Here is a 56,756-nt window from a genome sequence, read left to right on the forward strand (position 1 = left end):
TGATGTTCATGCGGCTCCTTCAGGGGGTACTGGGTTCGGGTACTGGCTTCGGGGGTGGAGACAGCGGGAAGGGACAGCGGGCAGGCAGAGCGGGGAGGGACGTCTCAGCGACTGGCGAGCGCGCGCGTGAGCGCCTTCCGGCGGCGCCGGGTGACGACGGCGCCGGTCCAGTCGGGGTCGGCGGACGCTCCGACCAGGTCGGCGGCGCGCGAGCCGGCGGTCGAGCGCCGGATGGCCCACGTGATGAGCTGGATGATCGCGGCCAGCACGAGGATCTCGCCGATGAAGAGCACGAACTGGGCCGCGGCGAGGGTGTAGTTCGCGTTGGTCACCGTGTCGGTGTAGACCTTCACCGCCAGCATGGGCGCGTTGCGATCGCCCAGCAGCATCGGCATGGCGAGCGTGCCCGAGGCGACGATGAACGCGAGCAGCCACCCGTTGAGCGCGCTCGGCAGCACCAGGCGCACCACGACCGCGACCAGGGCGCGCGCCCGCGAGCCGCCCGCGACCCGCGTGGCCTCCTCGAGCTCGGCGGGGATCTGCACGATCGCCCCCGCCAGCGAGCGGTTGCCCAGCGGGACGACCGTGATGAACAGGCCCGCGATCAGCAGCACGGCCGATCCGTAGAACGTGCGCCACGGGCCCATCAGCACGATCACGATGATGCCGAGCGCCAGCAGGAGTCCGGGCACCACCATGGGCATGAGCTGGCTGGAGTCGAGTACGGCCGCCAGAGGCCCGCGGGCCAGGCGCGCCGCCCACAGCACCACGATGACCGCCAGGACCGCGATGAGGGCGGCGAGCGCCGCGATGCCCGCGGTGCGCACGAAGATCGCGACCGAGTCGGGGTCGGACAGGATCTGGGTGAACCACTGGCCGGTGAGCCCCACGCCGGGCTCGAACATCTGCCCCCAGTTGTTCCAGCCCATGTACGGCGACACCGACACGAGCAGCAGCTGCAGGAACGGCAGGACGACGGCGATCAGCGCGAACAGCACGGTCACGAGCAGCACGGGAACGCGCCAGGCGCCGAGCTGCCACACGCTCTGCCGGGCACCCTTGCCGCTCACGGTGGTGAACTGCCGGCGCCCGCGCGCCCGTCGTTCGAGCACGAGCAACCCGATGAGGATCACCAGCAGGATGATCGACACCGCCATGGCCTGGCCGTAGAGCGGCTTCTGCGCGGCGTAGAGGTAGTTGTACACCTCGGTCGGCAGCACGTAGATGCCCGCGGGGCTGCCGATCATCACCGGCACGTCGAACGCCTCGAAGGACGCGACCGAGGCGCCGATGAACACGGCCGCGATCGCCGGCATCAGCGTCGGGATCTGCGTGCCGAAGAACGTGCGGACGCTGCCGGCGCCGCTGACGCGCGCCGCCTCCTCGAGCGTGCGGTCCATGGAGTTGAACGGTCCGATCAGCAGCAGGTACATGAAGCCCGTCGCGCGCAGCGTCGAGACGAGGATCAGGCCGCCCCAGGAGTTGATGTCGAAGGGCCCGGCACCGTATTCGAACTGGCCCGGCGCGAAGCCGGTCGCGATGCCCCGCAGCGCCACGTTCAGCAGTCCCGACGTGGAGTCGGCGAGCATGGTCCAGGTCAGCGCGTAGAACAGCGGGGGCACCGCCACGAGCACGGCCATGGTGATCGTGATGACCCACTTGCCCAGCGCGTTGGTGCGAGTCACGAGCGTGGCGAAGAAGACGGCGATCAGGATGCCCGGCACGACGCTCGCGACCGTGAGCACGAAGGTGTTCAGCAGGGTCAGCCACGTGCGGTCGCTGCCCATCACCTCCAGGATCGGCTGCAGCGACCACTCGCCCGCATTGGGCCCCGCCGTGAACGGCGACGTGCGGAAGGCGCCGATCAGCACGGCCGCCACGGGCGAGACGAACAGCAGGGCCGCCACGATCGCGATCGCGATCTGGAGGTTGCGCTCCGGGTGAAGCACCCACGCCCGGCGAAGCCGCGTCCCGACACCGGGCCGCGTGCTCACGACGTCTGCCATGCATTCCTCCCCATCGAGGTGTCGGCGATCGCGATGCCGGCTCCGTCGCCGGCATCTCCCACATTCTGTCCGTCCGCGCCCGGCGCCCTCACAGGCACGGGGCACAAGGCGCACTGAGCCCGCTGGGCCGGATGCACAGAACTGCGGTCGCATCCGCCGCGCGCGGCGCCCAGGATCGTCGGATTCGCACGATCCGGGATCATCATCGTTCCCCGAACACGAGCACGGGCTTGATCGCCACGCCGGAGCGCATGTCGGCGACGGCCTCGTTGATGCTCTCGAAGGGGTAGGTTCGCACGAGCCGGTCGATCGGCAGCGCGCCGCGCTGGTACAGGTCGATCAGCTCGCGATGGAACAGGCCGCCGGTGCCGTCGCCGCCCATGATGCCCCGGATGGTGACGCCGCGTGTGAGCAGGCGGTCGAGCTCGAGATCGAGCGGCACGCCGCCGGTTCCGGTGACGTAGCCGAACTCGCCGTGCATGCCGAGCGAGTAGATCGCCGCCAGCATCACGTCCTTCACCCCCGTGGAGTCGAACGCGCGGTCGATGCCCCGCGGCGCCAGCTCGGACAGGGCGGCGACGGTGTCGACGCCCGGCCCGGCCTGCACGACATCGGTGGCGCCGAGCTCGAGCGCCATGTCCAGGCGCGAGCGGTGCACATCCACGGCGATGATGCGCCGCGCTCCGCGCAGGCGCGCAGCGGCGACGGCCATGAGACCCACCGTGCCCACGCCGAAGACCGCCACCGCGTGATGCGGCTCGGGCTTGAGCGTGTTCAGCATGGCGCCCGCCCCCGCGCTCGTGCCGCACGTGAGCGCGCACAGATGCTCGAGCGGAGCGTCCTCGGCAGCCGGGATGATGTTGCGCTCGGTCACCAGGGAGTACGGCGCGAAGGACGACTGCCCGAAGAATCCGGCGCGGACCGGGTCGCCGTCATGCGCCGCCTTGGCGCTGCCGTCGAGGCGCACGCCGCCGAACACCAGCTGCCCCGACTTGAGGCAGTACGACGTGCGACCCTGGCGGCACTCGTCGCACGCACCGCAGAAGTCGGGCACGATCACGACGCGGTCGCCGGGGCGCACGGTCGTGACGCGCTCCCCCACCCGCTCGACCACACCGGCGCCCTCGTGTCCGAGCACGATCGGCATGGTCACGGGCAGGCGGCCCGACAGCGCGTTCAGATCGGTGTGGCAGATGCCGGTCGCCAGCACCCGCACCAGCACCTCGTCGTCGCGGGGCTCCTCGAGCTCGATCTCGAGCAGGTCGAACTCGGTCCCGGGTCTGGCCGCCACCGCCGCTGTCATCGTCACCATCGCCGACGCACCTCTCGTCATCGCCTCGGCGCCATCGCCGCGGTCGTTCCGCGATCCTCTCGCCCCGCGACCGCCCCGGCACTGTCGCCGACGCCCGATGAACCCCGCGAAGTCTGACGGGAGGGCCAAGGCCGCCGGCATCGAGGAGCCGCCATGCTGGCAAGGCCGTCGGCGGAGCGCCTCCGCGCTCCCGGCACGAGGCGAGAGGACGCACATCGTGCGATCGCACTTCCCCACTGAGTGGCTGACCGCGCTGCCCTACGTCGGCGGCCGCACGCTCAACGTTCCCGACCGCGCCGCGGTCGCCGACCCCGCCGACCGCGGCACTCCCGTCGGCGCGGTCGCGCTGGCGGGCCGCGAGGTCGCGGACGCGGCCGCACAGGCAGCGCGGGCGGCCTTCCCCGCGTGGCGGGACCTGTCGGCCACCCGACGCGGCGACCTCCTTCTCGCAGCCGCGGACGCCGTCCAGGCGCAGGCCCCGCTGCTCGCGGAGCTGCTGGCGCGCGAGGCCGGCAAGGTGCTGCACGATGCGCGCGGCGACGTCCTGGGATCCCTCGCGATGCTGCGGTCGTTCGTGCAGCTCGTGCGGGACCTGGAGCAGCCGGAGAACCTGGCCGGCCGCCCGGGCACCGGCCAGGCCGACGTCGTGCGCGTGCGGCACGTGCCGGTGGGCCCGGCCGCGGTGATCGGTCCGTGGAACACGCCCGTGTTCCTCACCTTCAACGGCGTCGCCCCGTCGCTCGCGTCCGGATGCACGGTAGTCGTCAAGCCCGCCGCGGAGGCGCCGCTCGCGCTGACCGCGCTGCTGCGCCTGATGGCGGAGCTGCTGCCGGCGGGCGTGCTCAACGTGGTGCCGGGGCGCGGTTCGGTCGTCGGGCAGGCGCTGGTGGAGCATCCCGCCATCCGCGCGGTGATGTTCACGGGCGGCACCGAGACCGGGCGCCGGATCCAGGCCGCAGCGGCCGGAACGGTCAAGAAGGTGGCCCTGGAGCTCGGCGGCAACGATCCCGCGATCGTGCTCGCGGACGCCCGCCTCGACGACCGCACCATCACCGAGCTGGTCGCCGGCTCCTTCGGCATGAGCGGACAGATCTGCTTCAACATCAAGCGGATCTACGTGCACCGCAGCCGCTGCGACGAGTTCGTCGAGCGCTTCACGGCGGCCGCGTCGCGGATCGTGGTCGGCGCACCGCTCGACCCGGATGCGCACATCGGCCCCATGACGACGCCCGACGGCTACGCCAACGCGCAGCGCCTGATCCGCGAGGCACAGGATGCCGGCGCGGTCGTGCGCACCGTGGGCGTGCGCGCCGCGTCGGCCCGGTGGGACGAGGGCAACTACGTCGCCCCGACCGTCGTGACCGACATCGCGCGCGACGCGGAGCTCGTGCTCGAGGAGCAGTTCGCGCCGATCATCCCGATCATCCCCTTCGACACCGAGGACGAGGTGATCGCCGAGGCCAACCGCACCGAGTTCGGGCTGGCCTCGTCGGTGTGGTCATCCGACCTCGCCCATGCCGAGGCCGTGGCCGCGCGCATCGAGGCCGGCAACACGTACCTGAACGCGCACCGGCTGGGCGCGTCGGTGCCGCTCGTGCCGTTCGGCGGTATCAAGCAGTCGGGGCTGGGGCGCACGCACGGGATGCACTCGCTCGAGCACTGCACCGAGCTGCACGCGATCGTCGGCTTCTCCGACGCATCCGCCCAGCTGCCCGGCATCGAGCAGTGGTCCTCGATCACCGACCATCTGTCGTCGGACGCCGCCGCCACGGAAGCGCCCACCGGAGAACCCGCACAAGAACCCACGGAAGAAGAGGTGACCGCGTGACCCCCACTGCCCGTCCGCCGTACCGGCGCATCGCCGTCGAAGAGGCCTACGCGCCCGCCGAGGTGCTCGACGAGTACCGCAAGGTGCTCGCATCGGGCGAAGCCGACCTCGGATTCGTGTCGCTCATGGGGTACTTCCTCGGATCGGATCATCCGCAGCCGCGCGGCGTGATCGAGCGGATCACCGACCTGGGCGAGCGGCGCATCGCCGACATGGACGCGACCGGCATCGACATGCAGATCCTCTCGCTGACGTCGCCCGGCACGCAGGTGCTCGACGTCGAGACCGCGAAGTGGGCCGCGCAGCTGGCGAACGACCGGATCGGAGAGGCGGTCGCGGCGCACCCGACGCGGTTCGCCGGGCTCGCCGCCGTCGGGTTCGAGGACGCGCCGTCGGCGATCGACGAGCTCGACCGCGCCGTGACGCAGCTGGGGCTGAAGGGTCTGATCGCGAACTCGCATGTGAAGGGGCAGTACCTGGATCATCCGCGGTTCTTCCCGATCCTCGAGAAGGCGGCCGACCTCGGGGTGCCGGTGTACCTGCACCCGCAGACGCTCCCGGGGTCGGCGATCCGCCCCTGGTACGAGGCGGGGCTCGACGGGGCGGTGTGGGGATTCGCCGCGGAGACCGGCCTGCACCTGCTGCGCATGATCACCTCGGGCTTGTTCGACAGGCTGCCGAACCTGAAGGTGGTCGTGGGGCATCTCGGCGAGGGCGTGCCGTACTTCCTGCATCGCATCGACCACATGCACGCCAAGCAGGTCGCCTCGGGGCGCTACGAGGCGATCAAGCCGCTGCAGCAGCGCCCCAGCGAGTACCTCAAGACCCACATCTGGCTCACCACCAGCGGCATGCCGTGGGAGCCTGCGATCTCGTTCGCCCGCTCGGTCGTCGGGGCCGACCGGGTGATGTACGCGATGGACTACCCCTACCAGTTCGTGGCCGACGAGGTCGCCGACATGGACGCGCTGCCGTATCCCGACGACGAGAAGCGCGAGTTCTTCGAGGGCATCGCGACGCGCGTGTTCGGGCTCTGAGAACGACGACGCCCGCCGATCGACGCATCGATCGGCGGGCGCTTCGCTGTCAGGGCGGGCCAGAGGGCGCGGCCGCCCCGGCAGGTCACGGGAGCGGCCGTCCCTGCTCGTCGCGCTCCAGCGGCGAGAACAGCTGACCGTTCGAGAACACGAGGGGCAGCTCCCCCGGGCTGTGCTCGACGAAGTCGACCTCGCCGATGAACAGCGTGTGATCGCCGGCCTTGTGACGATCCACGATGCGGCACAGCATCTTGGAGATCGCGCCCTTGATGAAGGGGTGCCCCTCGATCCACTCGTACTCGGGCGCCACCTCGCCGGGCCGGCCCGCGAAGTGCAGGGCGACCGGCTTCTGCTCGTGCCCGAGCACATTGACCGCGTAGCGGTCGTTCTCCGTCAGACGCTGGTGCGTGCGGGTGTGCTCTCCGACCGAGACGAGCACCAGAGGCGGCTCGAGCGACACCGAGATGAATCCGTTCGCGGTCATGCCGTGCACGGCCCCGTCGGCCGACGTCGTCGTGATGACCGTGACGCCGCTGGGGAACTTGCCCGCGACGGTGCGGAACAGTCGCGAGTCCATGAGCTTCAGCATTGCTGCTCCTCCTCGGGCTCCCCCGGTCCCTCCGTTGGGCCCGGCCTCACGTTACGCACAACGCATGCCGCCATCACGCGTCGCGCGAGCCAATTCCCGACCTTCCGACTGTGCGCACAGCACAGCATCTGTTCCGCTCTGAGGGCACGGGTACCGACCGACGTGAGGCGCGCGCCACGTGCTGTAGGTTCTCGTCCGGGAGGTTCACGATGGAGTGGATCGAGAGACTTGAGCCGTCCGACGGCCCCTGGACCCGCCAGGAGCTTCAGGACCGGCACGCGACGCAGCCGGCGGTGATCGGCGAGGCGGTGCGCGAGCTCGGCCAGGGGCCGGCAGCGTGGGCCGTCGAGACCGCGGCGCGCATCGTGGCGCGGCTGCGCGCGCTCGACACCGAGGTCGTGCCGCGGGGCTCCACCGGGCACGAGCTCGAGGGCTGCGAGAACGGCCTGCTGACGGCGCTCATCATGCTGCACCGCGGGCACTTCGATCGCGAGCTCGTGCGGCGCAAGGAGATGCTGGCCGTCGCCCGCAACGCGTTCCGGCAGGGCATGCCGCTCGAGACGCTGACCCACAAGATCTGGGCGAGTCACACGGCGAGCCAGGACGAGCTGCTGGCCGCGCTCGAGCGCCTGGTGCCCGCCGAGAACCACATGAAGATGATCCAGCGGATGAACCAGGTGATGTTCCCCTACGGGAACGCGTTCGTCTCGGTTCTGAGCGAGGCGTACGAGGAGGAGCGCCGCGCGTGGCGGGGCCGCCTGCCCGAAGACCGCGTGCGCATCCTGCTGGACGTCGCCGCGGGCGGCGAGCCGCCCGCCGACGCCGAGGAGATGCTCGGCGCGCGCCTCCACGGCGGGCACCTGCACGCCCTGGTGTGGAACGGCGTCGGCGGCTACGTGGACGACCGCGACAGCAAGGTCGACGAGTGGGCGTTCACCGTGGCCGAGAAGCTCGGCGCCCGCCGCATGGTGTCGTTCCAGCAGGACGGCATGGCGCAGCTGTGGTGGTCGTTCCCGGGCGACCCGCCCGCCGACGCCGGCACGCGCGTGCGCGCGATCGAGCGCCCCGCATGGCTGCGTGTCGCCCTCGGCCCCGCCGCCAGCGGGCTCGACGGCTTCCGTCAGAGCCATCATGGCGCTGCCGTGGCGGCGCGGGTCGGACGCGCCGCCGCGAGCGGCGAGTTCTGGGAGTACGACGACGTCGCCCTGCTGGGTCTCGCCGTCGCCGACCGGCCCCAGGCGGCGCGGTTCGCGCGGCGGGTGCTGGGCGGGCTGCTGGAGCCGGGCGACCGGTTCGCCGAGCTGCGCGAGACCGTGCGCCTCTACCTCGCCGAGGGAAACAGCCGCGTCGCGGTGGCCCGTGCGCTGCACGTGGCCCCGACCACCGTCGCCTATCGGGTCGCCCAGGCGAGCGACATCATCGGCGGGGCGGTGTCCTCGCGCCCGCTCGAGGTGCAGCTCGCGCTGGAGCTGACCCACCACTTCCCCGATCTCGTCGCGCCCGAGGGGGGCTGACTGCAGCCGTGCGACGGCTCGCGGGCCGAGGCGCGCCGCCCCGGCCCGCGACGATCACCGCAGCCGCTGCGGCCAGATGCCCTGCTTTCCCGGGGACAGGATGCCGGCCGGGTCGACCGCGTCCTTGAGCCCCTGCACGAACCGGCGATACGCGTGGTCGTTCCAGTCGAACTGGTCGGCGATCGCGTCCATCCCCCGCAGGTGGCCGCGGTAGACCGGGTAGCCCTCGCCTCCGAGCCGCCGCACCGCCCGCTCGTACAGGTCGTACGCCGCACGGATCCGCTCCGGGTCGGAACGGTCGAAGTTGATGACCCCGAGGTAGATGAACGACCGGGGCGTGAGGCAGATGCTGGGCCAGAAGTCGAAGCCCGACGCCTCCATCTCCTCGCGGAGGATCTGGCCGACGCGCACCACGTGCTCGCCCGTGAGCGCGCCGACGGGCGAGAGCTCGATGTGGCCGCCGTCCGGCCCCCGCCACTCGATCGACTTCAGCAGCGCCTGGCTGGGGCGCCCCGCCTGCACCCGGTCGGGATGCAGCGGGATGGTGCGCTCATCGACATCCGTCCCCGCGACGGGGATCGCCGAGAACCGTCCCGCGGGCACGGCCGCTCGCAGCACCTCCTCGCATCGGGCCAGCTGCGCCTCGACCACGCGCGCGGGCCCGTAGAGCGCGGCGCGCAGGTTCCACCATCCCATGTCGAGCTCGTCGGCCACGCGCCGGTACTCGTCGTCGGTGAGCGGGCCGTCGAGCCAAGCGGTGCGCGGCGCGCGCATGGCGGCGGTGCCGAGGATCCCGCCGATGACCGGGATGTTGCGGATCGTGCCCTCCAGCAGGAGCGTCCGGGCGGCCTCGACGAGCGGCGCCAGGTCATCCTTCTCCGGCACGTGGAAGCGCAGCGGCGCGTAGACCTCGGGGCGGGGGCTCACGCGCCGACCGAGCTTCGTGACGATGCCGAGGTTGGACTGCATGAACAGCCCCTCGATGTCGGGCCCGAATCCGCGTGGGTGCACGTGCGCCGCGGCGCTCGTGCTCGACGCCCACATGCCGGTGCGCAGCAGCTCGCCGTCGGGCAGCACGATCTCCATCCCGCTCACCGACGCGGCGTGGTCGCCGAACTCCGTGTATCCCACGCCGTGGTCCACCGTGTTGCCGACCACGCTGCCCCAGCCGAGGTCCGGGGTGGACGGCCACCAGTCGCCGCCGCGGCGCGCGAGCTCGTCGACGAGCTCGTAGAACGTCACGCCGGGCTCCACCACGACGTAGCCGAGCTCCTCGTTCACCTCGAGGATGCGGTTCATGCGGCGCAGGTTGACCGTGATCGAGCCGCGCAGCCGGGGCGCCGCACCACCGTAGCCGTTGTTCTTCGCCTGGCTGTTGGTCCACAGCGGCACACCGTGGCGGCTCGCGATGCGCACGACGGCCTGTACCTCCTCCACCGAGGCGGGCTGCACCACGGCCGCCGGCCAGTGGTCATCCCATTCGGGATGGTCGTACGGGTCGCGGAACTCCTCGACGAGGGCGTCGTCGCGGTGAACGGCCGCGTCGCCGAGGATCTCGGCCATCTCGGCCAGCGCGGCATCCCTCACCTCCCGCGTCACGCCGAGGGGAACCAGGTCGTCGACAATGCCGTCCGTGATCATGCCCACAGCCTGGCGAAGCGTCTGCGGCCGGCTCCTGGCGCGCGCGACAGACGTGGGCCGGTCCATCCTGTCGCGCGCAGCGCATCGGCCGCGACGGGCCGGTGCTTGGCTGTGCCCATGGCCACCACCACCAACCGCACACCGCTCTACGTGCAGCCGCAGTTCCACGCGATCCCGAGCTTCTACGGGCGATCGCAGGAGTCGGTGCGGCTCGAAGCCGACCTCCACGACTGCCGTCTGGAGGGCGCGTTCCCCGAGGGCCTCAACGGCACCTTCTTCGGACTCGGTCCCGACGCGCAGTACCCGACGCTGCCCGACGACGACATCATCCTCAACGGCGACGGGCACATGCTCTCGTGGCGCATCGAGGACGGCCACGTCGACTTCAAGTCGCGCTACGTGCGCACCGAGCGGTTCGAGGCGGAGTACGCCGCACGCCGCCGCCTCTACAACCTGTACCGCAACCCCGTGCGCGACGACCCCGACGCCCCGGGACTGATGCAGCGCGACAACACGGGCAACACGTACGCCTGGTACTTCAACGGGCGTCTCTTCGCTCTGCGCGAGGACTCGCACCCCAATGAGATCGATCCGGTCACGCTCGAGACCAAGGAGGTCTTCGACTTCGACGGGGCGCTGAAGTCCTCGGCGCTGTCGGCCCACGGCAAGATCGACCCCGACACGGGCGAGTGGTGGGCCTTCGGCATGTACGCCGAGCGCCGCTGGACCGGCGAGTGCGCGCTGATCGTCGCCGACAAGAACGCCAAGCTCATCCGCGAGGAGCACTTCATCGCGCCCTACCCCGGCATGATGCACGACTTCGCGGTCACGAAGGAGCACGTGATCTTCGACATCCAGCCGTTCCGGGTGGACGAGGAGCGCATGAAGCGCGGGGGCCAGTTCTACGCGTTCGATCCCGACCAGCCCTCGCTGTGGGGCATCATGCCGCGCGACGGGAACGTCGAGGACATCCGCTGGTTCCGCGCCCCCGGCGTGGTGTGCGGTCACATCATGAACGCGTACACGCAGGGCAAGACGGTCGTCGTCGATGCGCCCGCCGCTCCGGGCAACTCGTTCCCGTTCTTCAAGGACGTCGACGGCAACCCCACCGACATCGAGCTCGGCAACGCCACGATCACCCGGCTCGTGTTCGACCTGGCCGGCGAGACCGACCAGGCGAAGGTGTATCCCATCGCCGGTGCGGTGGGCGAGATGCCGAAGATCGACGACCGGTTCGCGATGCAGAAGTACAAGTACGGGTTCTTCCGCGGCATGGGCGGGCTGTACCGCATCGACTGGGAGACCCTGGAGATCCGGAACTACCCGATGGTCGCGCCCGACATCATGCACGAGTCGACGTTCGTGCCGCGGTACGACGGCGCCGCCGAGGGCGACGGCTGGCTGCTCTCGGTGGTGAACCACGCCGCCACCAACCGCGGCTCGCTCGTGGTCTTCGACGCGCAGCACATCGAGGAGGGGCCCGTCGCGAGGGCCATGATCCCCTACTCCACGCACATGACGTTCCACGGGTCGTTCGCCCGCGACGTCTGAGCCGCGGGAGTTCACGAGGGGGTGGGATGCGACGCGTCCCACCCCCTCGTGGTGCCACGATCGCGCGCGGCGGGTACGACGAAGAGGGGGCGGGATGCTCGGCATCCCGCCCCCTCTTCAGGCACTCGACGTCAGCCGCGCTGCGCGTGCTCCGCGACCGGCGGCATCTGGTACTTGGGACGGCCCTTCATGACCACCGGGCCCTTCCACGGCACCTGATCGAACGCGTTCCACGCGTTGACATGCAGCGACTGGAACAGCCAGCGGCCCTCCTTCTTGGTCAGGTGGTCGGAGCGCGTGCCGATGCCGAAGACGAAGTTGGTGTTGTACTCGACGTTGTACTGCAGGATCTGGAACCACAGCCGCACGTCGACCTCGCCCTCCTCCTCGCGCTCGGTGAAGAGGTGGTTGTTCTGGATGTGCTGGCGGCCGTACCACCAATGCTGGCGGTCGGTCCACAGCGACCGCATATTCTCCAGGATGGCGTCGTGGCCCTGCACGCGCCCCTGCCACAGGTGGTCGAACCAGCCGTCCTGCGCGAAGACGCTGCGGATCAGGTCCTCATCGCCGAGGTCCAGGCCCCACGCGTAGCGGGTGTAGAGGTCCTGGATCTCCAGCCGGTCCTCGACGCTGAGTTTCCACTGGGCCATGTTCATCGCTCCTCGAATCGCTCGTTCATGATGTCCGCCGGCTCGCCATGCTGGACGAGCAGCGCCTTGCGCCGGAAGAAACGGAGGATGCCGTCCTTGCCGGTGCGGTTTCCTCCCAGCCCGGAGAAGCCGAAGGCGTTGGTGCCGATCGTGCGTCCCTTGCCGGGCATGAGGAAGGTGTCCTGGATGAAGATCGTGCCCGCGTCGATCCGTCGGCCGATCTCCAGGGCCTCGTCCTCGGTGCCCGCGATCACCGACGCGGTGAGGCCGAACGTCGTGTCGTTGGCGAGGGCGATCGCCTCGTCGATGTCGCGGTACGGCATCACGGGCAGGCAGGGTCCGAACGTCTCCTCGCGCATGATGTCCATGCCGTGGTGCACGCCCGTCAGCACCGTGGGGCGCATGTAGAGCCCGCCGCCGCGGTTCTCGACCACGCCGCCCGTGAGCACGCTGGCACCCTTGGTGCGGGCGTCCTCGATGTGCGCGGCGACGATGTCGGCCTGCGGTGCGAAGGTGAACGGCCCGACGTGGCCCGCCTTGGGGTTGTCGTCGTTGAGGTGCACCAGCTCGGCCTTGCGCACCAGCTCGCGCACGAACTCGTCGTGGATCGACTCGTGCACGTAGACCCGCTCGATCGAGAAGCACACCATGCCGGTCGCGTAGACGCCGCCGTGGAGCACGGATGTCGTGGCGCGGTCGATGTCGGCGGTCTCGGTGACGATCACGGGGTCCTTGCCGCCCAGCTCGAGGAAGCACGGGATCAGGCGCTCGGCGCAGGCCACGGCGATCTTGCGCCCCGTGGGCACCGAGCCGGTGAAGCACACCATGTCGGACTGCGCCACGATGGCCTGTCCGGTCTCGCCATCGCCGAGCACGTAGTCGAACACGGCCGCGAGCTCCGGCACCGCCTGGACCGTCTCGAAGAACGCCGAGACGAAGCGCGGCGTGACCTCCGACGGCTTCCACAGCACGGCCGAGCCGGCGAAGAGCGCCGGGATCGAGTCGATCATGGCGAGCATCGTGGGCGCGTTCCACGGCGAGATCACGCCGACCAGCGGATACGGCACCAGCTGGGTCTGCACATCGACGGTGGGCATCGTCTTGGAGGGGCCCGTGATCGTGGCGGCGGCGATGGCGTCCGCGGCATCCTCGATCCACCCGCGGATGGCCTCGAGGGTGATGAACCCCTGCACGTACGACGTGTGGGTGCCGCCCGTGTCGACCGCCTCGATCTCGCCGAACTCCTTGGCGACGCGCGCGAACTGCTCGAACCAGCGCTGCATCACCGCGGTGCGCCCCTCGAGACCCCGCTCGAGCCACGCACGCTGGTTGGCGCGCAGGCGAGCGGCCTTCTCCTCGACCTGGTCTGCCGTGGCGACCGCGATCTCGAAGTCCTCCACTCCGGTGCGAGGGTTGCGGACGGGAATGGTGCGGGCGGGAGCTGGGGTCATGGCCACATCGTCACGTACCCGCCCGGCCCGGGGCACTGCCCCAGCGACAGCGAAGCACCGCACGGATGTCGCCGACGACAAGCCGTGCCGGCCGGGTCATCCCCGACCTGGGTGACGGGTCATCCGGTCGCGGGACGAAGGCCGTGCGGCGTCTCGATCAGGAGCTCGAGCTCCGAGGCGTCGGGCCAGCCGGGCAGCTCGTGCACACCGCGGCCCGCCTCCATCCACGTGACCTGCTCGTCGTCGCTCCAGTCACGGCCTTCCGAGATCGACAGTGTCGAGAGGCGTCCGCCCAGCACCGTCAGATAGACCTCGAAGGCACGCCCCTCGAGCGGCCGGTAGACGCCCACGACAGGGAAGTTGGCGTCGCCCGGCACCGCGAAGGGCAGCTCGTCGGGCACCTCGAAGCCGATGCCGGGCCAGAACCCATCGGGTTCCGGCCCCTCGTAGAGCACGGCCTTCGCCTGGGCGAGCTGGGCGCGCAGCTCCGCGGCACCGAAGCCGTCGCTCGCGCCGAGCAGACGCTCGGCGATCGCGCGCACATCGTCGGGCACGTCCACGACATCCTGGCGGGGCTCGTCCTCCTCGCCGGTCGCGCCGACCGGAGCGGGTGCGGGCGTGCGCCGTCCCCACCACCAGGTGACGCCCGCGAGCGCTGCGCCTTCGAGCGCCATGACCGCGCGCGGGCGTCGTGCTCCGGCGCGCACGACGGCGTCGTGGATGCGCCCGTCCAGCGCCTCCGTCGCATCCGACGCCGCCAGCAGCAGTCCGGCCGTCCCCGCCGTGTAGCCGGCGCGAGCACCGGTCGTGAGCTCGTCGCGCATGTCGGTGCGCATCGTGGCCCAGGCCGTCCACGCGGCGAGCGCGCCCATCGCCGCCCGGTACGCCAGCCGCCCGCCCGTGCTGAGCCGGCGCGGCTCGATCAGCGTGAGGCCCGCATTCAGCAGGGTCCAGACCACGCCGTGCGTGACGCTGCGGGTGTCGTTGAGACGCGCGAGAGCGCTGCGTACCGAGGGGGCCATGCCCCCACGCTACCCATTCCGACACGCGCGTCGACGACTGCGCGGCGGCTCCGCGCGTTCGCTTCAGGACGTCTCATGCAGCCGCGCAGCCATCCAGTCGAGCTGGGCGCGGCGCTGGAACTGGCCGCCCCCCTCGTGGTCGTTGAACGGATACACCTCGATCGACCGATCCGGCGAGCCCCAGACGTTGTAGGCCGAGAAGACCGTGGAGGGCGGGCAGATGACATCCATCAGCGCCACCGAGAACAGCGCGGGCACGCGGGCGCGGCGTGCGAAGGCGACGCCGTCGAAGTAGCTCAGGGTGCGATAGACCTGCGTCTCCTCGCCGCGGTGGGCGGCCAGGTGATTCGCGATCTCGCGATACGGCATCGCGTCGGTGATGGTCGTCGCCCGGGGGAAGTTGCACAGGAACGGCACATCGGGCAGCGCGCCGGTCACGTCGACATCCACGCTCGCGGCCAGCGCCGTCGCCGCGATCGCGATGCCCCCGCCCTGGCTGCCGCCGGTGACGAACAGCGGCGCACCGGGCGCGAGTCCGCGTGCCGTCTCGATCGCGCGCACGGCGTCGGCGAAGACCCGACGGTAGTAGTACGTGGCCGGATCGGCGATGCCGTGCGTCATCTTCCCCGGAGCCGCCGGACCGGAGCCGTGGGGATCCGCCGTCGCTCCCGGGCGCGTGTGGTGCCATCCCTGCCCCCGCGTGTCCATCACGAGATGGCCGTAGCCCGCGAGCACCCAGTTGCCGACCTCGTGCGGCAACCCGCGGCCGCCGCTGTACCCGAGGAACTCCACGACGACCCCGCGGAGCGTTCCGTCCGCGGGCACGTGCCACCACCCCCGGATGGGATCTCCTCCGAATCCCGAGAACGTCACGTCGCTGGTGCGCACCAGCCGCAGGCCCGTGTCCACGGCCTCGACCTGAGTGCGCTGCGCTTCGTCGCGGGTCTGCGCCAGCGTGTCGGACCAGAACACGTCGAAGTCATCCGGCTCCGCGACATCCGGCACGTAGTCACGCAGCGACTCGAGAGGAAGATCGAACAGTGCCATGCGGTGATGCCTTTCCGGGAGCCCTGACGGCGCCTCTCGACACTGAACCCTAGCGGCGGGAGGCTCCCCGCTCGGCGTTCTCATCGAACCCCTGCGGGCGGCCGTGTCCCGCGGGCGGGTGTCTGGCGGGCCTACACTCGGGCTCGGCATCCGTTTCGCCTGGCCCGCGGCCCGGCCGCGCCGACAGGATCGTTCCCCCTCGTGAAAGGACACCGCATGACCGACAGCACGCTCGAGGACGTCGACCGGATCGCGCGGGCGGCGCAGCTCGCCTTCGCCGTCACGGTGCGCACCGACGACCGCACGCGGGCTGCGTGGATGCGGGCCGCCGCCGACGCGCTCGACGCGGACGCCGCCACGCTCGTGGAGCTGGCCGGCCGCGAGACCGCGCTGCCCGAGGCGCGTCTGACGGGCGAGGTCGCACGCACCACGGCGCAGCTGCGCCTGTTCGCGTCGGTGGTCGAGGAGGGGTCGTACCTCGAGGCGGCCATCGACCACCCGAACCCCTCGACCACTCCCCCGACGCCCGACCTGCGCCGGGTGCTGCGCCCCGTCGGTCCGGTGGCGGTGTTCGCGGCGTCGAACTTCCCGTTCGCGTTCTCGGTGGCCGGTGGCGACACCGCGTCGGCGCTGGCGGTCGGATGCCCGGTGGTCGTCAAGGCGCACCCGGGTCATCCCGAGACGTCGCGCCGCGCGGCCGAGGTGATGACCGCCGCGCTGGCGAGCGCCGGCGCGCCCGAGGGCGTCTTCGCGATGATCGAGGGCTTCGACGCCGGGCTCGCGCTGGTCGACCACCCGGCGATCAAGGCCGTCGGCTTCACCGGCTCGGTCCGCGGCGGTCGTGCGCTGTTCGATCGCGCCGCTGCACGACCCGAGCCCATCCCCTTCTACGGCGAGCTCGGCTCGCTCAACCCGGTGGTGGTCACGCCCGCGGCTGACGCCGCGCGCGGCGCGGCGCTGGCCGAGGGGCTGGCCGGGTCGTTCCAGCTCGGAGCCGGGCAGTTCTGCACCAAGCCGGGCGTCGTGCTCGTGCCCGAGGCGTCGGCCCTCGAGGCCGCGCTGCCGCAGCACCTCGTTCCGCAGCCGCGCCTGCTGACGCCGTCGTTCGCCGACGGCTTCGCGGCCGGCAGCGAGCGCGTCGCGGGCATCGAGGGTGTGGAGATCGTGGCGACCGGCGCGGCCGGCGACGGCCCGGCGACCGTGGTCGCCGCGACCGACGCCCCGACGCTCGTGGCCCACGCCGAGGAGCTGCTCGAGGAGGTCTTCGGGCCCTTCACGCTGCTGGTGCGCTACCGCGACGAGGCCGAGCGCGACGCCGTGATCGACCGCATGCCCGGCAACCTGACCGCGACGGTGCACCGCGAGGCCGACGACGATGTGGCCGAGCTCGTGGCGCGCCTCGAGGAGATCGCCGGCCGCGTGCTCTTCTCGGGCTGGCCCACGGGCGTCGCCGTGGCGTGGGCCCAGCAGCACGGCGGCCCCTACCCCTCGGCGACGAGCCCCTTCACCTCGGTGGGCGCGACCGCGGTGCGCCGCTTCCAGCGGCCCGTGGCCTACCAGGACGCCCCTGCCGATGTGCTGCCGCCGGCCCTCCACGACGACAACCCTCTCGGCATCCCGCGCCGCATCGACGGCCGGCTCCTGCTGCCCTGAGCCCGCCCCTCGCACGTGTCGCCGCCCCTCGCACGACGACACGTGCGAGGGGCGGCAACACGACTTCTGAACGCTCAGACGGCGTGTTGCCGTTGAGAACACGTGTGCGGGGTCACGGCAGGATGAGGCGGCGTCGCGAGCTCGCCGGAAACGACGGTGGATGGATGCCGAACGCGCTCAGGCGCGCGGCGAAACGATCGATGGAGCGGATGTCCTCCGAGCCCCACCGTGCCACGCCGTAGGAGGTGCGGCCGCGGATCCAGTCCTCGCGACGCTTCTCGTCGTACATGACCTCCTCGACCGTCCGCCCCGCGCGCATCGCCTCATCCGAGTACTTGCCCTTGCCGTCGAACTCGCCCCACCAGCGGACGTCGTCGAGGCCGAAGTCGATCCAGATCCAGGCGCCCTTCGGTCCCGTCATCCGCACCTGCAGCCGAGGGGGCGCGAACCCCAGGCGATGAAGGTGCAGCCTGCTGATGCTCTCGCCGGGCAGCTGCGCCCGGCCGTCCATGAACTCGATCGCGGCCCTGGCGCGGCGCGCGCCGCGTACGCCCGGGGTCGCTGCGACGCGTGCGCGGAGGTCCTGCCGCCATAGCTCGGCGCGCTCGGGGTCCATCTCGTGCCGTTCCACGCACGCCGTCGCCATCGCCGCATCCAGGCAGCTCAGCGCGGCTTCCGTCGGCAGCGAGCGGGCGACATCCACCGCCGTCCGTGCGAGCGAGGTCACGCGCAGGCCGTCCCGGATGGTGATGTCCTCCGGTGGCAGCTCGACCCGGTGACGCAGCACGACCGCGCTGCTGGCGCCGAGATGCCCGGGCGGTGTGGAGACGTGGACACGCGTCGGCGTGTGTCGATAGAGCGGCAGCCCCCAGATCACCGCGGCGGAGTCGTGTGACAGCACGGCCTCTCCGTCGCCCATGTCCTCGACGGCGGCGGCGATCTCGATCCGGTGGCGATCCTCCGTGTGGAGGCTCGCCCACTCGGCCGCGGGCACGAATCGTCCGTTTCGCACGCGATGGAAGCACGCGGGGTCGAGGGCGCGCCCCGGGCGGATGAAACCGAGCGCTTCGAGTTCAGCGCGCGTGCGAAGCAGGCGCGCGAGGTCCGTGACGGTCGCCATGCGCACACTCTTCGCCATCCGCCGCTCGCCCCGTGCCGCCTGCGGCGTATGTGGGCAACCGCCACGTCTTTTCTCCCCGGGGACGACACATCCACCCCGCACACCCCGCCCGCCCCGATGACACGTGTTCTCAACGGGGACACGTCAGCTGCGCGCGCAACGGGCGTGTTCTCGTCGAGGACACGTGTCGTCGCGAGGAAGAGGAGGGGTCAGCCCAGCGGGTCGGCGAGAAGCTGCTCGAACGCCGCCTCCGCGGCCCCGATCAGCAGGCGGTCGGCGCCGAGCGCGGCGGCCCGGATGTCGAGGCCCTCGCCCGGAGCGTCGAGCGCCTGGGCGCGCACCGCGGCGAGCAGCCCGTCGGGATCGCTGTCGCGCAGGATGGCCAGAAACCCGCCGAGCACGATCACCGACGGGTTGAGCACGTTCACGGCGTTGGCCAGCGTCGCGGCCAGGATGCGACGCTGCCGGTCCATCTCGGCGCGCGCCGCGCCATCCGTCGACTCGGACAGGGCGAGAGCCAGAGCCGCATCGTCCGCCGCCGTCACACCCGCCGCGGCGAGCAGCCGGGAGCGGTTCACCTCGTCCTCGAGCATGCCTTCCGCGGTACGCCGGTCGGACTCCAGCACGATGCCCGCGCGGTTCTGACCCCATTCGCCGGCGTAGCCGTCCGCGCCGCCGATCGCGACGCCGTGCAGGATGAGCCCGCCGCCGATGCCCGACGCGCCGCCGTTGAGGTAGACCACGTCGGCGTGATCGCGCGCGGCGCCGAACAGCCGCTCGGCACGGGCGCCGAGCGACGCGTCGTTGCCGACGGCGAAGGCGACGCCGGTGGCCTGGGCCAGTGCGCCGGCGACATCCTGCTCGCGCCAGCCGAGGTGCGGGGCGAGGCGCACGACGCCGTCGCGGGCGCGCACGAGGCCCGGAACGGCCGCACCTCCGCCCACGATGCGGCACCCGCGCAGCGGTCCGCCCGACCAATCGGCGACGATGCGCGCGACGGATGCCGCGACGTCGTCGACCTCGACCGGCCGGTCCACGCCCTCGCGGGCGCGCACCCGCACGCGGCCGCCCAGCGTGACGGCGCCCACCTCGAGCGCATCGACCTCGGGGTTCACCGCGATCGCGACGACATCGTCGCTGGGTGCGACGATCGGCGACGGTCGCCCCACACGCCGCGTCGGGTCGGGCTCCCGCTCCTCGACGAGACCGGCGCCCGCCAGCGTCGCCACGAGGTCGGACACCGTCGAGCGGTTCAGACCGGTCTCGGCGGTGATCACGGCGCGAGAGCGCGGGCCCGCGTGGTGCACCAGGCGCAGCACCGCCCCGAGGTTCGCGCGTCGCACGCCCTCGACGCCGGTCGCCCTCATGGTCATGACACCACCCCCGGTTTGTTGCCAGCCCCACCATATCGGGACGCGACGACCCCCGCCGCATCGGCCCGGCATCGACCACGCGTCGTCAGCGTGGCGGTCAGGCGGGTGCGTAGTGGAAGCGCGTCACCCGCACCGCCCCGCGAGGCACCTCGCCGTGGCTGGTGGCGAACACCCCGAACCACACGCCGAGGAAGCCGCCCGTGGCCACCGCGTCGAGCTGCCGCGCGTCGACCTCCGCCAGCACACGGACAGATCCCGGCGCATCGGCACGGACGAGCTCGTAGCGGTATCCGCGCGAGCGCACGCCGACCGACGCCGCGCCGGCATCGGCCCGTTCCTCGTGCAGCAGGATGTCCTCCCCGGCCCGCCGGTGGACCACCCGCAGCACCAGCCGGCCACCGGTCCGCGTGAGCGTCACGGTCGCGTGGTCCATCTCGGACTGGCGGATGACGAACCCGGCGCTCTCCCCCTCGGCGAGGCCCGACAGGTCAAGGTCGGCGAGCACGTCCGCATCAGCGTGCTGCTGCCGCACGCCGCGGAACGCCACGACGGCGGCATCCGCCAGCGTCGCAGGCCGCGCGGGCAGCGTCCACGCGTCTGCGTCGTCGGACGCCACCGCCTCGGGCAGGGCGCGCAGCGAGGTCCACCGCCCGTCGCCGGGCGGCACGGCGCCGGGGGCGCGGTCATCCGGCTGCCACGTCCCATCGGGCGCCGCCTCGACCGGCCAGGGCAGCGTGACGGTGCGCGGCACGCGCCCCTCGCCGGGCGCGAACACGGGCCAGCCGTCTTCCCACGACACCGGGCACAGGAAGGTCTCTCGTCCCAGCGGGTAATGGTGGCCGTCTGCGGCGCGCATGGCGAGCAGCACCGCCCACCACGACCCATCCGGTGCCTGCACGAGGTCGGCGTGCCCGGCCCCGATCACGTCGGTGCTGCGCCCGAGGTGGCGATGCGTGAGCACCGGGTTGGCGCGGTTGCCCTCGAACGGCCCGGCGATGTCGTCGGCGCGCGCGACGCTCACGGCGTGGTGATACTCGGTGCCGCCCTCCGCCGCCACGAGGTGCCAGCGCCCGTCGATCCGGTAGAGGTGCGGCCCCTCGGCCCACACCGCGCCGCGCACGGCGCCGCGCCAGATCACGTGCTCGGGCCCTACGAGGGCACGCGCGCTGGGCGAGTACTCCCGCACCCACACCTCGGTCTGGTGAAAGTGCTCGGGGTCGCGAGCCAGGCGAGTGCCGTGCATCCACACTCGGCCGTCGTCGTCGAACACGACCGACGGGTCGATGCCCTCGACGTCGAGCCACACGGGGTCGCTCCACGGGCCTGCGGGATCCGTCGCGGTGACCACGAAGTTGCCGCCACGGGTGTCGTCGTTCTGGTCGACCAGGGTGCAGACGACCCAGAACACCCCGTCCTGGTGGCGGATGGTCGGCGCGTACAGACCTCCGGACGACGCGATGCCGTCGAAGTCCAGCATGCCCTCGCGGTCGATCACGTGCCCGATCGTCTGCCAGCGCACCAGGTCGCGTGAGCGCATGACCGGCAACCCGGGCAGGTACTCGAACGTCGAGGTGACCAGGTAGTACCACTCCCCGACCCGACAGATCGACGGGTCCGGATGACACCCCGGCAGCACCGGGTTCGCGACCTCGGTCATCCGATGGCGACGTCGACCGTGCGCGGATCGTCCCCTGAGACGACGTGCACGTCGCCCGTCAGCGTGAGCGTCGCGCGGGCCGTGGCCGCGCCGGCCAGCTGCCGGGCGCCGCGGGCCTTCTGATTCGAGATGGCACCGCCCGTGGTGTCCTCGGCCTCCGCGACGCGCGCCGAGGCCTCGGCGTGGGCACCGACCCACACCTCGACGTCACCCGGCTCGACCACGCGCACCAGGCTGCGGTCGGTGAAGGCGAACCGCTGCGCCGGCACGTCGAACGTCACGCGACGCGACTGCCCGGGCGCGAGCTCGACGCGCGCGTATCCCAGCAGCAGCGCCACTGGGCGCGTGACCGAGGCCGCGACGTCGTGGCCGTACAGCTGCACGACGTCGGTCCCGGCGACCGCGCCGGTGTTGGTGACCGTCACGCTCGCCGTGAAGCGACCCCCCGTGGGCGCCTGCGCGTCGACCACCAGGTCGTCGTAGGCGAACTCGGTGTACGACAGGCCGAACCCGAACGGGCGAACCGGAGTCGAGTCGGTCGATGTCACATCCGACGGGCCGCCGAGGATCGGGTGCAGGTACGTGTACGGCTGCGCGCCGGCCGAGCGCGGCAGCGTCACGGGCAGGCGCCCCGACGGCGCCTGGCGGCCCGTGAGCACGTCGGCGATCGCGGGCCCCCCCTCCTCTCCCGGGAAGAAGGCCTGCAGCACCGCCGCCGGCCGCGTCGCGCCATCACCGCTGCCCTCACCGCTGCCCTCGCCATCCAGCGCCCAGCCGATCGCATACGGACGCCCGGTCAGCAGCACCATGACCACCGGCGTGCCGGTCGCGACCAGTCGCTCCACCAGCTCGCGCTGCACGCCGGGCAGGTCGAGCGACTCGACGTCGTTGCCCTCGCCCACCGTGCCCCGGCCGAACAGGCCCGCCTGGTCGCCCACGACCACGATCGCCGCGTCGGCGCCCGTCGCTGCGGCCACGGCCTCGTCGAACCCCGAGCGGTCGTCGCCCTCGACCGCGCAGCCGGCCGCGTAGACGATCTCAGCCTGAGGCAGCGCGGTCTCGAGGGCCTCGCGCACGGTCGGGATCTCGAAGCCGATCTCGTGATCCGGGTGGCTGGCCAGCACGTGGTTGGCGAACGAGTAGCAGCCCTGCAGCGCCGCCGAGCGGTCGGCGTTCGGGCCGATCACGGCGATGCGACGCGCGTCGGCGGCGAGCGGCAGGCCGCCCTCGTTCGACAGCAGCACGAGCGACTCGGCCGCCAGGCGACGGGCGACGTCTCGGTGGCGCGGGGTGTCGAGGTCGATCTCGGCGGGCGGCTCGTCCTCGAAGACATCCGGATCGAGCAGGCCCAGCTGCTCCTTCTGCGTCAGCACGCGCAGCACGGCGCGGTCGACGTACGCCTCCTCCAGCTCGCCGGCGCGCACCCGTTCGACCAGCGGCGCCAGGTACGCGTCGCCCGAGGGGAGCTCGACGTCGATGCCGGCCTTCAGCGCCAGCGCGGCAGCCGCGCCGCGGTCGGCCACGATGGCGTGCATGACCTCGAGGAACGCGACCGAGAAGTAGTCGGCCACCACGACGCCGTCGAAGCCCAGGCGCTCGCGCAGCAGCGTCGTGAGCACCTCCGGGTCGGAGGCGACCGGCACGCCGTCGATCTCGGCGTAGCTGTTCATGACCGAGCGCACGTCGCCGTCGCGGATGGCCATCTCGAACGGCGGCAGGAACACGTCGGCGACCTCGCGGGGGCCGGCGTGCACCGGCGCGTGGTTGCGCCCCGCCCGCGAGTTGGAGTACCCGAGGAAGTGCTTGAGCGTCGCATGCACGCCGGCGCTCTGCAGGCCCTTCACGTAGGCGGTGCCCACCGTGCCGACGAGGTACGGGTCCTCGCCGATGCACTCGTCGACGCGCCCCCACCGCGGGTCGCGGATCACGTCGAGCACCGGGGCCAGGCCCTGATGGATGCCGAGCGCGCGCATCGACTCGCCGATGGCCTCGCCCATCTCGGCCACCAGCGCGGGGTCGAAGGACGCCCCCCAGCCGAGCGGGGTGGGGAAGGTCGCGGCCTTCCACGCAGCGAGGCCGGTCAGGCACTCCTCGTGCACGAGAGCCGGGATGCCCAGGCGCGTCTCGCGCTTCAGGCGGCGCTGCTCGTTCCACAGCCACGCGGCGCGCTCGGCGGGCTCCACGGGGCGGGTGCCGTACACGCGCGTGTAGTGGCCGATGCCGTCCTTCGTGATGTCTGCGAGCGAGCGGCCTTCCTTCGACGAGCCCATCTCATCCGCCATCGGGGCGACGAGCTCGCCCCCCTGGTCGAGCCAGTACCCCACCAGCTGGGCGGCCTTCTCCTCCAGGGTCATCTGCGCCAGCAGCGCGGTGACGCGCTCGGACGCGACGGGATAAGCGGGGATGTCCGCGGGCATAGATGTCTCCAGAGAAGTGCGGTCGGCGGCGCGAGCGTCGGTCAGGGCGTCGGTCATCCCTTGACCGCGCCCGTCAGACCGCCGACGATGCGGCGCTCGAACAGGCTGAAGAAGATCAGCGCGGGCACCATGGACAGCGAGGTGTAGGCCAGCACGCGCGCCGTGTCGACCGAGTACTGCGACGCGTAGTTCTGCACCCCGAGCGGCAGGGTGAACAGACTCGCGTCGCTCAGGATGAACAGCGGCAGCATGTAGCCGTTCCACGCGCCGACGAACGCCAGGATGCCGGTCGTGATCACGCCCGGAAGGCTGAGCGGGATCACCATGCGCCAGAAGAAGCCGAGCCGGCTGGTGCCGTCGATCGAGGCGGCCTCCTCGAGCTCCTTGGGGATGGCCCGCAGGAACGGCACCAGGATGATGATCGTCGTCGGCAGCGCGAAGGCGATCTGCGGCAGGATGATGCCGGCCAGGCTGTTCACGAGGCCCAGATTGCGGATCAGCAGATACAGCGGCGTGATCGCGACCGTGATCGGGAACATCAGCCCGGCGGCGAACAGGGCGTACATGATGCCCTTGCCGTTGAACTCGTAGCGCGCGATCACGTAGCTCGCCATCACGCCCAGCACGACCGCGCCCACCGTGGTGCCGAGCGCCGAGACCGTCGAGTTGAGCATGGCCGTCCAGAACTCGGCTCCGGCCAGCACCTCGCCGTAGTTGGCGAGCTGCCAGGGGGCAGGGAAGCCCGACGGATCGGTGGTGATCTGCGCGTTCGTGCGGAACCCGCCGATGATGATGTACAGCACCGGCGTGATGCAGATCGTGATCAGCACCAGGGCGAGCAGATACACGCCGGGGCTGCCCCAGCGCGTCTTGGGCGCCTTGCGCCGCCCGCGCGGGTCGACGGCCTGGATCGCGACCGACGTCATGAGGGGTGTGGTCGTCATCGCTTGCGGCCCTTTCCGCTCGCACCCGTGAGGGCGCCCTCGGTGTCGCGTCGCAGCACGAAGCGCTGGTAGATGAGCGCGACCGTGAGCGAGATGAGGAACAGCATCACCGCGACGGCGTTTCCGTAGCCGTAGCTGCCGGCGAGGTGACCGTTCTGATACATGTATGTCGCCATCGTCGAGGTGCCCGCCGTCGCGGCGATGTACTGGCCCCAGATGATGTTGACCAGGTCGAACAGCTGGAGCGAGCCGATGATCGACAGGAAGGCCCAGATGCGGATGGTGGGGCCGAGCAGCGGCAGCGTGATGCTCCACTGGGTCTTCCAGAAGCCGGCGCCGTCGATCGCGGCGGCCTCATAGAGCTCCTCCGGAATCGACTGCATGCCGGCGAGCATCAGGATCACGGCGAAGCCGATGTACTTCCACGTGATGACGATCATGAGCGTCCACATGGCGATGGAGGGGTCTGCCAGCCAGGACTGCTGCAGCCCCTCGAGACCCCACTTCTCCAGGAGCGAGTTGACTGCGCCGGTGTCCTGGAGCATGAGGCTCCAGCCCGTTCCCACCACGACCTCGGAGATCACGTACGGCACGAAGATCAGCACGCGGATGATCGAGCGGCCGCGGATCTTCTGGTTCAGCAGCAGGGCGAACAGGATGGCGATCGGCCCCTGCAGCACGAGCGATGCGACCACGATGAAGAAGTTGTGGCCGACCGCGGCGCGGAAGGTCTCGTCCTGCCACATGAGGACGTAGTTGTCGAGCCCCACGAACTCGGTGGGCCAGCCGAAGCCGTTCCACTTGAAGAATCCGTAGAACGCGGCCATCGCCACCGGGAAGATGACGAAGCCGACGAAGACGAGCAGTGCGGGGCCCGAGAGGAGCGCGATCTCGCCGCGCTTGCGCCAGTCGGCCCGCGGCTTGCGCCGCACCGGGGCCGACGGCGAGCCGTCGACCCCGGTGGGCGCGATCCTCTCAGGCACGGACGTCGTCGGACGCGGTGCCTGAATGTCGGTCATGGTGCGCGATCAGCCTCGCGCCGCGGCCGTGCTGACCGTGTCGACGAGCTTCTCGGGGCTGCCCTGACCGGCGAGCATCTCCACGACGCTCGTGTTCAGCGCGTTGCCGACGTTCTGGCCCAGGGCCGTGTCGAGCCACAGGGTGACATACGCGGCATCGCCGTACGCCTCCATGAGCGGCTGCAGCGACGGGTCCTCGACGGCGCCCGTGGCCTCCTGCGAGGCGGGGATCGTCTGGAAGGCGACGGCGTACTTCTCCTGCCACTCCTTGCCCGAGACGAAGTTGAGGAAGTCCTCGCACGCGGCGGGAGCATCCGCGGCGCACGCGTAGCCGTCGACGCCGCCCATCATCGCGGTCGGGTCGCCGGCGCCGCCGTCGACAGCCGGGAACGGGAACCAGCCGAGGTCGGGCAGCGGCTTCTCGTCGGGCGTGAGGCTCGCGATGACGCCGACGTTCCAGGCGCCCATGAGTTCCATGGCGGCCTTGTGGTTCGCGACCAGACCAGCCGACGAGCTGGCGCCTTCCTGGGCGGGAGTCGTCAGGAAGCCCTTGTTGAAGGGCTCGGTGCCGGCGAAGTCCTGGAAGTCCTCGGCGGCCTGGAGCCAGCACTCGTCCGTGAAGTCGGCCTGGGTGGTCAGGTTCGTAATGGTGTCCTGATCGCAGGCGCGCAGCGCGAAGAAGTAGTACCAGTGCGCGGCGGGCCAGGCATCCTTGGCACCCAGGGCGATGGGCTGGATGCCCGCGTCCTTCAGCTTCTCGACGGCGTCGCCCAGCTCGTCGATCGTGGTCGGCGTCTCGGTGATGCCGGCCTGCTCGAACAGATCCTTGCTGTAGAACATGCCGCCGGGCAGCACGGCCGTGGGAACGCCGTAGACCTTGCCGTCGACCGTGAACGCGCTGAACGACGCGTCGCCGAACGCCTGCTTGACGTCGTCGCTGATCAGGTCGGTCAGGTCCTTGACCTTGCCGGCCGCGACGATGTCGGCGAGCTTGCCGCCGCCGCGCGCCATGAAGATGTCGGGCATGTCACCCGAGTTGACGGCGGTCTGCAGCTTGCCGTCCATGTCCTCGTTCTGGATCGACGTGACGTTGAACGTCACCTCGGGGTGCTCCTCGGTGTAGGCCGCCGCCGCCTCATCCCAGAACTCCTTGCCGGGGCCCGTGGTCGAGTTGTGCCACATCTGCAGCTCGACGGCCTCCCCGTCGCCGCCGCCGCCGCTGTTGCCGCCACCGCCGGCTGCGCAGCCCGAGAGCGTGAGCGCCCCGAGCGCGACGACCGCCGCAGCGGCCGTCCATGCCTTGCGAACCATCATGTGCAGGTCTCCTCTTCATCGAGTAAGGCCACGCCCGCCCACGCTGTTGTCGGGACCTCCAGGCGCGTCCGAACCACTGTGACATCGGCGCATCCGCCTGTCAAACGTTATCGATAACGTTTTCCGAATCGATATGCTCGAACCGCAGCTCGCACCGGACACGACCGGTCACAACGCCGTGGCGCGGATCCGGAGGGCTAGCGTGGGGGGATCATGAGCGCGAATCCAGTGAGCCATCGGGCAAACCGGCGGATCACGATCAGCGACGTCGCGCGGGCAGCCGGAGTGTCCGTCGCGACCGTGTCGAAGGTGATCAACGGCCGCGACGGCATCGCGGCGGCGACGAGCACGCGGGTCATGCGGGTCGTCGACGACCTGGGGTACCAGAGTTCACTCGTGGCGGCATCCATGCGACGACAGCGCACGCAGGTGATCGGCGTGCTCGTGGCCGAGTTCGAGCCGTTCGCCCTGCAACTGCTGCGCGGCGTGTCCAGCGCTCTGCAGGACACGGAGTACGACGTCCTCGCCTACGCCGGAAGCGTCTCGGCGGGCGTGCACACCGGATGGGAGAAGCGCTCTCTCTCGCGCCTCGGCGGCACGCTCATCGACGGCGCGATCATCGTGACGCCGACCGTGGCGCTGCCCGACTCCCCCGTGCCGGTCGTCGCGATCGACCCGCACACCGGCCCCGCGGGGCCCGCCACCGTCGACACCGACAACCTGGGGGGCGCGCGTGCCGCGACCGACCACCTGATCGCACTGGGGCACCGCCGCATCGGGCACGTGCGCGGACGCTCCGACCTCGAGTCGGCCGAGCTGCGCGAGCAGGGCTACCGCGAGGCTCTCGAGACCGCGGGCATCCGATTCGACCCGACCCTGGTGCGCGACGGCGGCTACCGTGCGGCCGAGACGACCGCGGCCGCGACCGCGCTGCTCGACCGCGCGGACCCTCCGACGGCGATCTTCGCGGCCAACGACCTCTCGGCGATCGAGACGATCCGCGTCGCCGAGTCGCGTGGGCTGCGGGTGCCCGACGACCTGTCGGTGGTGGGATTCGACGACGTGCCGGAGGCGTCGAGCGGCGTTCCCGCGCTCACGACGATCCGGCAGTCGCTGCCCGAGATGGGCTCGTCGGCAGTGCACGTCCTGCTGTCGATGCTGAAGGGCGGGCCGGCCGAGCACATCCGCCTGCCGATCGAGCTGGTCGTGCGCGGATCCACCGCGCCCCCGAAGGAGTGACATGAACCTCTCCCACCGCACGGCCGCACGCGATCTGACGCTCACGGCACCGACGGGCGAGCCGCTCGCCCACCGCGACGTCGTCGTGGAGCAGGTGCGGCATGCGTTCGGCTTCGGCAACATCGGCTTCGAGCTCGTGCCGCACGCGAACGGCGAAGCCGACCTGTCGCAGCTGGCGGACGACTGGCTGGCGCTGTTCGACACCGCCACGCTGCCTTTCTACTGGGGCCGCTTCGAGCCTGAGCGCGGGCGGCCCGACACCGCACGGCTGCTGACTGCGGCGCGGTGGTTCGCCGAGCGCGGCGTGAGGCTCAAGGGGCATCCGCTCGTGTGGCACACCGTGAAGGCCGAGTGGCTGGACCCGCTGCCGACGGACGAGGTCGAGCGGCTCCTGCGCGAGCGCGTCGCCCGCGAGGCCGGCGACTTCGCGGGGCTCATCGACACGTGGGACGCCATCAACGAGGTCGCCATCATGCCCCATTTCGTCAACGAGCCCGACGGCGTGCCGAACGCGGTGTCGCGCCTCGCGCGCGAGCTGGGCCGCACGGGCATCGTGAAGCTTGCGTTCGACACGGCGCATACCGCGAACCCGGATGCGACGCTGCTGATCAACGACTTCGACCTGTCCGAGCGCTACGAGCGGGTGATCGACGATGCGCTCGAGGCCGGCGTGCGGATCGACGCGATCGGCCTGCAGACGCACATGCACCAGGGCTTCCGCGGCGAGGAGAACCTGCTTGAGGTGGCCGACCGCTTCGCGCGCTTCGGACTGCCGCTGCATTTCACGGAGTCGAGCCTCGTCTCGGGCGACATCATGCCTGCCGACATCGAGGACCTGAACGACTACGTCGTCGAGTCGTGGCCGTCGACACACGAGGGCGAACAGCGGCAGGCCGATGAGATCGAGCGCCTCTACCGCACGCTGGTCGGGCACCCGGCGGTCGAGGCGATCACCTACTGGGGCATCACCGACGCCGGCGCCTGGCTCGGGGCGCCGATCGGCCTGCTGCGCGTCGACGGCAGCCGCAAGCCGTCGTACGACCGGCTGCACGGGATGATCCGGGGCGAGTGGTGGATGCCGCCCACGACGATGCGCACCGACGCGGAAGGCGGGGTGCGCATCGAGGGCTGGAAGGGCGACTACCGCGTGACCGCGGGCGATCAGGTGTTCGAGGTCGCGCTCGGCTGACGCCGCGGGCTGTGCCCTCGGTCCCGATAGCCTGAGCGGATGCCCGACCTGACCGCCCTCGCGTGGGGCGCACTCGCGATCGCGGCGGTCGCCGTGGGCGTGTCCAAGGCCGCACTGCCCGGCGCGAACACGGTGGCGATCGCGCTGTTCGCCGCCATCCTGCCGGCGAAGGAGTCGACAGGGGCTCTGCTCATCCTGCTGATCGTGGGCGACGCGTTCGCGCTGTGGCTGCACCGACGCCACGCGCGGCTGCGGGCGCTGCTGCCCCTGATCCCCGCGGTGCTGGCGGGCCTCGTGCTCGGGTCGGTGTTCCTCGCGTTCGCGTCGGACACATGGACCCGCAAGGTGATCGGCGCCATCCTGCTGCTCGTGACCGGCGTCACGCTGTGGCGCCGGCGACGGTCTGCGGAGGCTCCCGGTGCCGGCCGCGTCGCGGCGGCGACCTACGGCACGCTCGGCGGGTTCAGCACCATGGTGGCCAACGCCGCCGGCCCCGTGATGTCGATGTACTTCCTCGCGGCACGGTTCCCGATGCGGCAGTTCCTCGGCACGACCGCGTGGTTCTTCGCGGGCATCAACCTCGCCAAGGTGCCGTTCTCGGTCGGGCTGGGCATCATCGACCCCGCCACGCTGCTGATGGACCTGGTGCTGGTTCCCGGCGTCGTGGTCGGCGCGTTCCTCGGCCGCGCGCTGCTGAGCCGTCTGGATCAACGCACCTTCGAGCGCATCGTGATCGCGCTGACCATCGCCGGGGCGGGTTATCTGCTCGTGGCGTGAGGGGTGAGGCCGCCGGCTATTCGGCGGCGCCGGCGGAGCCGTGTCCCACGGCGGCGGCGTGTCCCACGGCGGCGGCCGTGTTACACGGTGGCGGCCGTGTTACACGGTGGCGGCCGTGTCCCACGGCGGCGGCCGTGTCCCACTTGTGGCCCGTATGTCGCAGGCTGACGGGCCGCAAGTGGGACACGGTCGACAGCAAACGGGCCATAAGTGGGACACGGTGGCGGTTCACGGCGGGACGGCCGTGTTTGCCGTCTGCCGCATTCGTGTCCTGGTCGCGACGATCCCGGCATGAGGCAGATCGGCGAGTACACGCTGCTCGGCACGCATGCGGATTCGGATGTCGCGCCGACGCTCATCGTGATGGACACCAATGTGCTCATCGACATCCATGACTTCTATTTCGGAACGAGGCGGCGTCGCGACGGCCTCGAAGACCTGCTCACGCTGTTTCCGTACACCAGGCGCCCCTCCGTGGACATCAATTACGGCTGGGCCGTGGGGGAAGCGTCGTGGGTTCGCGGCCGCGGCTATGACGTCACGCGGCGCCGACCCCTCGCCTATGCGGCGGAGCAGGTGATCCACTGGACGAAGGAGGAGATCGGACGCGCCTTCGCGAGTCGTCATCCTCCCGTCTCGCGCGACCGTGTCTGGCCCCGCGTGTCGCTCGCCCGCGAAGCCGATATGCCCGATCCGCGGCTTTTCGTGATGCCCGCGTACGGCGCGTTGCTCTATCTGCTGGATCTTCGCGGCCAGACCGCCCGCCGTCGCTCCAAGGGCCCGCTCTGGGCGATCGAGCAGTACGCGACGTGGACGACCGACGTGCTGGGAGTGCGGATCTCGGCTGTGACGGCGATCGCCGTGGCTCTGCTCGCCGGCGACGACCGCTCACGGACGGAGGTGGAGGGCTTCTTCGCGCTCTCCGGGTCACGAGATCCCGACGAGCTCGCGGCGAAGGCCTGGAACGTGGCATGGGACATCATGTTCACGCAGCTTCCCGAGGGCATGAGCTATGGGCTGCTGCCCACGAAGGCACCCCAGCAGACCGTCCTGGCGACCCGCAACAGCGATCCTCGAGTGCTTCGACGCATGATCGATATGGTGGCCATGATCGATACCGGCGAGACGCAGATCCCGTTCACCCGGATCGACCACGATGTGAAGGCCGGAGTCGATGACGAGGAAGTGGCGCGAATCCTCAGCCTCGATCCGGGCACAGCCCTGAGCCGCTTCGCCAGACCACCCGAAGAGGTCGCGCGACAGGCAGCGCGCGCCGTGCAGGAGCTTGAGGTGCGCCTGGGCTGCACCGTCCTCACCTCGCACGACGGCTGGAATCTGTGACGCCACATCTACCCCGCCGAAGTGCAGCGGCAGGGAGCGGGGCGAGGGAACTGCGCGCCTATCCGGTGGTCATGTCATACGAGATCTCGACTCGTTCGGTTCGATGACTGATCGCCCTCTCCGTTCCTAACGATCAATTCCGCTCCCCGTGCCCGGTGACGCTCAACTTGAGGTCCCGGACGCGCGCGGCCGAGCACGGCCCCTACTGCATCCGCGCGACTCTGAGGCAAGTCGTCGTTGTAGGCGTCTTCGCCGATCGAATCGGTGTGGCCGTCAACTGACACCGAAGCTCGATGGGGAATGTCGGTGGCGATGTCTGCCAGTGGCTCCCGGGCAACCTCCGCCAGCTCCGCTGAATCGAATTCGAACAGCAGGTGTCAACGCCATGATCATCACCGGCCGGAGACCCGTTGCGACGCCCGTCACCCCGCGTCCTCAACGTAGGTCACGAGCACCTGCGCGAATCCGGGAAGGCCATCACCCAAGAGCACATCAACGGTGTCGGGCTCCCCCTCCGGTGACGCTTGCGGAAACTACCTGTCAGCCGACGAGAACGACCTCCGACCCGTATCCCGCGAGCGTCGGCGGTTCGAACGGTGTGGGGGTCGGTTCGGGCGTTGCACCCGGATCCGGCGCGGCGCCGGGCGTCGGCTCCGGCTCAGGTTCCCGCGTCGGTTCGGCAGCCGGTGTGGTCACGCAGACGCCGTCCACGAGGTAGCCGATGCTCAGGCCGTGCACGCAGAGCCCGCCGGTGAGCTCGATGCGCGCGGTGGCCGACGCCTCCATCCGCTCATCGGTGTCGGGCACCGTGTCGTGGTGGCGCACGGTGACGGTGACCTCGCGGCGCCACGGATCGACGCGGAAGCCGGTGAGCTCTGCGTCGTTGCGCTGCGCCAACTCGGAGGCTCGCGCGACCATCGCGTCCTGCACTCCCTGTCCCAGCACCGGGAGCCCCGCCAGGCCCCAGAAGCCGAGGTGAGACCCCGCGCCCGCGTGCAGGCCGAACACCCCGCCGAGACGGCGATCCCACTCCTGCGCTGCGGCGAGCGCCGCCGCGTCGGCTGCGGTGGTCGCCTGACGCCGATCGGACGTCGCCGAACCGAGCATCAGGATGAGCATGGTCGCGACGATCACGAGCCCCGCGACGGCCGGGATCGCGGCGACCGACATGGCCCCGCGCTCGGATGCCCCAGCCGGGCGTCGGCGACGCAGCCGCGCGGCATCCGCCGGCCCCGGTTGCACGAAGAGGAGCCCGAGGAGCGGGAAGACGATCCACTCGGCGGAGGCGAGTAGCACCACGCCGAGCGCTTCCTGCGGCGCGCCGACATAGGCGCGCACGGCCACCCCGCTGCCGAGTTGCAGCAGCATCGCGACCGTCGCCCCGAGCGCGAGCGAGGGAAGCACCTCACCGCGGCGCTCGAAGCCGCAGCGGGCGCGGAACGATCGAGCCGCGAGCACGCCCACGAAAACGAGCCGCACCGCACTAATCACGTGTGTGATGCCGAGCAGCGTCGCCTCGTTCAACGCCGCCAGCACCTCGGCGAACGCCGGCAGCAGCAGCCAGTAGACGACGACGTATGAGATCGCGTCGAGGACGACCACCCAGACAGCGGTGCGGATGTCGATTCGCTTCATCGGCTCGCCCTCACCGCGTGAATCCCGGAACGTTCAGCTCGAACCACGTCGTCACCCACTCGATCCCGCCGAAGATGCCGCACAGAATCGCGCCACCGAGGCACAGTCCGGTTGTGACAATGAGTCTGAATGACTTGACCTTGCGGCCCGTGGGGTGGACGGATACGTCAGAGGGATCGAATCTCGAAACCCACACCGTGCCGTCGAACGGCTCGGGTCGCGACTGCGTTGGCGCGTTATCGACCTTTACACGGGCGACGAGGGGCTCCCCTGACGGTCCGGGATATTCCACGTCAAGCTCGTAGTGCCAGCGAGGCTCGAACCTGAGGCGCACAAACTGCCCGACGACGCCAGGGCTGTGTTTCGCGAGCACCCGCGCAGGCACCTGGACCCGTGGCACACCACGTTCCAGATCCCACGCCCGCCAGGCGAAGACGCCGACCACCGGTGTCGCCAACAGGAGAAGCGCAGCCAGTGACAGCAGGACGGTAGGCCAGATCACGGCGCCTTCCGCACCGTCCGGAGAACTTCGTACTGCCAGGTCTCCTCGACCTCTTGACCACTGCCGGTACGTGCCATCGCCATAACCAACAGTTCTCCGCCCTCATCCCGCATATCGAACTCCACCATGTCTACGGACTCACCATTCGATTCGAGCGTCGCGCGAATCGAATTTGCATACGCCCACCCCTCCCATACGGCAGGCTGATTTTCCACTGCAGCGCCATTGACGCGATATGTGGCCACATTCATTGCGGTCTGCGTGTCGACGTCGGCATCCCCGACCGGGCCGTTCGCGCGTGGTACCCGCACGTATGCGGTCTCGCCGTCGTCCTCAGCGTCGTATACGAATAGTTGCACCGAGCCCTCGACCACTTCCCGGCGAGTCTCCTTACCCTGCGGCACCTCGATGACGATGCCGTCGGTCGCCCATTCCGTGGCCCCGTCGATGCGTCTCGCCGGCTCAACGTGGACCACCTCTCCTTCGGGGGCCCCTGGCAACTGGGACGGGCTCGTGGGCTGTTCGGACGTTTCTCCCCCAACCTGTGCCGTGCAGCCTGTCAAGGTGGCTGTGATCAGAGTCATTCCGAGCAGGATGATGTTGAGGTTTCTCATCGTGTGCAGTTCCTCCAGTTGACCCATCCGGTCTCCGCCAAATAGAACGCGTCGTTCAGCTTCTCCTCGCCGCTCGTTGCCGAGAACCCGAGATTTGCGCCACCGACGCCGGGTAAACGTCCTCCCAGCGCTGCCGCGAGCATGGTGTCACTGCTGACATCGGCGTACTCCAGAGTCGTTCCTCCGGTTCGCTGGGACTCAGTCATGAGGAAGTCGAGAGCCTCCGAAGCGCTGGCATAGTCGTCGCCCGCGCCAACGAGATCAGCCCGCACCAGAGGCAAGCCTGCGCGCGCCAGTGCCTCCAGCACCTGTGCGCGATTCGCGTCGGTGACATCTACCTGCGCTCGCGCGACCACGCCCTGCCCGCCTGATGCACTCAGATCGCTCAGCGGATTGCCGAAGAGGTCAGTGATCCCGATACTTCCCTCGCCTGACGCCGCCCCTGCCATCGCGACCTCAATCAGGTTTCCATCGGAGTCGAGTGTGACTTCGCCGACCAACGCGGCATTCCCTGAGAGTTCACCGCCCGCTGTGAAGAAGCTGGCTTCACCCGAGGCACCGATCCCGCCTTCGAGGTGCACGGTCGTGCTGCCATCGGCATTGAATCTGAAGCCGAGAACGCCTTCCGCCTCGCCCTCCGCACCGACGCCGCCGAGAAGCACGTCAGCGTCCGCGCTCGCTTCAACTCCACCGCGAGCTTCGAACAGTGTCGCGGACGGCGCTGGCGGCTCATAGTCGTTGAACCACTTGTAGCTCATCTCCGCGAGGAAACCGGAGGCAACTCCCAGCGCGGGATGTCCAAGCGCGCCTACGGCAGTCGCGCCCTGCTTCCACTTGGTGAATTCAATGAGCCGGTCTGCCTGTGCGGCCGCGTCGTCGCCCTCGAACGTAAATACCTGGCCGAACCCGGCCCCCACTTTCCACCCGGCATCGGCATTGGCACTGACACCCACGTCACCATCTCCGCCGAGCGGCACATTTTCGATGACGCCGCCGCTGATCTCGGCTTCCGCCCCCGGAGCTTTGACGGACCCACCGCCCTCGACAGAGCCGAGGACCGTCACGTCGATGGTGCCGTCGCTCTTCACCTCACGGCGGAACTGAAGCCCAGCACCACCGTCGATGAACATCACCGATCCCTCGACGGCATAGTCCTCGGAGTTACTCAACACCGTGCAGGCACGGGTCGGCTCCGGGATCGGGGTGGCCTCCTCCGTCCCCGTCGAGGTCCCGCACTCGGTGCCGAAGGCGCGACAGATCTCCGCCGCGATCGTGCCGCCGATCGGGGTGGCCTGCATCACCAGCGCGACGATGATCACGACCACCACGGCGACGATGCCGACGTACTCGACGCTTCCGGCGCCGCGATCGGCGGGGATTCGCCTCGGCGTCTTACGGATCAACGCTGACCCTTACCGGTGGTCGTGACTGGGACGTCGATGAATCGTGCGCGACCCGGAACCTCAATCGTGACGTTGTCCTGGCCCGTGTCGGGCCATACCACTGTGACAAGCGTCTTCTGGCCGACTGCCTCCAGCCCCCCGTTCACGACTTCGTCGCCCAGAGTGCGACGGACCGCCTGGCCACCTTGTCCAGGCACTTCGTAGTCAAATGGAAACACCCGCCCCTCGGGCGTCAGCAACGACACGGTGAGGGTCCCCGTGTGGGCAGCGGTCAGAGCGAAGCCTCGCCGCGATGCGCTGAAGACGTTTGGCTTCCCCATGGCATCCGTGAAGGCTCCACGGGCCTCCCCGCTCGCGAGGCTCAGCTCGAACGTCCCGATGAGGGCCTGTCCATCCCTCACCACTGACGCCACCCGCAAAGCGAACTCCGTGTTATCGCCTTCACGCAGTCGGATCTGAGCTTGGTCGCCGGCTGCGACGACCGGTTCGGCCGCGTCGGGGAGCGCAGACTTCGCCTCGGCGCTCTTCAAGTTCTGCACGCCGTTGAACGAGATCTCCACGCGCCGATTGGCGGCTCGTGCCTCCACAGATGTACCGGATGCGACCGGATTCGTCTCGCCCTCACCCGAAGCCACGACCGTGAATGCGTCGCCAAGCGCCGTCCTCATGCGCGACGCCACCGCCTGCGCTCGTTTCTCCGAGAGCGTCTGGTTCGACTCTGGAGTATCGACGTCGTCGGTGTGACCCACCACATGCACGTCGCCCTCGTCGGCCGAGGCGAGAATCTCAGCCGCGGCTGCGTCCACTGCGGTTGCCGCGGTGGAGTCCAGCGAGAAGGCCCCAGTTGCGAAGAGCACGTCCGAAGCCAGCGTCATCGTGACCGTCTCGCCTTCCGATCTCGTCGCGGTGGCTTCGTCGTACGCCTCCATATAGGTACGTAGCGGAATCGCCTCAGTACGCACGGGAGCTCCACCTAAGTTGGAGAGGTCCTCGGCGAAGGACTCGTCCGCGTCAACGACGGGGACATCGCGCACCCAGCCCAGCCTCGGGATCAGGAGATCAACAGTTTTGCCCGCTGGAGCGGCGTGAACCGACAGCGAAAAGGCCGACTCCTTCTTACCGCCCGAGAGGAGCGCAGACGCCCGTGTGGCGAGCTCATGCCCCGTGCCGTCGGCTAGCACCGGATAGACCAGACTCTGACTGCTGTCGAACAATCGCAGCCCGCTCGCACCGTCCTGTCCGAAGATGCCGCCCCGGAGAATCAGGCCGAGTGCCGGAAGCTCGGAGTCCCCTTCCGCGACATAGGCCACGCGCAGGAGTGCGATGCCATCGCGGACCTCCACAGGCGACACTTCCACCCGGATCGCGACGCCTTCATATGACGTTCCGGCCGACACAACGGGAGCATCGATTTCAGTGGGTGAAGCGGTCGACGACGGCGTCGTTGCGGGCCCATTGTTTGGTTCCGCCTGCGTCTGGTTAGTGCATCCCGTGAACAACGCCAGGGCTAGCGCTGAGCCGGTCATCACCTTGATGATTCCGCGTGCTCCGGTCATGTGGTCCTCAATCACCGCTCTTCATCGCTGAGATCCCAGGGAGGTCCGCTCCTGTCTGCGACGATTCAGAGAGACGGCGCGGACGTCGCTCATCGCCTACGGGCTCACGTTGCCGATCTCTTTGACGGCGCGCTCGATCTGGTCGTAGATAACCTGACCGAGTCCCGATGCAAGGCCGACCACGGCGAGGATGATCGCCACGACCACGATGATGATCCCGACGTACTCCACAGACCCCTGGCCCCGCTCATCGCCACGCATGCGCTCGAGCGCACCGGCCACGTAGGCGGTCATCGCGACCTTGGCTCGGATGGCCTTCTCGTCGATCCAGCTCATGTCTTCTCCCCTTGTCCGCGGCTCTGCGCCGCAGGCGTTCGTGTGGGGCGCAGCCCCCGCCGCACCCTCTTTTCGAACCTATGAATGGGGCGCATCCGCCCCCAGGGCCCGTGGGCCCTAACCGGACCCCAATCCGCGCCAGCGCGCGATCGCCGCGCCGCGACTGGCGACCTGCAGCTTCGCGAAGATGCGGTTGATGTTGTTCTTGACGGTCTTCTCGGTCAGGAACAGCGATGCGGCGATCTCACGGTTCGTCATGCCCAGCGCGATCGCCTCCATCACCTCGCGCTCCCGCTGCGTGAGCGCGACGCGCTCATGCCGCACACCGCCAGAGGTGCCGCCGCCCCACGCCGGCCTGGCGCCAGCGACCACCGTGCTGCCCTGCACGCACATGCGCAGGGCGTCGACGAGGCCCTCCGGGTCCAGCGAACCGTGCACGACGTAGCCCAAGGCGCCCGCCGCCATCGCCTCGGCCAGCGTCTCGGCGTTCTCGTCATGGGTGAGCATGATCACCGGCACGTGGGCTACCAGCGACGGCAGCAGCTCCAGCCCCGAGACGCGCGGGATCTGCACGTCGAGAAGCACGGCATCCGCTTCACCGCTCTCCACGAGACGCACGGCCTCGTCGGGGTCGCCCGTCTCGAGCACCTGGCCGACCGTCGGCGATGCCCCGAGCACGGCGCACAGGCCGGCCCGGATGATCGGATTGTCATCGACTGTCAGCACACGCATCAGCCGCGCACCTCCTCATCTCCCCACCGCATCGGCCGCGCGGTCGCGCGCAGCTCCACCTCCACGCGCGTGCCGCCGCTCGGCGCGGCCCGCCAGCGCGCGCCGCCTCCCCGCGCGTCGGCACGTTCCCGGATGCCTCGGATGCCGAAGTGGCCGTCATCGTCCGGGCGCGCCGCCATCCCCGAGCCGTCGTCTTCGACCACGAGACGCACATGGCCCCCGCTCGACGAGCACTCGACCCGCACCCGTTCGGCCGCGGCGTGCTTGCGGACGTTCTCGAGCAGCTCCTGCAGCACCGACGCGACATCGGCGGCCAGCTCGTCATCGACGGCGCCCAGCGAGTCGTCGACCTCGAACTCGACGTCCACACCGACCCGATCCCGCCACCGAGCCGCGATCTCGCGCAGCTCCGTGGGCAGATCGACCGACGCGCGACGCAGCTGCCGCAGCGCCAGGCGGGTGTGTTCATGTGCCGTCTGCGCCGCAGCGTCGAGCTGCTGAACGAGGCCGGCCGTCGACGCGGGCACCGCCCCGTTCGCGCACTGCCCTGCGAGCCCGCGCACGAGCAGCGCGATGCCTGCGAGATCCCCGGCGACGGTGTCATGGAGGTCCCGCGCGATACGCAGTCGCTCCCGCGTCGCCGCCCGCTGCTCACGCTCGGCCGCGAGCTCGAGGGCGGTGTGGCGTTCGCGACGCAGGCTGACTCCCAGCGAATGACCGGCCCAGGCCATCCCGACGACGCTGCCGGCTGCGACCATCCCGAGCAGCGGCCCGCGCCAGCCCGCGCCGAGCTGCGCCCACGGCACGAGCAGCAGCACCACCGGCACCGACATGAGCAACGCGATGCGCAGCCCCGATGCGGATCCCCAGAGCGCGACGGTCGCGGCACCGTACGCCGCCATGAGCGACGTGCCCGACAGCATCAGCAGCACGAAGGCTGTGACCAGCAGGTCGGCCGAGAGCAGGATGCCGTTGCGGAAGTACCTCGGTCCGCGCGTGCGCCAGTTCAGCGCCGGCACGAACGAGAACGGCGCGGCGCACAGCGCGACGATCGCGACGCTCGGGTCGCGGGTGAGCAGCGCGTCCACCGATCCCAGCACCAGCACGAGCAGCCGCACGGTGCACAGCACGCGCACGACGCCGCCCGTCGCGAACTCGGCGCCCTGGCCGCCTGCACCCTGACCACCTGCGACCTGGCCGCCTGCGCCGCGCGCGTCAGAAGAGACCACCGAACGCCTCCGCATTCGCGATGAGCATCGACGCGACGATCAGCAGCAGCGCGGCGGGCAGCACCGTCACCGTCATCGCCAGCGACACCTTCGGCCCGGCCTTGGCGGCCTGCTGCCGCACGCGCGCCGCGTGCTCGCGGCGCACATCCGCGGCGATGGAGGCGAGAGCCTCCGCCAGGGGCACACCCAGCTCCTCCGCCTGCAGCATCGCCGTCACGAACGTGCCGACCGCCTCCGACCGCGTGCGTTCGCGCAAGCCGACGAAAGCCTCACGGCGTGAGACGCCGACCGCCATCTCCTGCAGCGCGCGGCGCATCTCCTGGGCCAGCGCCCCGTCGTGGAACTCGCACACCCGCTCGATCGCCTGCCGGAAGCCGAGACCGGCCGTGACCGTGACGCCCAGCACATCGAGGAAATCGGGCAGCTCGCGGTCGATCTGCGCCTGGCGCCGGTTTCCCTCGCTCCACAGCCAGAAGGGCATCCAGCCGCAGAGGATCGCCGCGAGCACCAGCCCGGGCAGCGGCATCCCCACCATCGCGCACACGATCATCACGACGCCGCCGATCACCACGAACCCCGCCTGGCGACGGACGTACACCGTGACCGTCACCCCGTCGGGCCGGCCAGCGCGTCGGATGCGGGCGTCCAGCCGCCGCAGCCGCTCTGCTCCGTATGCCCGCACGGCGGTGCCCAGCGCCAGGTTGCCGGCCGCATCGAGCAACGCGAGGAACCCCTTGCTGCGCCCCGCAGCGACCTCCGTGCGGTACTGCGCCTCGATGTCTTCGAGACCGGTCGTCGTCAGCAGCCGCAGCGCCCCGACGCCGATCACGACGGCCGCGCACGCGGCGAGCGCGAGCGCCAGGGCGATCACAGCGGCACCTTCCCCAGGCGCCGCATCAGCAGGAAGCCCAAAGCGAACATCACGCCCGCCACGAGCAGCACGATCTGCCCGACGAGGTTGCCGAACATCTCATCCAGCACGCCCGGATTCAGGACGTTCATCAGCACGACAGCCCCAATGCCCATGGCCGCGACCATGTACCCCATGAACGACGACCCGACGGTCGCCGACCGGATCTCCCGGCGCAGCTGACGCCGCTCCTCGAGCGTCGCTGCGATCCCCGACAGTGCGGTGACGAGCGCGCCGCCGGCGCGCGCCTGGATCACGAGCGTCTGCACCAGCACGGCGAGCTCGCGCGACGGCAGCCGCTCCGAAAGCCCAGCGAGCGAGGCGCCGAGCGTGCGCCCCACCGCCAGCTCGGCGGCCACCTGCCCCAGCTCCGACGCCGCGGGCTCCTCCATCTCGCGCGCCGCCAGCTCGATCCCTCGCCGCACAGCCAGGCCGGCATCCGCGCCGTTCGCGAGCAGCCGGGCGACCTCGGGCAGCTGCGCGACGAAGCGATCCACGCGTCCTTGCCGCCGGGCGTCGAGCCACCGCTTCACGCCGAAGACGACCGCGCCCGCGGCGACAAGCGCACCGATCCGCCCCAGGAACGGCAGTGCGAGCACCCCGACCGCCAGCACCCCGGCCGCCAGCGCGAGCAGGAAACCGGCCGCCGACCACCGCGCGAGCCCGGCTCCCGCGAGCAGCGCCGCGAGCCGCTTCCCCGGCTTCGTCCCGGCGAGGCGCTCATCCAGCCGCACCAGCAGCGTGTGCCGATCGACCCGCATCGGATCGGCCGACTCCACCATCCGCTGTTGGAACGCCCGGCTCTCCTGCAGCGCCGCGACCGTGAGCAGCAGCAGGACGAGCGTGGCGAGCAGCAGCAGCGCGATCACTCCGACGCTCATCCGGCGCCCTCCTCGACCGGCCCCGCGACGGCCTCGCCCGCCCGCGCGAGCTGCTCCCGCAGCGCCGCGGGCACGGGATGCAGCGCGAAGCGGCCCCGCACGACGCGGTCAGGCCCCAGCGACTCGGCCTCGAACGTCATGAGCGGCACGAGCGCGTAGTCGTCGCGCCGCTGCGAGACCACGGCCTGCACCTCGACCACGCGACGCCCGCCGTCCACGCCGCGCTCGAGCTGCACGACGACGTCCACCGCCGAGTTGATCTGGTCACGCAGCGTGGCGACCGGCAGCTCGACGTCGCTCATCGACGCCAGGGTCTCGAGGCGTCCGAGCGCATCGATGGCGCTGTTGGCGTGCACGGTGGCCAGCGAGCCGTCGTGGCCCGTGTTCATGGCCTGCAGCATGTCGAGGGCCTCTCCGCCGCGGCACTCGCCGACCACGATGCGGTCGGGACGCATGCGCAGGCTGTTGCGCACGAGATCGCGGATCGTCACGGCGCCACGCCCCTCGACGTTGGCCGGCCGCGACTCCAGGCGCACCACGTGGCTCTGCTGCAGCGACAGCTCCGCTGCGTCCTCGATCGTGACGATGCGCTCGTGATCCGGGATGAGCCCCGAGAGCGCGTTGAGGAACGTCGTCTTGCCGGATCCGGTTCCGCCCGACACGATGACGTTCATCCGCGCCCGCACGCAGGCGCCCAGCAGAGCCGCCGTCGCACGGTCGAGGCTGCCCTTCTCGACCAGCTCGCCGAGGCGATACGGCGCGGGAAAGCGTCGGATGGTCAACGTCGGCCCGTCGAGCGCCAGCGGCGGGATGATCACGTTGACGCGCTCGCCCGTGGGCAGGCGCGCGTCGACCATCGGCGACGACTCGTCGACCCGCCGATTCACGGTCGACACGATGCGGTCGATCGCCTGGTACAGCTGATCCATCGACGCGAACCGCACCGGAACCCGCTCTACGCGACCGGCGCGCTCGACGAAGACGTCGTGCGGGCCGTTCACCATGATCTCCGTGATCGACTCGTCGGCCAGCAGCGGCTCCAGCACTCCCAGGCCCAGCGCGTCGTCCACGATCCGCTGCACGAGCGAGCCGCGCTCGCGCGCGCTGAGGATCGGCCCGTCGAGCGACAGGATGCGCGAGAGCACCCGCTCCAGCCGCACGCGGCGCTGGTTCGGTGCGAGCCGGGCGAGCTCGTCGACGTCCACCTCTTCGAGCAGCCGCTCGCGGTAGGCGGCGACGAGGTCGTGCTCATCCGTGCTGGCGGGCTGCTGCGCCAGCCTGTCCCGGAGGGCCATGGCTACCTCCCCACCGGGAACTCGGCCGCACGGCTGAAGCGGAGGTCGGTGAAGCCGACGTCCGCCACCCCGATCGGCACCGTCGCGATGACCTCGACGCGGGCGAGCCGACCATCCGTCCTGCCGTTCACGGCCGTGGCACGCACCCAGTCGGGCAGCGTCCGGTCGACGGCCCCGCGCCAGTCCTCCCCCAGGCTGAGCGCCCGGGCGCCGTTGCGCGCCGCCTCCTGGGTCGCCGATGCGGCCTGCGCCGCGTACACCCCCTGCACGCACAGCACGGCGGCGAGCACGACGAGCAGGACGTACCCCACGAGCTCGATCGCGCCCTGTCCGTCCTCGTGGGCGGTGGGCACCGCCGTCATCCCTGCTCCCGGTAGACGTTGGCGCTCGATGACGCCTCGAGGCCGACGCCGGGGATCACTGTCGGTGTGCGCACACGCACGCTCACGCTGTCGGGCGTCACGGCGACCTGCGAGCCGTCGCGCCAGAGATCGTGGAGCCCGTCGAGCGCGACCTCGCGCGCACGCTGCTCGACCGTGGCGTCATAACCCCGGGCGAGCCCGATCACGCGGGCGCCGTCTTCAGCCGCCGATCTCGCGGCGACCAGTCCACCCGCCCAGAACAGCGCCTGCCCGCAGAGCAGCAGCACGAGCAGTCCGAGCGCCATGATGGCCGGCAGCTCCACGGCAGCCTGCCCCGACTCCGTATGCGCTTGGGCCCGGGGCCGGCGCATGCGGCGACCCGTCCGCTTTGCGGTGGCGCGTGTGAGCAGCCGATCGATCTCGTGCCCGTCGTCCGCTCCGGCGACGTCGGCCACGGCCGCCGTCTCCGTGTTCCGCCCCGCGAGCCTGTCGCCGACCTGCGCCAGGGCACGGTGCACCCCGGTCGACGACTCGAGCAGAGTCGCGGTATTCATCGCGTTCTCGAACGCGTCCGCTCCGTCCGGGACGACGAACGAGACGGGTCGCTCCACGACGCGCTCGACCAGCTGTGCGGTCACGAGATCCTGCCGGCTGCGCCGGTTGAGCACGAGGTCGACGCCCGCGGGCTCGCGGACCGCCAGGCGCTCCCACTGGGCCAGCGTGCGGCGCGCGGCACGCAGCGCCGGCAGGTCCGGCGTCGCGACCAGCAGCACTGCGTCGACGTGCTCGAGCACCGATGCCCGCGCCTCGTCGAGGCTGCTGCCGACGTCGAGGATCGCCAGCTCCGACTCGAAGCGCAGGGCGCTCACGATCGCCCGCGCGGCCGTCGGCGTCATCTCCTCGCCGCGCTCTGGGTCGTTCGGGGCCGGCAGGAGGCGCAGCCCTCCTGGCACGTCGTACGAGGTCTCCCGCAGCATGCGTCCCGTGATCTCGCCCGAGACCTCCGCCAGGTCGATCAGCGACCGCCGCGTGTGGATGCCTGCGTAGGGCGCGAGGTCGCCGCCGTCGAGGTCGAAGTCGACCACCGTGACCGATCGGCGCCCGACCGACACGGCGCCCAGCAGCAGCGACAGCACGGATGCGCCCACGCCACCCTTGGCTCCGGCCACCGCGACGACCCGCCCGCCGCGTCCGCCCACGAAGTCGGCCTCGATGGCGGCACGCGCCGAGGTCGACCACCGGGCGACTGCCTCGAACCGCGCGACCACCTCGTCGAGGCTCGCACCCACCGCCACCACCGAGCGGGCGCCGATGTCCATCGCCGCGGCGAACGCGGCCGGGGTGGCCTCCTCGACCAGCATCACGATGCCGACGAGCGGTGCGGCCATGCCCACGGTGCGCGCGAGCGCGTGGCCGTGACCGTCGTCGGCGGCCGCGTCCACGACCACGAGCCCGGTCTCCGGCGCGCGTTCGAGGGCGGCGATCGCGGCCTTGGCATCGGGCACCACGGCGCCGAGCTCGAACGCCTCGACCTCCGCGAGGATGCTGGCCAGATAGTCGCGCACGGTCGAGCTGCCCGTGGCGAGGACGACGTTGGTGACCATCAGTGACCTCCCGGTGCGGTGTAGACCTGCTCATCCCGGGGCAGCGTCTGGTCGTCCCCCGCGCCGCGCAACGCGAGGCGCAGCTTGACGGAGAAGCTCTCCCCGTACGCGAGCCGCAGCGACTCGGCGGTGCTGAGGGCGAACGTCACGGGCACGCCCTGGCTCAGCGTGAACGCGCCCGTCGCGTCCTGCCCCTCGGTCTCCTGCGGAAGTCCGACCTCCAGCACCAGCGCGTTGGAGACCCAGAGCTCGGACCGCGGGGGCGTGCCCTCGTTCCCTGCGATCGTCGCGATGATGTCGACGTGGTCCCCCGGATGCACCTTGCCCGCCACGCCCGTCTCGGCGTCCACCATGATCGCGACCTCACGGAACCCGGGCTGCACGCCCGGTCGCGGGATGAGCATGCCCTGCTGCAGCACGGCACCCTCGGCATACGCCGTGGCGGCGACGAGGCCGGTGGTCTCCTCGGCGTCGCGCAACGACCCAGCCGGCGCCCAACGCTCGGGCATCTCGACCGTCTCGAGCATGTCCGCCTCAATGGGCTCGAGCGCATCCACCGGCTGCGTCAGCTTCACGACGGTGGTCATCGGGCCGACCTGGGACGACACGTCGCCGACGTACGTGAGCACGCCGAGGAACACGGCGACGGCGCAGACGGCGGTGAGCAGAAGCAGGACGATCCCTCGACGCTGGCGGGGGTTCATACGGTGACTCCAGATCCATCGGGTGCCGCACCATCCAGCGGCACATCGCAGAACAGGCATGACCTCGACGACCCGACTCGGTCGCACACGGGGCAGCGCCCGCCGGGCAGCGACGCGAACACGTCGTTCAGCGCAGCGGCGGGGATCGGCGCCTCGCTCGCCTCGCACCATCGGGCCGCGCGCCATCCGGCTCGCGCTCCGGGCAGCACCAGGCCCGGGGGCTGCCAGTCGCGATACGCCTTGTGCACCGGCCGGTCGCTGCGCGCGATCACCGCGGTCGGACCATGGAGCGCCATCGCGGTCCGGGCGGTCTGGATGGTCCCCGCGGTGAGGTCGACCTCGTACGCGGTGCCCGGAAGCATGCTCGTCAGGTGCTGAGCGAGCGTCGGCGCGGGCGCCTCCAGCGTCGTGAGGCTCGACAGCACGACCCGCGTGCGCACGGCGTGCAGCGCCGCGTCCACGGCGGCACCCAGCTGGCCGACCGGCCAGGCCGCGGCGAGCGGTTCCACCAGATGCAGCGCCAGGACCCACGCCGTCAACGGCGCGTCCGCGTGATGCAGCGCGACGCGCTCCGCGCCCAGGGTGAGCCTCGCAGCGCGTGACAGCCGCCGCGCCTCGGGCTCCCGTGTCAGCAGCAGCACGTCGCCCTCGACCGACTGCACGGCGTCGATGATCTCGGGCAGCGCATCCGCCACCGGCCTGACGGCGCTCGGCGCCCCGGGCGCCTGCCCGACGGCGATGATCGTTCCCCCCATATATTGGGATGGTACTTGTGCCCGGTGACATTCGGGATGTCCTGCCGACGCCCTGGGGATGACGACCATCCCTCACCCCGAGCAATCTGCACGAGACGCCACCCCCACCCGCGGGGTCACGTCCGCTCATCCGCCAGGAGGCCACCCGATGGAACGCAGAATGCTCATCGTCGACTCACGGGAAACTGCTCCGCTCCTGGTGACCACATCGTTCGCCGACCGCCTGCGCGGCATGCTTCTGCGCACGCCGCTGCCTCCCGCGCTGCTCATCCGGCCGTGCACCTCGGTGCACGGTGCGTTCATGCGCAGCGCGCTCGACGTCGCGTTCCTCGACGCCGAGGGGCGGGTGCTGCGCACCGTGCGTCTGCACCCCTGGCGCGTGGCGGGTCCGATGCCGGGTGCACGGTCGGTGCTCGAGGCCCCGCCGGGCAGCTTCGCGGCATGGGGTCTGGGGCCCGGCTCCCGAGTGCGTCATGTGTGACGCGCGCCCGAGGCTGCGCGACGAGCTCGTCAAGCTCTCCGGGTGGCACGCGGTGGCCGCCGCGCTGGCCGCGGCGTGGGCCGTGTGGGCGAGCGGCCCGTCGTGGCTCGCCCCGGCCTACGTGCTGGCCGCCGTCGCCGCGGTGCCGCTGGCCGCGATCGACGTCGCCGAGCGCCGCCTGCCCGACGTCCTCACCATCCCTCTCATCCCGGCGACGGCGGTCCTGCTGCTCCTCCCCCGCGACCTCGACGCGTGGGTCGGGGCGCTGCTCGGCGCCGCCGCCCTCGGCGGAGCCTTCCTGGCCCTGCACGTCGCCCACCCGGCGGGGCTCGGGTTCGGTGACGTCAAGCTCGCCGTCACGCTGGGTCTGCTGGCCGGATGGCACGGCTGGCCCGCGGTCTTCGCGACGGGCGCCGCGCCGTTCGCGTGCGCCCTTCCCGCGTCGCTCGCCCTCATGGTCACGAAGCGCGCGCGGCACCTCGCCCTCGGGCCCTACCTGCTCGGCGGCGCCATCATCGTGCTCACCGCCGCCCGCTTCCTCGCCTGATCGTCCGGATCCGCACGTCCCGTCCCGGCCCGTGTGACGTCCGGGACGCCTCGGATCCCCCCACGACGCCCCCTCACGCGGGCAGCGTGAACCGCCATCCCGCTGCGAGCCGCTCGGTCACGACGATCCGCACCGCCTCGACAGTCCCCCGCCGGTCGCCGCCCCCGTCGTGCGCGAGCACCAGCTCGCCCGGCTTCATCGCGGCGCGCAGGTTCGCCGTCAGCAGCGGCACATCTTGGGTCTCCCAGTCGCGGATCGTGTTGACGACCGCGAGCGGGCGCATGCCCAGCGCCGCGGCCACGTCTGCGGTCTCGCCCCAGCTGCCGTTCGGCGCGCGCCAGTACGGCACCGGCACCCCCGGCACCACCGAGCGGATGATGCGGAGGTTCTCGACCATGTCGGCGCGCACCCGCTCGGCGTCCCACCGGCCCATGTCGGCGAACGACGTCGAGTGATTGCAGATCACGTGCCCCTCGCTCACCGTTCGCCTCAGGATGTCCGCCCCGCCCGGCCGCAGGATGCTCTCGCCGATCACGGCGAACACGGCCCGGATGCCGTGCTCGGCCAGGAAGTCGAGCATCGCCGGCGTCGCGCGCGGGTCGGGCCCGTCGTCGAACGTCAGCGCGCAGACGTCGCCCCGCCCCTGGGCGCGGGCCACGTGCGGGATCACCCGGCCTCCCCCGCCCGCGCGCCGATGGGAGCGGTCGACTCCCGCGCCACGAGGCTCGTCGCGAGGTCGAGGCGCGGCGTGTCGTGGATCTCGCCGCGCGCGATCCGGATCGCCAGCAGCGCCGCCGCGCGCCCCATGGCCTCGAGCGGCTGATGCACGGTGGTGAGCCGCGGGCTGAGCCATTCGGCGAACGGCAGGTCGTCGTAGCCCACGACGGAGAGATCCTCGGGGATGCGCAGCCCGCGCTCGCGCGCCACCTCGTACACGCCGAGGGCCTGCAGGTCGCTGCCCGCGAAGATCGCGGTGGGCGGCTCGTCGAGCGCGAGCAGCCGACGGGCCCCCTCGGCACCGCCCGTCGTGTGGAAGTCGCCGTACCGGATCCACTCGTTCCGGATCGGCAGCCCGGCGGCCGTCATGGCGGCGCGATAGCCGTCCACGCGCGCGTGCGAGCACATCATGTCGGTCGGTCCGCTGATGACCGCGATCCTCCGGTGCCTGAGCTCGATGAGGTGACGCACGGCCGCGAGTCCGCCGGCCCAGTTCGCCGACCCGACGGCGGGCACGTCGGGCGCGGGATCCCCCGCGGGGTCGACCACGGCGAACGGGATGCCGCGCGCCGCGAGCGTCTCGCGCATCGCGGCCGGGATCTCCGAGAAGACGAGAACGACGCACTCGGGGCGACGCGCGATGACCCCGCCGATCCACTCCGCGCCGGGCGCGTGTCGCGTGCCGCTCCGCGTCAGCACGACCGCCAGCCCGTTCTCATCGGCCGCTTGCTGCACGCCCCGGATGACCTCCATCGACCATCCGCTGTGCAGCTCGTGGAAGACCAGCTCGATCAGGGGTGCGTGCGCGCCGCCCGCTCCGCGCCGGCGGTACTGGTGCGTCGCGAGCAGCTCCTCGACCCGGTGGCGCGTTCCGGGCGCGACGTCGGCCCGCCCGTTCAGCACCTTGGAGATCGTCGCGAGCGAGACGCCTGCCTCCTCGGCGATCCGGGCCAGGGTGGGGCGCGTGGACGGTTCCGCCATGGGACGACGATAGCCCTCGAAACTTTCGAGCCGGAGCCGGCGCGCGCATCCGGGTTCGATGCGGCTGGGGGCGTGCTGTGACCCTGCCGCCCTCCGTTGCGACACCGGCGATCGCTTGATATGTTCGGTTCCGCAACAATTCACCGACGACGCTGAAAGCGGGTCTCGCACCATGTCGCTCATCCCCACCAAGGACGACAAGTTCTCGTTCGGTCTCTGGACCGTCGGCTACAACGGCACCGACCCGTTCGGCGGCCCGACCCGCGCGGCGCTCGACGTCGTGCACGTGGTCGAGAAGCTGGCCGAGCTCGGCGCCTACGGCCTGACGTTCCACGACGACGACCTGTTCGCGTTCGGCTCGACCGATGCCGAGCGCCAGACGCAGATCGACCGCCTCAAGCAGGCCCTCGCCGACACCGGCCTCGTCGTGCCGATGGCCACCACCAACCTCTTCAGCGCCCCGGTCTTCAAGGACGGCGGCTTCACGTCGAACGACCGCGACGTGCGCCGCTTCGCCATCCGCAAGGTGCTGCGCAACATCGACCTCGCCGCCGAGCTCGGCGCCGAGACCTACGTCATGTGGGGCGGCCGCGAGGGCGCCGAGTACGACTCCGCCAAGGACATCCGCCTCGCGCTGGACCGCTACAAGGAGGCCGTCGACTTCCTCGGCCAGTACGTGCTCGACAAGGGCTACAACCTGCGCTTCGCGATCGAGCCCAAGCCGAACGAGCCGCGCGGCGACATCCTGCTGCCGACCGTCGGCCACGCGCTCGCCTTCATCAACGAGCTCGAGCACCCCGAGCTCGTGGGCCTCAACCCCGAGGTGGGCCACGAGCAGATGGCGGGCCTGAACTTCCAGGCGGGCATCGCGCAGGCGCTGTGGCACGGCAAGCTCTTCCACATCGACCTCAACGGCCAGCGCGGCATCAAGTACGACCAGGACCTGGTGTTCGGCCACGGCGATCTGCACAACGCGTTCGCGCTGGTCGACCTGCTCGAGAACGGCGGCCCGAACGGCGGTCCGGCGTACGACGGCCCGCGTCACTTCGACTACAAGCCCTCGCGCACCGAGGACGAGACGGGCGTGTGGGCGTCGGCCGAGGCCAACATGCGCACCTACCTGCTGCTCAAGGAGCGCGCCAGGGCGTTCCGCGCCGACGCCGAGGTGCAGGAGGCGCTCAAGGCCGCCAAGCTCGACCAGCTCGCGCAGCCCACGCTGAACGAGGGCGAGACCGTCGCCGACCTGGTCGCCGACCGCGCCGCGTTCGAGGACTTCGATGCCGCCTCGTACCTCAACGGCAAGGGCTTCGGCTTCGTGCGCCTGCAGCAGCTCGCCACCGAGCACCTGCTCGGGGCCCGCTGAGCGCAGTCCCCTCCTGCCCCGGTTCGGCGCGCTCATCCCCGTGATGGCGCCGGGCCGGGGCACACCCGCGTCTGATGGAAGAAGGAGAGCGATGACGCTCGTCGCAGGAGTAGACAGCTCGACGCAGAGCTGCAAGGTCGTCATCCGGGATCTCGAGACCGGTGCGGTCGTGCGGCAAGGCCGGGCCGGCCACCCCGACGGCACGGAGGTCGACCCGGGGTTCTGGTGGGACGCGCTGCAGGAGGCGCTGGCGCAGGCCGGCGGGCTCGCGGATGTCGCCGCCGTCTCGGTGGGCGGCCAGCAGCATGGGATGGTGGCGCTCGACATCGACGGGCGGGTCATCCGGCCCGCGCTGCTGTGGAACGACACCCGCTCGGCCGATGCCGCGGCGGCCCTGGCCCGCGAGGTCGGCGCCGCCGAGTTCGCGCGCCGCACCGGCGTGGTGCCGGTCGCGTCGTTCACCGCGACGAAGCTGCGCTGGCTCGCCGACGCCGAGCCCGCACACGCCGCTCGCGTGGCGGCCGTGGCGCTGCCGCACGACTGGCTCACGTGGCGCCTGCGCGGGTACGGGCCGCAGCACGAGTCGCCCCTCGGCCCCGTGCTCGACGAGCTGGTCACCGATCGCTCCGACGCGAGCGGCACGGCGTACTTCGACGGCGCGTCGGGCGAGTACGACCGCGAGCTGCTGTCGCTCGCGCTGCGCCGGGACGCGACGGACGTCGTGCTGCCGCGCGTGCTGGGCCCGTCCGAGTCGGTGACAGGCGGCGCCGGATCGCTCGCGGACGGCATCGTCGTCGGCCCCGGATGCGGCGACAACGCGGGGGCAGCGCTGGGCCTCGGGGCGGCGTCGGGCGACGTGGTGGTCTCGATCGGCACGTCCGGCACGGTGTTCGCCGTGACGGACGCACCCGTGCGCGACGAGAGCGGAGCCGTCGCGGGCTTCGCCGACGCGTCCGGCCTGTATCTGCCGCTGGTCGCGACGCTCAACGCGGCGCGCGTGCTCGACGCGATCGCGCGCCTGCTCGGCGTCGACCACGACGAGCTCGGCCGCCTGGCACTCGCGGCCGACGCCGGCGCTGCGGGCCTCGTGCTGCAGCCCTACTTCGAGGGCGAGCGCACCCCGAACCTGCCGGATGCCACCGCCACGCTGTTCGGCATGACGCTCGCGTCCACGACGCGCGAAACTCTCGCGCGCGCCGCGGTCGAGGGCATGCTCTCCGGCCTGGCCGACGGACTCGACGCCGTCCGCCGCCACGGCGTGACGGCCGAGCGCATCCTGCTCGTGGGCGGTGCAGCGCAGAACCCCGCCGTCGCGGCGATCGCGGCGCAGGTGTTCGACGCGCCGGTCGTGGTGCCGGAGCCCGGCGAGTACGTGGCCGCCGGTGCGGCCGTGCAGGCGGCGTGGGCCCTGACGGGCGAGCGCCCGGCCTGGCCGGTCTCGCTCTCGGCCGAGCCGGCTCGCGACACCCGGCCGGTCATCCGCGAGCAGTACGCCGCGCGCCGCTGACCCGCGCTCCGCTCGAGCGGGTCACCGGATGTCGTCGGTGACCCGCTCGACGAAGCGCACGTAGTCGTCGATGTCGTCGCCCGGCACCACGGCGCGCAGCACCACCTCGTCGACCGCTCCGAGGTATGCGCGCACGCGCTCCCGCGCCGTGCCCGGCAGGATGACCGTGTCGAGCGGGCCGAACCCGAGACGCTCGAAGTTGGCGGCATACGACCGGATGCGGCCGTAGCGCTCGGCCTCGTCCTCCAGCCGCGCGACGGCGCCCTCCTCGCCTGCGGTGCGCACGTAGAGCGTCACGCGCCCGTGCGCTGCCGCCTCGTGGTGCTCGGAGGCCTGCGCGGTCGCCGCGTCCGGCGTGAGCCAGTTCAGCACGACGCCATCCGCGCGCTCGGCTGCGAGCCGGCGCATGCGCGGCCCGAGCGCGCCCAGCGTGATCTCCCCGGCGAACGCGGCCCGCAGCTCGGCGATCGCCTCGTTCATGAGCTCCAGCACGCCCGTGCGAGCGGCGCCCGACCCGATGCCGAGGGTCAGCCTGTCGGGGGGCAGCGCGAGGCGATCGATGTCGCCGAGCAGCTCGCCTGTCGATCGGCGGTCGACCGGGATGACGCCGGTCGCGACGCGCATCCGGCTCGTCGCCCGGGCGGCTGCCGCGGCCACCTCGAGCGCGTTGTGGCCCGGCGTCTCGTTGACCCACAGCGCTCCCAGGTCCGCCTCTTCGATCAGCGGGGCGATGCGCTCGGCCACGCGAGCGCCCGCCGCGGCGGCGATGCCGATCGCGACACGATGGGTGTCCAAGCGCTCGGCGGCGGGCGCGGCGTCGAGCGGTGCGGCGTCGAGCGGTGCGGCGTCGAGCGGTGCGGCGTCGAGGGGATCGCTTTCGAGGGAATCGGAGCTCATGCCTCGATCCTGGCACCGTCCGGCAGCGCATGGCCCATGTCCCACTTCTCGCCCGAATCCACCCGCCATTCCGGCCACAACCGGGACACGCCCCCACACCCCCGGGCCCCCATGTCCCACTTCTCGCCCGAATCCACCCGCCATTCCGGCCACAACCGGGACACGCCCCTGGGGCAGCGAGCACCACCACCCCGCACCCGCCGCGCCACGTCGGCGGCTGGGGATAGCGTGTGCGGCATGGATCTCTCCCGCGCCGACGCACGCCGCCTGCGGTGGTCGGCGCAGCTGATGGGCGGCTCCCAGCTCTCCCCCGCCGCGGTGGTCGACCGGGCGGTCGCACTGCAGGGGCAGGATCTGCCCGCCGTGCTGCGCGCCGTCGCCATCCGCTCCCGTCCGGGCACCACGGTCGACGACGTGCGGGCGGCGTTCGATGCAGGAATCCTGGTGCGGTCCTGGCCGATGCGCGGCACCCTCTTCGCCACGACACCCGCGCACCTCGCGGCCCTCCTGCGCCGCACGGCCGCGCGCACGCACCGCTCGGCCGTCCGCCGACGCGAACAGCTCGGGCTCGACGACGCCACGATCGACCGAGCCCGAGCCATCCTGTCCGACGCGCTCCGGGATGCGCCGCGCACGCGCGCCGAGGCGCTCGCACTGTGGGAGGCCGACGGAATCGCCACGAGCGGCGGGCGCGGTTACCACCTGCTGTTCCACCTCGCGGTCGGAGGTCTGATGCACTGGGGCCCGTTCGCGGGGCCGGAGCAGCTGCTGGTGCCGTCACCCCCTGCCGATGCTGACGAGGCGACCCCCGAACCGGCCTCTCTCGCCGGCCTGCTGCGCGGATATGTCACGGCACGAGGGCCGGTCACCCCCGACGACGCGGCGTGGTGGTTCAAGCTGCCGAAGACCGCGCTGCGGCAGGCCGCGGCGCTCATCGACGACCTCGTCGAGGTGAACGTCGACGGGAGCCCCGCATGGGTGATCGGCGAGCCGGATGCGCCCGTCGCCTCAGGGGTCACGCTCGTGCCGGCATTCGACGAATGGATCCTGGGCTACGGCGACCGCTCGCTCGTGGCGAGCGCCGAGACGATGGATGCCCTCGTGCCGGGTGGCAACGGCGTGTTCCGACCCGCCGTGCTCGTCGATGGCGTTGTGGTGGGAACGTGGCGCCTGCCCGCGGCGCGCTCGGCGAAGACCCGCGTGCCGGTGGTCGAGCTGATCGAGCGCACCGACGCTGCGAGCCGCCGTGCGATCGAGCGCGCTCTCGCTGCCTGGCCGCACGGCTGAGCCCGCGCCGGCTACGGCAGCACCGATTGCCCGACGGGACCGGGGTTGTGCGCGACCTCCCACCGATAGCCGTCGGGGTCGGCGAAGTAGCCGGAGTATCCGCCCCACTCGCGCCTCTGCGGCTCGGCGACGATCGTCGCGCCCGCCGCTCGCGCCTCGGCGATCGCGGCGTCGACCGCTTCCTCATCCGCCACATTGTGCGCGAGCGTCAGGGGCGGCGTCCCGCCCGAGGTCACCGGCCCGATCTCGTGCTCGGCCGCCGTCCGATCCCACAGCGACAGGATGAGCTTCTCCCCCATCCGCAGCATGAGCACCTCGCCCGCGACGTGCAGCTCCGGCTCCCACCCGAGCCCGTCGACGTAGAACGCCGTGCTCGCCTCGACGTTCTCGACCACGAGAGTCACGAAACTGATCCGCTGCTCCATGGTCGCATCGTGCCACGCGCCGCCGACACGGCGAAGCCCCGGAGAACATGTCTCCGGGGCTTCGGGGCAGTCAGGCCGCGACGGCGAGCGCGGCTGGCTCGACCACGAGCCGCTCGTCACGGGCGTCGAGCCGCACGGCGCCTCCGTCGCCCAGCGCGCCCGAGACGAAGAGGTCCGCGATGCGGTCGTCGACCTCGCGCTGGATCAGCCGGCGCAGAGGGCGGGCGCCGTATTCCGGCTCGTAGCCGTGCTCGGCCAGCCACTCGATCGCCGCGGGCGTGGCCTCGAGCGACACCTCCCGGGCAGCGAGCCGCGCACGGGTGGCGCCGAGCAGGAGCGACACGATCTCACGCAGCTGCGGCTTCTCCAGCTTGCGGAACAGCACGATCTCGTCGATCCGGTTCAGGAACTCCGGTCGCATCGACTCACGCAGGCGTCCCATCACGCGGGCGCGCAGGTCGTCGTCGTCGAACTCGCGGCCGCCCGTCGTGAACCCGATCGCGCCGGCACGCGAGGCCAGGAACTCCGACCCCAGGTTCGAGGTCATCACGATGACCGTGTTGCGGAAGTCGACCGTGCGGCCCTGGCCGTCGGTCAGGCGCCCATCGTCGAGCACCTGCAGCAGCAGGTTGAACACGTCGGGGTGCGCCTTCTCGATCTCGTCGAACAGCACGATCGAGTACGGGTTGCGGCGCACGCGCTCGGTGAGCTGACCCGCCTCGTCGTAGCCGACGTACCCGGGAGGGGCGCCGACCAAGCGCGCCACGGTGTGACGCTCGCCGAACTCGCTCATGTCGAAGCGCACGATGGCGCCCTCGTCGTCGAACAGGTTCGCCGCGAGCGCCTTGGCGAGCTCCGTCTTGCCCACGCCCGTCGGCCCGAGGAACAGGAAGGAGCCGACCGGCCTGCGCGCATCGCCCATGCCGGTGCGGCTTCGGCGCACGGCCTTGGCCACCGCCGTGACCGCGTCGTCCTGGCCGATCACGCGCCGGTGCAGCTCGTCCTCCAGACCCGCGAGACGCTCGCGCTCGGTCTCCGTGAGCCGCGCCACGGGGATGCCCGTCGCACGGCTGACCACGGCCGCGATCTCGGGCTCGTCGACGACCGCGGGAACCGTGCCGGATGCCGCCTCGTCGATGCGGCGCTGCACGTCGGCGATCTCGTCGCGCAGGCGGGAGGCGTCCTCGTAGTGCTCGGCGGCGACGGCGGCGTTCTTCTCCGCCTCCAGGGTGGCCAGGCGCTCCATCAGCGCGCTCACGTCGGCCGGTGCGCCGAGGCGCAGCCGCAGTCGGGCGCCGGCCTGGTCGATCAGGTCGATGGCCTTGTCGGGCAGCACCCGCTCCGTCAGGTAGCGGTCGCTCAGCTCGACCGCGGCCCGCAGGGCGTCATCCGTGTACGTCACGCGGTGGTGCTGCGCATACGCCTCGCGCAGGCCGTGCAGGATCTGGATCGCATCCGTCACCGAGGGCTCACCCACCCGCACGGGCTGGAAGCGGCGCTCGAGCGCGGCGTCCTTCTCGATCGCGCGGTACTCCTTCAGGGTCGTCGCGCCCACGAGATGCAGCTCGCCGCGCGCGAGGCGGGGCTTCAGGATGTTGCCCGCGTCCATGGCGCCGTCACCCGCGCCGCCGGCGCCGACGAGCGTGTGGATCTCGTCGATGAACAGGATGACCTCGTCCCTGTGCTCGGCCACCTCCTCGACGGTCTTGGTGAGTCGCTCCTCGAAGTCGCCGCGGTAGCGCGTGCCGGCCAGCATGGCGGCGAGGTCGAGCGCGATCACGCGCTTGTCGTGCAGCTGCTCGGGCACCGCGCCCGCGACGATCGCGCGGGCCAGCCCCTCCACGACGGCGGTCTTGCCGACGCCGGCCTCGCCGACCAGCACGGGGTTGTTCTTGGTGCGACGCGACAGGATCTCGATGGTCTGCTCGATCTCGGAGTCGCGGCCGATCACGGGGTCGAGCAGGCCGTCGCGGGCGCGCTGGGTGAGATCGGTGCCGTAGGTCTCGAGCATGCCGGTGGCCTGCTCGGGCGACGCCTCGGTCGGGGCCTCGCCGCCCGCGGCGATGGTCTCGCGCACGCCCTGGGTGAGCGCCTCGGCGGTGACGCCGGCCGACGACAGGATCTGCCCGGCCGGGGTGTCCTGCGCCAGCACGAGCGCGAAGAAGACGTGCTCGGGGTCGATGTAGGTCGAGCCCGACGACCGCGCCACCTGGAACGCGTGGAACAGCGTGCGCTGAACCGCGGGCGTGACGACCGCGCCGTCGATGTCGGCCGGAGCGCCGGGCTGCGGCAGGCGCTGCTCGGCGGCGGCTGCCACGGCGGCACGGTCGGCGCCGATGCGC

The 56,756-nt window shown here is 71.2% G+C and carries 51 protein-coding genes (2 of these 51 only partly in view); 14 read left to right on the top strand and 37 right to left on the bottom strand.

From position 1 onward, the window contains the following. The 3 genes from ABTW64_RS05760 to ABTW64_RS05770 form a co-directional block, all read right to left on the bottom strand. On the bottom strand, window positions 1-10 hold the 5' end (the start) of the coding sequence (locus ABTW64_RS05760; RefSeq protein ID WP_350620168.1) for an ABC transporter substrate-binding protein. 1,142 nt of this gene lie to the left of the window's left edge; 10 of the gene's 1,152 nt are visible here — the first part of the coding sequence; it begins with the start codon at window positions 8-10; the stop codon falls past the left edge of the window. 94 nt (window positions 11-104) lie between these two features. Continuing rightward, on the bottom strand, window positions 105-2,006 hold the full coding sequence (locus ABTW64_RS05765; RefSeq protein ID WP_350620170.1) for an ABC transporter permease: 1,902 nt from the start codon (window positions 2,004-2,006) through the stop codon (window positions 105-107). Window positions 2,007-2,208: 202 nt separating this feature from the next. Further along, on the bottom strand, window positions 2,209-3,318 hold the full coding sequence (locus ABTW64_RS05770) for an NAD(P)-dependent alcohol dehydrogenase (RefSeq protein WP_350620172.1): 1,110 nt from the start codon (window positions 3,316-3,318) through the stop codon (window positions 2,209-2,211). Between the two features lie 217 nt (window positions 3,319-3,535). On the opposite strand from ABTW64_RS05770, the gene ABTW64_RS05775 reads away from it, so the two are divergent. Both ABTW64_RS05775 and ABTW64_RS05780 read left to right on the top strand, forming a co-directional pair. Further along, window positions 3,536-5,146, top strand: coding sequence for an aldehyde dehydrogenase family protein (locus ABTW64_RS05775; protein WP_350620174.1), 1,611 nt, complete (start codon window positions 3,536-3,538; stop codon window positions 5,144-5,146). Beyond that, window positions 5,143-6,183, top strand: a complete 1,041-nt coding sequence (locus ABTW64_RS05780; RefSeq protein ID WP_350620176.1) for an amidohydrolase family protein — start codon at window positions 5,143-5,145, stop codon at window positions 6,181-6,183. The genes ABTW64_RS05775 and ABTW64_RS05780 overlap by 4 nt, the downstream gene beginning before the upstream one ends. A gap of 85 nt (window positions 6,184-6,268) precedes the next feature. On the opposite strand, the gene ABTW64_RS05785 is transcribed toward ABTW64_RS05780, so the two are convergent. Beyond that, a complete protein-coding gene (locus ABTW64_RS05785; protein WP_350620178.1) occupies window positions 6,269-6,772 on the bottom strand; it encodes a flavin reductase family protein in 504 nt (167 codons plus the stop codon). A gap of 209 nt (window positions 6,773-6,981) precedes the next feature. Here ABTW64_RS05785 and ABTW64_RS05790 point away from each other — a divergent pair, with 209 nt between their 5' ends. After that, on the top strand, window positions 6,982-8,286 hold the full coding sequence (locus ABTW64_RS05790) for a helix-turn-helix domain-containing protein (protein ID WP_350620180.1): 1,305 nt from the start codon (window positions 6,982-6,984) through the stop codon (window positions 8,284-8,286). 54 nt (window positions 8,287-8,340) lie between these two features. Here ABTW64_RS05790 and ABTW64_RS05795 read toward each other — a convergent pair whose 3' ends face one another. Further along, entirely contained in the window at window positions 8,341-9,927 is a 1,587-nt protein-coding gene (locus ABTW64_RS05795) for an FAD-binding oxidoreductase (RefSeq protein WP_350620182.1), read from the bottom strand. Window positions 9,928-10,044: 117 nt separating this feature from the next. On the opposite strand from ABTW64_RS05795, the gene ABTW64_RS05800 reads away from it, so the two are divergent. Continuing rightward, window positions 10,045-11,478 carry a carotenoid oxygenase family protein gene (locus tag ABTW64_RS05800; RefSeq protein WP_350620184.1) on the top strand — a complete coding sequence of 478 codons (1,434 nt, stop codon included), beginning with the start codon at window positions 10,045-10,047 and terminating at the stop codon, window positions 11,476-11,478. Between the two features lie 131 nt (window positions 11,479-11,609). Here the strand turns inward: ABTW64_RS05800 and ABTW64_RS05805 are convergent, their stop codons facing one another. From ABTW64_RS05805 to ABTW64_RS05820, 4 genes are all read right to left on the bottom strand, one after another. Beyond that, on the bottom strand, window positions 11,610-12,128 hold the full coding sequence (locus ABTW64_RS05805; RefSeq protein WP_350620187.1) for a nuclear transport factor 2 family protein: 519 nt from the start codon (window positions 12,126-12,128) through the stop codon (window positions 11,610-11,612). A 2-nt stretch (window positions 12,129-12,130) separates the two neighbouring features. Further along, window positions 12,131-13,579: an aldehyde dehydrogenase family protein gene (locus ABTW64_RS05810; protein WP_350620189.1), complete on the bottom strand. Its 1,449-nt coding sequence runs from the start codon at window positions 13,577-13,579 to the stop codon at window positions 12,131-12,133. 119 nt (window positions 13,580-13,698) lie between these two features. After that, window positions 13,699-14,601 carry a hypothetical protein gene (locus ABTW64_RS05815; protein ID WP_350620191.1) on the bottom strand — a complete coding sequence of 301 codons (903 nt, stop codon included), beginning with the start codon at window positions 14,599-14,601 and terminating at the stop codon, window positions 13,699-13,701. Between the two features lie 63 nt (window positions 14,602-14,664). Next, on the bottom strand, window positions 14,665-15,648 hold the full coding sequence (locus ABTW64_RS05820) for an acetylxylan esterase (RefSeq protein ID WP_350620193.1): 984 nt from the start codon (window positions 15,646-15,648) through the stop codon (window positions 14,665-14,667). Between the two features lie 216 nt (window positions 15,649-15,864). Between ABTW64_RS05820 and ABTW64_RS05825 the strand changes: the two genes are divergently transcribed. Next, on the top strand, window positions 15,865-17,301 hold the full coding sequence (locus tag ABTW64_RS05825; protein ID WP_350620195.1) for an aldehyde dehydrogenase (NADP(+)): 1,437 nt from the start codon (window positions 15,865-15,867) through the stop codon (window positions 17,299-17,301). 112 nt (window positions 17,302-17,413) lie between these two features. Here ABTW64_RS05825 and ABTW64_RS05830 read toward each other — a convergent pair whose 3' ends face one another. From ABTW64_RS05830 to ABTW64_RS05860, 7 genes are all read right to left on the bottom strand, one after another. Further along, window positions 17,414-18,421: a type IV toxin-antitoxin system AbiEi family antitoxin gene (locus ABTW64_RS05830; protein ID WP_350620197.1), complete on the bottom strand. Its 1,008-nt coding sequence runs from the start codon at window positions 18,419-18,421 to the stop codon at window positions 17,414-17,416. Window positions 18,422-18,630: 209 nt separating this feature from the next. Beyond that, window positions 18,631-19,794 (bottom strand): ROK family transcriptional regulator, encoded by a 1,164-nt coding sequence (locus ABTW64_RS05835; protein WP_350620199.1) that lies wholly within the window; start codon window positions 19,792-19,794, stop codon window positions 18,631-18,633. Between the two features lie 97 nt (window positions 19,795-19,891). Further along, entirely contained in the window at window positions 19,892-21,451 is a 1,560-nt protein-coding gene (locus ABTW64_RS05840; protein WP_350620201.1) for a glycoside hydrolase family 43 protein, read from the bottom strand. Next, window positions 21,448-23,868 (bottom strand): beta-xylosidase/alpha-l-arabinosidase, encoded by a 2,421-nt coding sequence (locus tag ABTW64_RS05845; RefSeq protein ID WP_350620203.1) that lies wholly within the window; start codon window positions 23,866-23,868, stop codon window positions 21,448-21,450. The genes ABTW64_RS05840 and ABTW64_RS05845 overlap by 4 nt, the downstream gene beginning before the upstream one ends. A gap of 53 nt (window positions 23,869-23,921) precedes the next feature. Continuing rightward, window positions 23,922-24,812 (bottom strand): carbohydrate ABC transporter permease, encoded by an 891-nt coding sequence (locus ABTW64_RS05850; RefSeq protein ID WP_350620205.1) that lies wholly within the window; start codon window positions 24,810-24,812, stop codon window positions 23,922-23,924. Beyond that, window positions 24,809-25,831, bottom strand: coding sequence for a carbohydrate ABC transporter permease (locus ABTW64_RS05855; RefSeq protein ID WP_350620207.1), 1,023 nt, complete (start codon window positions 25,829-25,831; stop codon window positions 24,809-24,811). Before ABTW64_RS05855 ends, ABTW64_RS05850 begins: the two co-directional genes overlap by 4 nt. Before the next feature lie 9 nt (window positions 25,832-25,840). Continuing rightward, entirely contained in the window at window positions 25,841-27,145 is a 1,305-nt protein-coding gene (locus ABTW64_RS05860) for an extracellular solute-binding protein (RefSeq protein ID WP_350620210.1), read from the bottom strand. A gap of 213 nt (window positions 27,146-27,358) precedes the next feature. On the opposite strand from ABTW64_RS05860, the gene ABTW64_RS05865 reads away from it, so the two are divergent. The 4 genes from ABTW64_RS05865 to ABTW64_RS05880 all read left to right on the top strand — a co-directional run bounded on the left by ABTW64_RS05865 (window position 27,359) and on the right by ABTW64_RS05880 (window position 31,691). Next, the gene (locus ABTW64_RS05865) at window positions 27,359-28,384 is read left to right on the top strand and encodes a LacI family DNA-binding transcriptional regulator (protein WP_350620212.1); all 1,026 of its coding nucleotides are present in this window, start codon (window positions 27,359-27,361) and stop codon (window positions 28,382-28,384) included. A gap of 1 nt (window position 28,385) precedes the next feature. Beyond that, entirely contained in the window at window positions 28,386-29,573 is a 1,188-nt protein-coding gene (locus ABTW64_RS05870) for an endo-1,4-beta-xylanase (RefSeq protein ID WP_350620214.1), read from the top strand. 39 nt (window positions 29,574-29,612) lie between these two features. Beyond that, window positions 29,613-30,350: a sulfite exporter TauE/SafE family protein gene (locus ABTW64_RS05875; RefSeq protein ID WP_350620216.1), complete on the top strand. Its 738-nt coding sequence runs from the start codon at window positions 29,613-29,615 to the stop codon at window positions 30,348-30,350. 291 nt (window positions 30,351-30,641) lie between these two features. Continuing rightward, window positions 30,642-31,691, top strand: coding sequence for a hypothetical protein (locus tag ABTW64_RS05880; protein WP_350620218.1), 1,050 nt, complete (start codon window positions 30,642-30,644; stop codon window positions 31,689-31,691). 74 nt (window positions 31,692-31,765) lie between these two features. Here ABTW64_RS05880 and ABTW64_RS05885 read toward each other — a convergent pair whose 3' ends face one another. The 16 genes from ABTW64_RS05885 to ABTW64_RS05960 form a co-directional block, all read right to left on the bottom strand. Next, on the bottom strand, window positions 31,766-32,065 hold the full coding sequence (locus ABTW64_RS05885; RefSeq protein ID WP_350620519.1) for an OmpA family protein: 300 nt from the start codon (window positions 32,063-32,065) through the stop codon (window positions 31,766-31,768). Between the two features lie 166 nt (window positions 32,066-32,231). Beyond that, window positions 32,232-33,326, bottom strand: coding sequence for a pilus assembly protein TadG-related protein (locus tag ABTW64_RS05890; protein ID WP_350620220.1), 1,095 nt, complete (start codon window positions 33,324-33,326; stop codon window positions 32,232-32,234). Window positions 33,327-33,336: 10 nt separating this feature from the next. Beyond that, window positions 33,337-33,828: a hypothetical protein gene (locus ABTW64_RS05895; RefSeq protein WP_350620222.1), complete on the bottom strand. Its 492-nt coding sequence runs from the start codon at window positions 33,826-33,828 to the stop codon at window positions 33,337-33,339. Continuing rightward, a complete protein-coding gene (locus ABTW64_RS05900; protein WP_350620224.1) occupies window positions 33,825-34,469 on the bottom strand; it encodes a hypothetical protein in 645 nt (214 codons plus the stop codon). The genes ABTW64_RS05895 and ABTW64_RS05900 overlap by 4 nt, the downstream gene beginning before the upstream one ends. Next, window positions 34,439-35,845, bottom strand: a complete 1,407-nt coding sequence (locus tag ABTW64_RS05905; RefSeq protein WP_350620226.1) for a hypothetical protein — start codon at window positions 35,843-35,845, stop codon at window positions 34,439-34,441. The genes ABTW64_RS05900 and ABTW64_RS05905 overlap by 31 nt, the downstream gene beginning before the upstream one ends. After that, the gene (locus ABTW64_RS05910; protein WP_350620228.1) at window positions 35,842-37,401 is read right to left on the bottom strand and encodes an OmpA family protein; all 1,560 of its coding nucleotides are present in this window, start codon (window positions 37,399-37,401) and stop codon (window positions 35,842-35,844) included. The genes ABTW64_RS05905 and ABTW64_RS05910 overlap by 4 nt, the downstream gene beginning before the upstream one ends. 96 nt (window positions 37,402-37,497) lie before the next feature. Next, entirely contained in the window at window positions 37,498-37,737 is a 240-nt protein-coding gene (locus ABTW64_RS05915; RefSeq protein WP_350620230.1) for a hypothetical protein, read from the bottom strand. Between the two features lie 117 nt (window positions 37,738-37,854). Continuing rightward, window positions 37,855-38,469 (bottom strand): response regulator transcription factor, encoded by a 615-nt coding sequence (locus ABTW64_RS05920; RefSeq protein WP_350620232.1) that lies wholly within the window; start codon window positions 38,467-38,469, stop codon window positions 37,855-37,857. Then, the gene (locus ABTW64_RS05925; RefSeq protein WP_350620234.1) at window positions 38,469-39,698 is read right to left on the bottom strand and encodes a sensor histidine kinase; all 1,230 of its coding nucleotides are present in this window, start codon (window positions 39,696-39,698) and stop codon (window positions 38,469-38,471) included. The genes ABTW64_RS05920 and ABTW64_RS05925 overlap by 1 nt, the downstream gene beginning before the upstream one ends. Beyond that, complete coding sequence (locus tag ABTW64_RS05930) at window positions 39,685-40,569, bottom strand: type II secretion system F family protein (protein WP_350620236.1); 885 nt, start codon at window positions 40,567-40,569, stop codon at window positions 39,685-39,687. The genes ABTW64_RS05925 and ABTW64_RS05930 overlap by 14 nt, the downstream gene beginning before the upstream one ends. Continuing rightward, a complete protein-coding gene (locus ABTW64_RS05935) occupies window positions 40,566-41,489 on the bottom strand; it encodes a type II secretion system F family protein (RefSeq protein ID WP_350620238.1) in 924 nt (307 codons plus the stop codon). The genes ABTW64_RS05930 and ABTW64_RS05935 overlap by 4 nt, the downstream gene beginning before the upstream one ends. Further along, window positions 41,486-42,784, bottom strand: a complete 1,299-nt coding sequence (locus ABTW64_RS05940; RefSeq protein WP_350620240.1) for a TadA family conjugal transfer-associated ATPase — start codon at window positions 42,782-42,784, stop codon at window positions 41,486-41,488. Before ABTW64_RS05940 ends, ABTW64_RS05935 begins: the two co-directional genes overlap by 4 nt. A 2-nt stretch (window positions 42,785-42,786) precedes the next feature. Continuing rightward, window positions 42,787-43,137 carry a hypothetical protein gene (locus ABTW64_RS05945; protein ID WP_350620242.1) on the bottom strand — a complete coding sequence of 117 codons (351 nt, stop codon included), beginning with the start codon at window positions 43,135-43,137 and terminating at the stop codon, window positions 42,787-42,789. 5 nt (window positions 43,138-43,142) lie between these two features. Then, the gene (locus ABTW64_RS05950; RefSeq protein ID WP_350620244.1) at window positions 43,143-44,750 is read right to left on the bottom strand and encodes a CpaE/TadZ family protein; all 1,608 of its coding nucleotides are present in this window, start codon (window positions 44,748-44,750) and stop codon (window positions 43,143-43,145) included. After that, window positions 44,750-45,454, bottom strand: coding sequence for a Flp pilus assembly protein CpaB (gene cpaB, locus ABTW64_RS05955; RefSeq protein ID WP_350620246.1), 705 nt, complete (start codon window positions 45,452-45,454; stop codon window positions 44,750-44,752). Before cpaB ends, ABTW64_RS05950 begins: the two co-directional genes overlap by 1 nt. Further along, complete coding sequence (locus ABTW64_RS05960; protein WP_350620248.1) at window positions 45,451-46,209, bottom strand: sensor histidine kinase family protein; 759 nt, start codon at window positions 46,207-46,209, stop codon at window positions 45,451-45,453. The genes cpaB and ABTW64_RS05960 overlap by 4 nt, the downstream gene beginning before the upstream one ends. A 148-nt stretch (window positions 46,210-46,357) precedes the next feature. Between ABTW64_RS05960 and ABTW64_RS05965 the strand changes: the two genes are divergently transcribed. Further along, window positions 46,358-46,690 (top strand): DUF192 domain-containing protein, encoded by a 333-nt coding sequence (locus ABTW64_RS05965; RefSeq protein WP_350620250.1) that lies wholly within the window; start codon window positions 46,358-46,360, stop codon window positions 46,688-46,690. Next, a complete protein-coding gene (locus ABTW64_RS05970; RefSeq protein WP_350620252.1) occupies window positions 46,683-47,237 on the top strand; it encodes a prepilin peptidase in 555 nt (184 codons plus the stop codon). Before ABTW64_RS05965 ends, ABTW64_RS05970 begins: the two co-directional genes overlap by 8 nt. Before the next feature lie 73 nt (window positions 47,238-47,310). On the opposite strand, the gene ABTW64_RS05975 is transcribed toward ABTW64_RS05970, so the two are convergent. Together ABTW64_RS05975 and ABTW64_RS05980 are read right to left on the bottom strand one after the other, a co-directional pair. Continuing rightward, complete coding sequence (locus ABTW64_RS05975; RefSeq protein WP_350620254.1) at window positions 47,311-47,907, bottom strand: polysaccharide deacetylase family protein; 597 nt, start codon at window positions 47,905-47,907, stop codon at window positions 47,311-47,313. Further along, the gene (locus ABTW64_RS05980) at window positions 47,904-48,935 is read right to left on the bottom strand and encodes a LacI family DNA-binding transcriptional regulator (protein WP_350620256.1); all 1,032 of its coding nucleotides are present in this window, start codon (window positions 48,933-48,935) and stop codon (window positions 47,904-47,906) included. Before ABTW64_RS05980 ends, ABTW64_RS05975 begins: the two co-directional genes overlap by 4 nt. Window positions 48,936-49,107: 172 nt before the next feature. Here ABTW64_RS05980 and xylA point away from each other — a divergent pair, with 172 nt between their 5' ends. Continuing rightward, on the top strand, window positions 49,108-50,298 hold the full coding sequence (gene xylA, locus ABTW64_RS05985; RefSeq protein WP_350620258.1) for a xylose isomerase: 1,191 nt from the start codon (window positions 49,108-49,110) through the stop codon (window positions 50,296-50,298). A 91-nt stretch (window positions 50,299-50,389) separates the two neighbouring features. Continuing rightward, window positions 50,390-51,805 (top strand): xylulokinase, encoded by a 1,416-nt coding sequence (xylB, locus tag ABTW64_RS05990; protein WP_350620260.1) that lies wholly within the window; start codon window positions 50,390-50,392, stop codon window positions 51,803-51,805. A gap of 21 nt (window positions 51,806-51,826) precedes the next feature. Here the strand turns inward: xylB and ABTW64_RS05995 are convergent, their stop codons facing one another. Then, the gene (locus ABTW64_RS05995; RefSeq protein ID WP_350620262.1) at window positions 51,827-52,702 is read right to left on the bottom strand and encodes an LLM class flavin-dependent oxidoreductase; all 876 of its coding nucleotides are present in this window, start codon (window positions 52,700-52,702) and stop codon (window positions 51,827-51,829) included. Window positions 52,703-52,939: 237 nt separating this feature from the next. On the opposite strand from ABTW64_RS05995, the gene ABTW64_RS06000 reads away from it, so the two are divergent. Continuing rightward, entirely contained in the window at window positions 52,940-53,989 is a 1,050-nt protein-coding gene (locus tag ABTW64_RS06000) for a winged helix DNA-binding domain-containing protein (protein WP_350620264.1), read from the top strand. An 11-nt stretch (window positions 53,990-54,000) separates the two neighbouring features. On the opposite strand, the gene ABTW64_RS06005 is transcribed toward ABTW64_RS06000, so the two are convergent. Both ABTW64_RS06005 and ABTW64_RS06010 read right to left on the bottom strand, forming a co-directional pair. Next, window positions 54,001-54,414 (bottom strand): VOC family protein, encoded by a 414-nt coding sequence (locus ABTW64_RS06005; RefSeq protein ID WP_350620266.1) that lies wholly within the window; start codon window positions 54,412-54,414, stop codon window positions 54,001-54,003. 70 nt (window positions 54,415-54,484) lie between these two features. Continuing rightward, window positions 54,485-56,756: the 3' portion of an ATP-dependent Clp protease ATP-binding subunit gene (locus ABTW64_RS06010; protein ID WP_350620268.1), read on the bottom strand. Its footprint extends 254 nt past the window's final position; the window shows 2,272 of its 2,526 coding nt (coding positions 255-2,526); its start codon lies off the right edge, out of view; its stop codon occupies window positions 54,485-54,487.

This window comes from Microbacterium sp. NPDC096154 (genome assembly GCF_040302945.1).
In the GTDB taxonomy this organism is placed as follows: domain Bacteria; phylum Actinomycetota; class Actinomycetes; order Actinomycetales; family Microbacteriaceae; genus Microbacterium.

Coding starts and splice junctions, on each gene's coding strand:
- ABTW64_RS06000 (WP_350620264.1), top strand. CDS start 52,940: ATGGATCTCTCCCGCGCCGACGCACGCCGCCTGCGGTGGTCGGCGCAG.
- ABTW64_RS05915 (WP_350620230.1), bottom strand. CDS start 37,737: ATGAGCTGGATCGACGAGAAGGCCATCCGAGCCAAGGTCGCGATGACC.
- ABTW64_RS05855 (WP_350620207.1), bottom strand. CDS start 25,831: ATGACCGACATTCAGGCACCGCGTCCGACGACGTCCGTGCCTGAGAGG.
- ABTW64_RS05880 (WP_350620218.1), top strand. CDS start 30,642: ATGAGGCAGATCGGCGAGTACACGCTGCTCGGCACGCATGCGGATTCG.
- ABTW64_RS05940 (WP_350620240.1), bottom strand. CDS start 42,784: ATGGCCCTCCGGGACAGGCTGGCGCAGCAGCCCGCCAGCACGGATGAG.
- ABTW64_RS05790 (WP_350620180.1), top strand. CDS start 6,982: ATGGAGTGGATCGAGAGACTTGAGCCGTCCGACGGCCCCTGGACCCGC.
- ABTW64_RS05890 (WP_350620220.1), bottom strand. CDS start 33,326: ATGAAGCGAATCGACATCCGCACCGCTGTCTGGGTGGTCGTCCTCGAC.
- ABTW64_RS05820 (WP_350620193.1), bottom strand. CDS start 15,648: ATGGCACTGTTCGATCTTCCTCTCGAGTCGCTGCGTGACTACGTGCCG.
- ABTW64_RS05920 (WP_350620232.1), bottom strand. CDS start 38,469: ATGCGTGTGCTGACAGTCGATGACAATCCGATCATCCGGGCCGGCCTG.
- ABTW64_RS05795 (WP_350620182.1), bottom strand. CDS start 9,927: ATGATCACGGACGGCATTGTCGACGACCTGGTTCCCCTCGGCGTGACG.
- ABTW64_RS05935 (WP_350620238.1), bottom strand. CDS start 41,489: ATGAGCGTCGGAGTGATCGCGCTGCTGCTGCTCGCCACGCTCGTCCTG.
- ABTW64_RS05785 (WP_350620178.1), bottom strand. CDS start 6,772: ATGCTGAAGCTCATGGACTCGCGACTGTTCCGCACCGTCGCGGGCAAG.
- ABTW64_RS05850 (WP_350620205.1), bottom strand. CDS start 24,812: ATGACGACCACACCCCTCATGACGTCGGTCGCGATCCAGGCCGTCGAC.
- cpaB (WP_350620246.1), bottom strand. CDS start 45,454: ATGAACCCCCGCCAGCGTCGAGGGATCGTCCTGCTTCTGCTCACCGCC.
- ABTW64_RS05875 (WP_350620216.1), top strand. CDS start 29,613: ATGCCCGACCTGACCGCCCTCGCGTGGGGCGCACTCGCGATCGCGGCG.
- ABTW64_RS05965 (WP_350620250.1), top strand. CDS start 46,358: ATGGAACGCAGAATGCTCATCGTCGACTCACGGGAAACTGCTCCGCTC.
- ABTW64_RS05870 (WP_350620214.1), top strand. CDS start 28,386: ATGAACCTCTCCCACCGCACGGCCGCACGCGATCTGACGCTCACGGCA.
- ABTW64_RS05980 (WP_350620256.1), bottom strand. CDS start 48,935: ATGGCGGAACCGTCCACGCGCCCCACCCTGGCCCGGATCGCCGAGGAG.
- ABTW64_RS05970 (WP_350620252.1), top strand. CDS start 46,683: ATGTGTGACGCGCGCCCGAGGCTGCGCGACGAGCTCGTCAAGCTCTCC.
- xylB (WP_350620260.1), top strand. CDS start 50,390: ATGACGCTCGTCGCAGGAGTAGACAGCTCGACGCAGAGCTGCAAGGTC.
- ABTW64_RS05770 (WP_350620172.1), bottom strand. CDS start 3,318: ATGGTGACGATGACAGCGGCGGTGGCGGCCAGACCCGGGACCGAGTTC.
- ABTW64_RS05835 (WP_350620199.1), bottom strand. CDS start 19,794: ATGACCATGAGGGCGACCGGCGTCGAGGGCGTGCGACGCGCGAACCTC.
- ABTW64_RS05840 (WP_350620201.1), bottom strand. CDS start 21,451: ATGACCGAGGTCGCGAACCCGGTGCTGCCGGGGTGTCATCCGGACCCG.
- ABTW64_RS05800 (WP_350620184.1), top strand. CDS start 10,045: ATGGCCACCACCACCAACCGCACACCGCTCTACGTGCAGCCGCAGTTC.
- ABTW64_RS05995 (WP_350620262.1), bottom strand. CDS start 52,702: ATGAGCTCCGATTCCCTCGAAAGCGATCCCCTCGACGCCGCACCGCTC.
- ABTW64_RS05815 (WP_350620191.1), bottom strand. CDS start 14,601: ATGGCCCCCTCGGTACGCAGCGCTCTCGCGCGTCTCAACGACACCCGC.
- ABTW64_RS05830 (WP_350620197.1), bottom strand. CDS start 18,421: ATGGCGACCGTCACGGACCTCGCGCGCCTGCTTCGCACGCGCGCTGAA.
- ABTW64_RS05805 (WP_350620187.1), bottom strand. CDS start 12,128: ATGGCCCAGTGGAAACTCAGCGTCGAGGACCGGCTGGAGATCCAGGAC.
- ABTW64_RS05825 (WP_350620195.1), top strand. CDS start 15,865: ATGACCGACAGCACGCTCGAGGACGTCGACCGGATCGCGCGGGCGGCG.
- ABTW64_RS05845 (WP_350620203.1), bottom strand. CDS start 23,868: ATGCCCGCGGACATCCCCGCTTATCCCGTCGCGTCCGAGCGCGTCACC.
- ABTW64_RS05810 (WP_350620189.1), bottom strand. CDS start 13,579: ATGACCCCAGCTCCCGCCCGCACCATTCCCGTCCGCAACCCTCGCACC.
- ABTW64_RS05765 (WP_350620170.1), bottom strand. CDS start 2,006: ATGGCAGACGTCGTGAGCACGCGGCCCGGTGTCGGGACGCGGCTTCGC.
- ABTW64_RS05900 (WP_350620224.1), bottom strand. CDS start 34,469: ATGGGTCAACTGGAGGAACTGCACACGATGAGAAACCTCAACATCATC.
- xylA (WP_350620258.1), top strand. CDS start 49,108: ATGTCGCTCATCCCCACCAAGGACGACAAGTTCTCGTTCGGTCTCTGG.
- ABTW64_RS05860 (WP_350620210.1), bottom strand. CDS start 27,145: ATGATGGTTCGCAAGGCATGGACGGCCGCTGCGGCGGTCGTCGCGCTC.
- ABTW64_RS06005 (WP_350620266.1), bottom strand. CDS start 54,414: ATGGAGCAGCGGATCAGTTTCGTGACTCTCGTGGTCGAGAACGTCGAG.
- ABTW64_RS05865 (WP_350620212.1), top strand. CDS start 27,359: ATGAGCGCGAATCCAGTGAGCCATCGGGCAAACCGGCGGATCACGATC.
- ABTW64_RS05910 (WP_350620228.1), bottom strand. CDS start 37,401: ATGACCGGAGCACGCGGAATCATCAAGGTGATGACCGGCTCAGCGCTA.
- ABTW64_RS05950 (WP_350620244.1), bottom strand. CDS start 44,750: ATGGTCACCAACGTCGTCCTCGCCACGGGCAGCTCGACCGTGCGCGAC.
- ABTW64_RS05960 (WP_350620248.1), bottom strand. CDS start 46,209: ATGGGGGGAACGATCATCGCCGTCGGGCAGGCGCCCGGGGCGCCGAGC.